Here is a 57,671-nt window from a genome sequence, read left to right on the forward strand (position 1 = left end):
CAAGTGGGAAAGCGTCCATCCAAATTTCTGGCTGTAGTCGGCCGCACCTTCGTCAACACGCTGAACTTGACAGGGAACATCAAAGGCAACAACCAGCCATACATGCCCGGCGCCCGTTCCTGGATGAAGCTCAAGCACAGGGAAACACTGGACATCATCTGCGGCGCAGTGATCGGGCCGATCACCCAACCCTCCGAGGTCGTCGCCGGCCTCATCCTGGATGGCGAACTGCGAATCGTCGGCCGGTCCACACCACTGAAGACGAGGGAAAGCCGGGAACTGGCCCGATGGCTGCGCCCCCCAAAGGATCAGCACCCCTGGCCGACCATCGTGAAAGGCACGACCCTGGACAGGTTTAACAGGGACAAGGAACCCGTGGCGCTAACGCTCGTGGAACCCGTAGTTGTTGAGGTCTCCGCCGACACCGCATGGTCCGGAAGGTCCTTCCGGCATCCCTTGCGCTTACTCCGGGCCAGGCCGGAGCTATCCCCTACCGACGTCACCCTGCCCGGCAGACATCACGCGGGTTAATCCTTGAGGATGGCTATGAGGTTCTGGCCCTCTTCCAGAATCGCGTAGAGGTTTTCACTCGCTTCTTCATAGGTGCCACCTTCGGCCTCAATGTGTCTGTAGCTGCCGTCCGGGTTACTTGCCCGGCGCTTCACAGCGACCTTCCGGAAGGACGGCTTCTCTAGGATCGACTCGCTGAGGGCATTGATCAGCCTGGAGCCGATCTTGACGTCCTTTGCCCAGGAAGGAACCAGACCCCAACGGGCAATGAGCAGATGCCGGTCAATCGTGCCCTCATCCAGGCGTTCGGCGACGATGGGCACACTCTGGGTAGGGGCTACGTTCCAGCTCGGCGCCGGCAGGCTTTGACCTCCTTCGCCTCGAAATGGCTCAGGAGATCGCCGGTGGCTTTGGACATCACGTATCTGCCGCACATGAGCCCATTGTGACTGATGTTGCCATGACACCTCATAATCAACTAGTGCCAGTAGATTTTGCGCCTTGGGCTGAAGTGCTCGCTGTTCTGATCGTGGGTGCTTTGGCGTCCGTGCCAACTCTCACATTAGGTACCCGATTACGCAATCGAATTAGTTTTTGGAGCTCGCAGGTTCAAGGAACTGACTTGGACTACGACAGTAGGTTTGCTGAGAGCATGCGCAGGGACGCCACAGCCCGATTGGTTGCTCTTGAGGCCTACCCCATGTGGCGCTCCCTTGCCTCCGCCTACGGGGCCTATCTAGGGCTGGTCATGGCCGTCGCAGTTGGCTTCGAAATCGGCGAAGTCTATCCAGTCTGGGCGCCTGAACGCCTCTGGTTTTCTGCTGATATCGATTTGTTCCCGGGTATGAGACTTGCGGGGTTTATCTTAATTCTTGGCGGCGTAATCGAATTGGTCCGCGTCGGTGTGAACCGTCACCGTGTAGCACGGCAGTATCTGAAAGCTGAAGAAATAACCAGGGGCAGGATCGTTGTCGTCAACTCAGATCAATCAAGGAGTATCGAAAGCGCTCAAGGTCCACTGGAGATCACATTAGGAGGATGGCTTGCTCTGACAGCGTTCTCCCTCGGCGTCTATCTCGTTACGATCCTTTTGACGGCCACTTTAGTCTCCGGTGGAGACCCAATGAAGCCGGGTGATCCATATCTGCCTTACGCAATTTTCGGGTTCTCGTTTGGCAGCGTCCTAACGCTGTTCGGTGGCCTCTCTGTCTTGCCGCTTATCCAGGATGAGAAGGAGACCTGGAAGCATCCTAGAACGTTGGGGAAGTCTGCTTCTGTGGTGCGGACTGATGGCGGAACAGACCGTCGGCAGCAAGAGGTCAGGCCTCGTTGGTGGCGGTCCTGGAAGCATAAGGGACCGCGAAAGTAAATTGGCTCTCCCGCTCGCCCTACAGCGTGACGCGCCCGCGTTACTCTTGGACCATCGGGGATGGGGGCAACAGAAATGTACGGACGGTCTGACGAGGACTGGGACGAACTGGTCAGGGTGGGCCACGATTTCCTGATTGACGTGGCGCGAAGGCGCAGGTACACCACTTACACCGAGCTCGATGCGGTCCTGCGGCGCCGCACTGGTCTCAGAGGCTTTGACTTCAACCAAGTAGAAGAGCGCGCGGCGGTGGGATATTTGCTCGGCAGGATTGTCGATGAGGATCGCAAGTTGAACCCCTCACTGATGATCTCTTCCCTGGTGATCTACCTAAACGCTAACGATGCGGGCAACGGCTTCTATGCGAAGGCTCGTGAGGTCGACCTGTTCCAAGACGGCATGGACAAGGATGAGTTCTGGATTCGTCAGGTGAAGGCAGTCCACGAAAGATATGGCCGTACCCACGCCTAGGACGCTCCGTCCCAGTTCCTTGGAACCGGTAACGCCAGCGTCGCGTCATTGCTCGTTGGGGCTCTCGCCCTTTGCTGCCGATCGGAATTCTCCGCTGGCCACTGCCCAGTCTTCCGGGTGCGCTATCGGGAGCAAGCTGAATTGGGTCGAGTGTGTTCCGTCATAGGGTTCCGCGGAGTCGTGCTTCATGCGCGTGTGATCCTTGATCAGCAGCATTTCAATGACTTGGGCTGCGGTTTGGAGGTCCTGGACTAGCGTTCCCTGCTCGATGCCGCCGGGAGACTTGATTGTGCCGTCCGTCCCCTGATCGACGTAGAAGCCCCTCTGTTTGAGGAGATTCGCATCCTTGGCTGCGAGTTCGGCCTTCCGCTGACGCTCTTGCCAAATCCTCTCCCAAGATTCCTGGTCGTCGCCGTAATCGTCATCCTGGTCGTATCCGCCCCAGAAAAAGGCGAGTTCACGTCCGAAGACTATGGCCTCCATGTATTTCTTCGTATGGTTCCGGCCATGCTCCTTGATAGCCTTCACGACCTGGATTTCATCCTCCCCCGCGGTCCAAGAGGCTTGGAAGGCGTCATAGATCCACAACGCTTTGCCCAGCTCTTCCTGAGCAAGCACCGTCAGGGAACTTGCCCGACCAAAAGATCCGGAACGCAGTAGAACCTCCGCGTCGCGCACCAAAGACGCAGCGTTATCCATCAGCGCTTTCCAAAGCTCCCGGGCATTCTTTGCAGAAAGCTCCATGCAACAACCTCCCGAGTCCATGCCACCGTCTGGAACCTATCAGGTCCACAAACCTGCCCCGGCATGACGTGCCCCATTTCCATGGAACCTGGCCGCGGAACCGGCTAATTCGAACGTTCCCCTACGCTTGCCCAGCCCGTGCCAACTCAGGGTTTCGGGCCAGCTCTACCAGGCCGTCAGCGTAGTCTTCAACTGCTGCACACATGACCTTCAGACGATTGTCCAACGAGCCCCAGGGCCGGGACGGTTTGCCCGTCACGATATGCGGGACCAATTCGACGTCACGGACATCAATATCGAACTCGAACTGCAGGTCGAGCATCTTTGGTGTCAACTCATCGTCTCCAAGCTTGGTGAAGGTGACCACGATGCCCTCGTCGTCGAGTGGCCCTTCATTAATCTTGAGGTCGCGAATGGTCTTCTTGTCGTAGGTTCCTTTGACTTTCTCTGGCCTCATCGTGAGTTCGTGGGCGGCGCGGTGGCGGTCGATGCGCGCAAGGTCGTGCAAGATGCGAAGGCAATTCCATCCGGGGTTCTCAGCCTGGAAGGGCTGGATTCGATGAAGGGCCTCGATGAGATGCGGAGATAGGTGCTGAAGCCGTTTCTTGTTCGCGGTCCATTCCTTGGGTGAAATCGCAATGGGCCATTGAAGCTGGGAAGCTCCTGGCGGTGGGTTAGTTCCAGAATCGATGATCGCTACAGCGTAGAGGCAGTTATCCAAGCCGGCGCGTAGGTTTTGAAGTGCCTCTCCCAGGAGGATGGAGAGTTGGTCGGGGATGGGTTCGCGGCGTTCAACCCGAACGGCCCCGTGGCCTTGGGCATCGATGTCGACTCGTATCCGGGATGGGCGGCCTTCAAGGTACTCACCGAGGAGTTGGGCGAACTCTTTGATGTTGTCCTGGGCACGACCGATTCTGGCCTGTGACCATTTAAGTTCGCGCATCACAAGTAGGTGCTCCCTATTTGGAAATCGAAGTTGGCCCTGTACCAGAGGCCAGCATGAGAAGAAGAGGTCAATTTGCTGCGTGGGCGAGCAGGCACAACGTTACCGTGAGGGCGAATCATCATCGTTCCACTTCCTAGGTAATGAAACGCCTCTTCCCGCTCCCATCAAAAAGTGGCGACACACCGAGGAATTTTGTTCCACAACTATTTCCTTTACAACGTCTCACGGCGGGCGTACATGATAAGTATTGGTACATTTGATCCATGGAAATTGGGTACGCCCGGGTTTCAACCGCGAAACAGGACCTCGACCGGCAGATTGAAGCACTACGTGGGGAGGGCATCGAGGCCCGACACATTTACGTGGACAAGAAGTCCGGGTCCACCACGGACCGGCCTGGACTTCACAAGGCCCTGGACCAGGCCCGTGACGGGGATGTAATCGTGGTGCACACCCTAGACAGGCTGGGTCGCACCGTCCGGGATACGTTGAATCTCATCCACGACTTGGCTGACCGCGGAGTCGGGGTTCGCAACCTGGCCGACCCGATCAGGGTCGATTCCGCTAATCCGGATGATCCCATGTCGCAGTTGGCTGTTGTAATGCTCGCGCTCTTTGGTCAGATGGAGCGAACCTACGCGATCGAACGCGCGGCGCACGCGCGGGCGGTTGCCGCAGCTAAAGGCAAAAGGATTGGCCGGCCAAGTGTGGTCGATCCAGTGAAGCTCGCCTACGCCGCGCATCTTCGCGACCAAGAGGCTCAGTCCATCTCCGAAATCGTCAAAGCCACGGGTATCACCCGCTCCAGCCTCTACCGCTATCTGCCGCCCCGACCGCCGGAGACCTTGACGGCCGAGAACCAGCGGAACCTTTAGGAGCTCGCCATGACCACCAAGTCGACCCATCCCGTCATGTCCATGCTGGAGTGGGGTGCAACCATTTCAGGGGTTCTCGCCGTCGTTGGGTTCTTTGTGCCGGGTGGCATTACAAAAGACTTCCTCCTTGCCAATCCGTTGTGGGGATGGTCAGGTTTTGTCCTTCTGCTGATAGTCAGCAGGGGGTACATCCACGTTGCGGTCAAGGCGCGAGCCAAGGACGTAGAGGCTGACCTTGCTCGGAAATGGAAAGACAGAGAGTCCGAACTAGTCCAGAAGCTGAAGAACAAGGAAGCCGAGCTGATCCAGGAGCGGCAGACTAAAGAAGACGGCCGGAAAAGCAGAACGAAGGACCTCTCCCTCTTAGAGGAACGAATGAAAGGGTGGGAGATGCATGGGCCCTTTCAAGTTTCCTTGGCCCACGCATTCCACAAGCGGCTTCCGTCAAATTTCGTCCGTCAGCTGGAGGAACAGATTGATCGCTGGGACCTCGACACCCGGGACTTCCATAACCAGGACGTCGCCCAAACGTGGGAAGCCTGCAAGTCAGCAGCCGAGGAGTATAGGGACAAGATCAATTACTACATGTCCTACGAGGAAGGGAAGAACAACGAGTACCTAGAGGTATCCACATACAGCCGGGACCACGGCGAGGGCGATCATTACCGAATGATGTTCAAGGAACTTGAGGATGCCAGATCAGGGTTGCAGGAAGCGCTTGGCGGAGTGTACAAAGTCCTTCATTCCAGCGTTTAAGCCTTCCAAGCCCGCCATGAAGGACTCGCCATTTCACGGTTTCCAGGACGAGTCTCAGCCGGACGACTGCCTGCACAGCGACGCGGTGCAGGCAGCAGTCGAATGCCTAGAAGATGCCGTCGAAGAAGCCCAAATCAGCGGGGAAGTCGATGTCAGTCCCACCGCCGGTGCCGGAGTCCGGGTTTACCTCTTCGGGACTCTCCGGACCCTGGCCGGTATTCTGCAGGGCTGACTGGACGTCCCTGGCGAGCTGGAGGACCCTAGCCATGCGGAAGGCTAGGCCAATGGTCCGGATCACTGTCCGAAGGGTGTTCTTCTTGTTCGTTTTTAGGTGTTTAGCAGCCACGGTGGGCGCCCTTTCGGTAATCGAATACCGTGACTGATCCTTTGACAAGGCAGGGAACCTTGTGTACCTTTATAAGTGTCAAGTTATTAAGAGTACTGTCGCGAGAGCTGTACGGATTCTTAGCTGAAGGGAACACCTGAGGGTGTTCCCTTTTTGTTTCCCTAGTATCAATTCTACCGGAGCTTTCAGGGCCCCCTGCAGAAGTCCTGTCAGGCAACCCCCTTACTTCCCAGTACTGGCGCGGTTTTTGAGCCCGTTTCGTCCCCTGCAGAACCATTTTTCTTTCTCATAGCCTTGGCTGCGGAGGCCTGCCTGTCGAGGCGCGTACCGGTGTCGAATGGTTCGTAGAAGGCCCGGTGGTAGACCCTTCGCAGCTTGATCGGAGTGTTGGGGTCCCGTTCGTAGGTCTCGCGTTCCTGGGTGAGTTTGGCAAGGCGAAGTTCCCTGTAGCCTCTTTCCGCCGTCCGTTCTGAGAATCCGTACCATCGTGGTACTTGCTGGGCGGCCACATTTTGGGACGTCTTTTTTGAGGTGCCGGCCAGCAGCACGAGCATCATCGCCTTACCGGGAAGGCCTAGCTGGTCGGCATGACCGTTGGTCCAGTGTTCATGCGGAATGGAGAAGTACCACTGTTTGAAGTCCGCTGTCCCGTCCGGTCGTATGTAAGGGTCGCTGCTGCGGTCCTCCAGAAGCGGGCGGACGTTGTACACGACTTTCCCTGGCTCGCGATGGACGAGATCCCACTCCTGCAAAACCTTGAAGGCGTTCGCGGTAGTAGCCGTGGTTATCTTGGGTCCCAGCAGCATCGCCCAAGTCTGTAACGACAAAGGGCTCTCCACTACTACTGGTTCTAAGGCCAGGAGTAACAGGTAAAGGTCAAGAGCGGTCTTGTGCCGACCGTTGACGAATGCTGCCAACGTCGATGATCGGTCCGCTTCGTCCTGGTGCCTCTGAACAAACACTTGGCGCACAGGCGCGGTGCCGCGTCTCGCTTTTTTCAGGTAGAAGTCCCGCAAAGTCGCCGTCGTATTGCAGGACTGGGCCATCGCGGGCAACGTAGCTGGCAAACCGCAACTGTGCTGTCAGGTGCCATATGGGATTACGTGGGATAACGCTATGGGATAGCTGACTGGGAAGACATGCGATAACGAACACTATTGTGCGGGAACTGGTTTTTCAGGTCTTGTCGTGAGCGCCTTTCAGGAGCGTGCCACCTGCCAGCCCGGAATAGATGGGAAAGTCTGGGACATCGCGCGCTCTGGTACTTCAGCGCCCATAGTCGGAGTCCCGCTGGCGGCGTTGTTCTGCCGGCCGCTGTTGGATTGCTGCGGCGGTGGCTGCAGCGGCTGTCCTGATGGGCTGTTGCGGGAATGAGGCGTTGATCAGTCGTTGCATCTTTTCCAGCCGGAAGTCGATGTCGGCGGGAGGCGCGGACTGTGCTTGTTCCTCCGGTTTTGCTGCGTCGGCCATTAGTTGGTCGATGCGTGCAGAGTTGGCTTGGGCGGCTTTGAGCGCGTCGGCGTGCTTGAACGGTTCGGCGAGTGCTTTCTCGGCCTGGTCGACCCGGGAGAGTGCTTCCTGGCGCCGCGACTCCACGTCGGTGGCGAGCCGCGGAAGGGAGGCAACCCTGTTTTCGAGTTGCCGAATGGTGCCTACGTCTGCGGACAGCAAGCTCCTGCGGGCGATTTGGGTTGTCGCCCTAGGTACTCCTTCAATGCGCACTTCAACGGTGGCATGGTCGAGGTCCCTGGCGGGCACGAGTTTCGCGCGCAGTTCGTGGCCACCAAGGGTGGCGATGGTCCCGAGCTCGTCGTACCCGTAGAGGTTCATGAGCCGGTGGCCGTGTTTGCCGGCCCATGCGCGGATCGCTTCGGCGGCGTCTCCGCGGTTGTCGACGACCTTCCCGTCGATGCTGGCTTTGAAGGCATCGGCGGTGGTGTCCACTGTCCGCGCAGCTGCTGCCTGGATCAAAGATAGGTCGGCGCTGGCTGCTTCGGCTGCTGTTTGTTCGCCGCTTTTGGTGTGGGCTACAGCGACCATGTTGCGGTTGTAAGCCCGGTCGAGCCGGCTGAGGCGGGCCAGTTCCTGGTCCGCGACGGCCTTTTCCAGTACTAGCGGGTTGCCGCTGGTGATGGCCTTGGCCTGGGCGAAGTTCAGGGTGTTGTCCCCGATGTCTTCGATTTCGCGGACGTCGAGCCGGCCGCGCATGATCTGGTTGATGAACCGGGACTTCCGTTCCAGCCCTTGCCACATGAAGGAGTCGAAGGATTCCTTCGTGACGACCTGGGAGATGCTGACCTCGGAATTCTGGTTGCCTTGGCGCAGGATGCGGCCGTGGCGTTGTTCGACGTCCGAGGGCCGCCATGGGGCGTCCATGTCCACCAGGTGCACGGCCCGTTTTTGGATGTTCGTGCCGACGCCCATTTTCGAGGTCGATCCCATGAGCACGGCGATCTGTCCGGAGCGGGCGGCGGCAAAGAGCCGGCCCTTCTCGTTATCATTTTTGGCTTCGTGGATGAACCGGACCATGTGCTCGGGTACGCCCCGGCGGCGCAGCTGGTCCTTGAGTTCACCGTAGACATTCCATCGGTCAGAGGGTGTGCCGAAGTCGCAGAAGACCAGCTGCAGGGCCCCGGGGACCGGGTCCGGTTCACCGGTTTTCGGGTTGGTGTAGATGCGGTGTTTGTGTTCTTCGTAGACGCTGGCCAGCAGATCCGCGGTGGCGCTGATCTTGGTGGGCCCATGCTGGACCAGTGTGGGGTCCACGAGCCTCATGTCCAGGGCGGCCTTGCGGCCGTCTGAGGAGACTTTGAGCATGTTGTCTTCCTCGGAGTCCACGAGACGTTGCTGGATCGCGTCTACGCGCTTGCCGATGTCCTGGATGTATTCGCGCAGCTCGGGGCTGGGTTCCACTGCCAGCATGTTGGGCTGGCGCAGCCCGTCCCCAGCCCGCGGGGCGAGGTCCGGGACGGGCAGTTTCAGGTCCTCGGCGGTTTTGACGTCCGCGAAGGTGTGGAACATCTTCAGCAGCTCGGGCACGTTCTGGAACTTGGCGAACCGGCTTTTGAGTTTGAACCGGTCACCGCCGGCGACGGAGAGTTCCATTTCCTCGACAACCTGGCCAAAGGTGGCGGCCCAGGTGTTGAAGTCCTGAATGCCCGTCGCTTTCAGGAGGTCCGGGCGGAGGTAGCGCTGCATGACGTACATTTCCGTGACGGAGTTGGCAATCGGTGTTGCGGTGGCTCCGGTAATCACTCGCCGGCCTTCGCGTTGGCGCAGGAACTCGGTCTTCATGTGCAGGTCGGATGCGCGTGCTGAGCCTTGGATAGCGGCGCCGGGGATGTTGCTCGGGGTCCGGAGGTTCTTGTAGTCGTGCAGCTCGTCCACGACGAGGTAGTCAATGCCGGTCTCTTCGAAGCTGATGCCCGGATCGGCGGGGGCATCGAGTTTGGCTTTGAGGGTTTCTTCCTGGGCCAGAACTGCCTTTTCCAGGCGTTTGATGATGCTGGAATTGGCGCGTCCGTTGTCCTGTTCAGTGTTCTTCACGGCCTCCAGCTCGGCCCGCATCTGCAGGACTTCAGAATTGATGTAGGCGGCTTCGGCTTCGGGGCTGAGGCTCACGCGCTGGAACGCGGTGCGAGTCATGACCACGGCGTCCCATTCGTTGGCGGCCGCACGGGCAACGAACTGGCGGCGTTTCTCCCCTGCGAGGTCAGCCGATGAGGCGGCGAGGATGCGGGCCTGGGGGTAGATCTGGAGCCATTCGCGGGCGAACTGTTCCAGCATGTGGTTCGGGATCACGACGGCGGGTTTGTTGACCATGCCCAGACGGCGCAGCTCCATCACACCCATGACCATCTCTGCGGTCTTGCCGGCACCGACCTGGTGGAACAAACCGACGGCAGGTTCGGAGAGCATGCGGGCCACGGCTGCACGTTGGTGCGGGCGTGGGTTCCAGTCCTTGGCCATGCCTGGCAGGGTCAGCCGTTCCCCCTCGGTGCTGTAGTCGCGCAGCACGATGGAGTTGAAGCGGCGGTTGTACTCGTCAATGAGGCGGGTGGCCCGTTCGGGATCCTCCCACACCCATTCGCTGAATCGTTCCTGCAGCAGCTGGCCCTTTTCCTGGGCGGCCGCCGTTTCGGTCGGGTTCAGGACGCGGCGGTTGTTCTCGCCTTCGTCCGTGACGCGGACGGGGCGTTGTTCGAGGACTTGTTTCAGGATGTCCGAGGCGGGCATCCGCTGGGTGCCCCAGTTGCTGGTGGCGGCGAGGGTGTGGCGGTTGGCTTTGACGTCCCACATGGAGCCGGCGGCATTGGAGACGGTGGCGTAGGGGTCATTCAGGATGTCACGGACGAACTCCTGGTGCGTGCCGGCGTCGATCCAGACCGCACCCAGACGGGCCTCCACTTCATCCATGCGCAGCGGCTCGGGCATGGCGTCGGTGAGGGCCCGGACGTTGACGGCGAACCTGTCATCCGACAAGGCGGACGCTTGAGCGACTTCGAGCTTTTCGCGGACGTTCCCTGACAGGTACTCGGCCCGTGTCTGGAAAGTCTCATCAGCGCCGGGGATCCGGTAGATGCTCTCCCCCATCGCTGCCCGTGTTTCTTCGCGGCTGATGCCCAGCAGGGACGCGGCGTAGTCCAGGTCAACCTCTCCCACACTGTCGAGGGTGACGGTCAGGGCTTCTTCAGCAGTGTCCACGCCAAGGACCGGTCGGCGTGGCTGCACCTGCCGGCTGGAAAGCAGGGCAGCCGGGGAGGCTGTCTGCGTGGCTTCATCGAAGTTCTCCAAGGCCATGACCAAGGGCCCGAACGGGTCCCGGGAGACAACGGACACGGCCCGGGGCGTGATGCGGGCCTGGATGGGCTCCTGCGTCTCTTCATCAACCCGGCCGGTGCCCCGGAGGGTGTAGCGGTTGATCGGCCCGTAGGTGTCCGCGTACCGGCTGTAGGCGGTCTTCAGGTCCTCGCGCAGGGCATCGATCTCGGCAGTGTCGTCCCGGATTTCGGCTTCAGCGCTGAGAAGCTTCCGAGCGGCGTCCCGCAGACCCAAAAGGGCGCGGAACTCGGCGCCCTGGGTCTTGGGCACGGCGAGGTCGGTATGAGAGCCGTTTTCGACAACGGTGAAGCCGTTATCGCTGGCGCTGATGTGGCCGTCCCACTCATGGGTGGCTGCCGGGACATATGCGGCCCGCCGGCGTTCCTGTTCGGCGGTGCGCTCGGTCATGACCATGCCGGCGGCTTTGGCTTCGGCCACGACGTCGGCCAGCGCCGCGTTCAGGCGATCGGCCACCGCGGATAGGTCGTCGGTGGTCAGCTGCAGGGTCTCGTCACCGAACATGCCGTTGCCGACGTGCAGCTCGCCAAGGAGTCGTTCGGGGTATTCATCGAAGTAAGAGTTGAGCCGGGTGATCGTCCCGTCGATTTGGCGGGCGGTGACGGTTTCCCAAAGAGTGGAGGCCGGTTCCTGGCCGGGTTCCCTGCGCCGGAAGATCAGCAGGTCCGTCATCGCGTCGGTACCCGCTGCCTTGCGGTGTGATCCGGTGGGCAGCCTGACGGCACCCACGAAGTCGGCCAGCTGGTTCATCTCCCGCCGCGCTGCCGGGTTCGTGGCGTCCAGGGTGAAGCTGGAGGTCAGTACGGCGACCATGCCGCCCGGGCGGGTCATTTCGAGGCTTTTGAGGATGAAGTGGTTGTGGATCGAGTGCCCGCCGGCGTTGTGGCGGGGATCGTGGAGCGTGACGTTGGCGAACGGCACGTTGCCGATGGCGAGGTCGAAGTGCCCGGTGGGCAGCTTGGTGTCGGCGAAGGACTCCGCGCGGACGGTGGCCCCGGGGTAGAGGGCTTGGGAGATAGCCGCGGTGGTCGGGTCCAGCTCCACACCGGTCATCTCGGCGGTATCCGGGGCGAAGCCGATGAAGGTTCCCACGCCGGATCCGGGTTCCAGGACAGTTCCGCCGTTGAAGCCGAGTTCCTGAACGGTGGACCACATAGCCTGGACGTAGGCGGCGTCCGTGTAGTGGGCATTGATCGTGGTCCGCCTCGCAGCGTCATACTGCGCCTCAGTCAGGAGGCCGCGCAGATGCTCGCGGTCCCCGGCATATTCCTCGCGTGTTTCATCGAAGATCTGGAAGACGCCTTGAGCTCCCCAACTCCCCCACCGCGCCAGGGCTGCCTTCTCGGCGTCCGTGGCCTGCCGGTCCTCGTTCTGTAGCGTCTGCAGCACTTCGAGCGCTTCAAGATTCGCCCTGATGCGACTGCGGGCACCGGATGGAGCAAGGTCTCCCTGCGAGCACGGACGGAACCTACCCGTCCCGTTGTCTACTAGAGCTGTTGGCGCAGCCTGTCGATTTCCGCCATGGAGTCCAGGTATTCCTGAATGCTCGGGTTCACGTGCTCGTCCTCCTCGTCCTCGCCCTCCGTCTCCGGTGGCGAGAGCAGGTCGTAGCGGACGATCTCCTCGGCCTGGTTCCGGGCCGCGTTCAAGCGCCCTACCTTCTCCAAGTACCCCTCGCCCTTCGGGTCGGGGCCGGCGATCTTGGGCAGCAACTCGTCCACTTGTTCCTGGGCTTCCTCCCCCAGCTTCGTGAAAAACTCCTCCGGGTTCTGAATCTGGCTGTAGCGCGTCGGACTGGCTGTCCTCCAGGCTTCCTGTGCCTGCCTGCCGTACTTGTTCATCGCGATCCTCCTCAGGTGCCGCCCAAAGAGCCTCAAGGCTCAACTGGCCATCAATTTGTTTCTTGCGCCCTGCCATGGACTTTTCCCCCTGGTGCCTCGTTCGGTCCGAAGGTCACGCTAGCGGGGATTCATCCTTTTCACCTGTCACAGGGGAACCTCTGATCCGAAACCAACAGATCTCGTGCTCAGCCAATCAAGGCTCAGGGCGAAGAGCATAGTCGGCTGCCATGGGCGTATAGATCCTCAGCCACGTTCCTCGCAGATCCCGTTCAAGGAGGGCTGGGCCGGTGATTCTGCAGACGGACCGCCATAACCCACGCTATAACTCCAACCTGCAGATCCGCAGGACTACACGCTGTTCTTCTGCAGGGGTAGCTAGAGGGAACATGGCGAATAGGCTTTGGCGTCACGTTCCATACCTGAAGACGGTTGTGGCTTCATGCCATAACCCATGCCATAACTCCCGCGTGAACTCCAACCCACTGTTAAACCTGTCTTATAGCACTCGTACAGGCCCGGTAACTTGCCTCATTACTTACGTTCTCACCTATGGGCTTCATCATTTAGCATCACATGCTTCGTATGACTGGACAGCACATGAAGATGTACGTCCGCCCTTCGGCCATAGCAACAATGTGTCCACCAACAAAACGATACATCGCAGACGAAATCCGATTTCCAATTCAAAAACGCATGATGGCTACTGCATAGCCAACAACCATGGAACTCACACAAATCACCGTGCGTGTTGATGCAGGATCTACCCGGGCAGCTCCCATATGGTGGAGCGTAGAGAGCCAAATCAGCAGGGAGTTATGAACCAATGGCACGATCATTGCAAGCACCAGCGAGCCCAAAAACGAATCATGCACAGGCAATCGACCGCGTCGTTTCCTTTGCCAATGGCAAAGGGGGAGTAGGCAAAACAACAACTGCTGCCAACGTCGGTGGCTACGTAGCTTTGGCGGGTTCACGCGTCCTGATGATTGACCTCGATCCCCAAGGTGACCTCGCGCGTGACTTGGGATATGACCGGCAGACTGGCCGTGAGTTGTTCCAGGCTCTGATAGCCGGCACCGCGCCGCTCATCCTGCGCGACGTGCGCGAGAACCTCGATGTCATTCCTGGAGGCCAGGAGCTTGAGGATATTCAAGGGCTCATGGTTTCCCGTTCAAACCGCTCCGACGCAAGCGACTTCGGTGACATGCTCTACGCCGTTCTAGCACCCCTGGCGGACGACTACGACCTTATCCTCATCGATACCCCGCCGGGGGAGAGGACTCTCGTTGAGGGCGCGTTTGCCATTTCCAGCGCCGTTGTCATCCCTACGAAGTCTGACGACGCGAGCATTGACGGGGTCGAGCGAATCGCTCGTCGATTCATGGCTGTACGGGACAAAAACCCGTCACTGCAACTTGCTGGAATAGTACTTTTCGGTGTGGGCCCGAGATCACTGCGCTTGGAACGGAGCGTCCGAGAGACCCTAGCAGAGATGCTAGGGACGGTTGCTCCGGTCTTCGAAACCAGGATCCGCAATCTGGAAAGCGCCAGCGCTGACGCCAGGAAAAAGGGCCTGCTTTTCCACGAACTTGAGGGTGCTGTCACGGACGCCCAGAAAAGTCGTCTCAGGGCTCTTCGGGCGGGGGAGAAGCCAGCGGACGGTTTCTTTTCACGCAACGCCGGTGGTCTCGCTGAGGAGTTCGAGCAGCTTACCGGAGAGATACTAGCCCGCCTGAATGCGATCGAAAGCGAGGGACGGGTATGAGCGGCGGACGTCCCAGTCTGGCGAATGCATTTGCTCCCGCCACGCCACGTGGAGCGAAACTAGAGGGGATGTTGGCTCCCAAGCGTGAGCGCAAGGAGGTTACTTCGGGCAATCTGGAATCAGCTCCCGCAGATAACTCCCGTGCAGGGGAACCGACATCTCTGACGGATGTAGGAACAGAGACGGGGGTCGTCGAGGCTGACAACCCATCCAATGGGTCCCGACAAGCGCGGTCGAACGAAAAACCCGAGGTCTCAGAGGCATCGCCTTCAACCGTGCGCCCGAAGAGGCAGGGCGGCAAAAAAGCCACGGTTTCGAAGTCGAAAGCGTCAGAGACTGTCCCTGGTGCTCCGCGCAATGTCGGGGTGTACTTGGAGCCGGGGCTGCTTGTCAGCGTTAAGGAAGCGGTGCACTCAGCGCGGGTGACCTACGCTGATCTCCTCTTGGACGCCTTTGAGGCCTTGGATCCGGAGCGGATTGTCCGGGAGTTTAGACCGGAGACTGTGCCGACGGCCTCCGGTATGCCTCGAAGGGCTGTGCGTCAACGAGGGTCCGCGGGAATTCAGATTCAGGTGCGCCTGGACGATGATCAGGTCGCTTGGCTCGATCAGAAAGTCATTGAGTTCGGCGCACCCTCCCGGAGCTCCCTGGTGTCGACGGCTTTCAAACTGCATGTAACCGACTAATGAGAATCAGGGGAGTGGTTGTCATCTGCCGCTTACTCCTTCTGCCTGCATTTTGGGTTCCCATAGGACTTATGGCAGACGTTATGGCACGCTTGCTTTGGTGCTACTACTAATATTGACTGCGCACGTAGAGCCTGGTTCAGAAACTTGAGGCGGGTCATGCCGCCACTCATGCTCTTCGGCTAAACGCTAGGTCTGTGAGGGCCCACTCATCGGGTGGGCCCTCGTATGCGTACCAGGGGTAGTCCTCGTCCGGACTAAGCAACTCGGCGACAGTATTTACGTTTCTTGCCAGCCATTCCCGCCACAATATTCTCTCGACGCGATACTTGTGGAGCTGTGCAGCGACAGCTTCCAAAACTCCGAAGTATTCTGCCAATTCCTTCAACGATGTTCCGGCAACCACAGACCAGGCGCGAGACGCGTCCCTGGCCACCATGTTCCATGCGGCCAGCACCTCAAGACTCTCTGTCACCGCGGTCCGGGAAAGTCTAGTTTGGCGCACGAGCTCTACAGTATGCATACCCGGGGACCGTTCGAGCGCCTCGTAGACAAAGGCCGCCGGCAACCCGAGCTCCCTAAAAACTGGCCTCAACGCATGGATCTTTCCCTTCCGCCAGGAGAGGTCTTCGGCTGCTGCCCGTACATTCTCGGGAACGGTCAGCATATAGAGGTCCCCTTTAGTTCCTCGGCCGGCTTCCACCAGCGTAATCAAAGGATCTCGCTCCGTTCGCAGAGCTCGCAGATGCGATCCGACCGTCGTATGGTCAAGGCCAGTTGCTACAGCTATGGATCTGTCACCGAACTCAATGAAACGCGACGACGTCTTGTGAGCTGCTTCGCCCAAAGCCCTCAAAACAATTCTTCTTGCCAGGCCACTTCTTGAAGCAGTGTACGAGTGCTCCCTTAGGGCGAGTGCATTGCGCCAGGTACGGATGAACCGATGCTCAGATTGCGGATCTGACGAGATCGAATCCAGAGTTAGTTGAGGGGGCTGTGTATTTGGCTGGCTTGTGGGGGATATACGGGCATTGTCCTTTCTCGTTCTGGATCCTGCGTTTCTTCGTAAGTAGTCGACTGCTTCTGCCCAGTCCCGCTTCAGCGCTGGTAGGCGGTGGCGCGAGGCATAGCGAGCGTAGAAGGAAGCGAGCCCCGGCCAGGTACCTTGCATCATTCGACGCTCTACTTCGGTGAGGTTCATGCCGGAGGCGGCAGCCGCGGTGATTACTGCCTGTCGCGCCTCGGAATCGGAGGCGTAGCGGTTGGCGTCGTAAAGGCCACTCACGGCGATCTGCTGCATGCCCCTGGACATTCGGCCTGCTGGTCTGGACGTCGTGGAGGCTTCAGTTGCCGAGGGGAAGGGTATTTCGAGACGCAGAGCTTGAACGGCCGCTATCTCCCTCTGGAGGTCGGCTTTCATCGCTGCCCAGACTGCGGGCCTGTTTGGTTTGCGGGCAATGTCATAGGCGCGGGACAAGCTCATGGCGAGCTGTTGGTGACCCCCACGTTTATGAGCGGATCCGGGGGTACGCATGCAGCCGTGGAGTATGTTCTGGTGTGGCGTCTTGTCCAAGGTTCTTAGGCGGGTGCCCAATGCTTCTACCAGATCGCGTGCTTCTGAAAATGTCACCCGGGTCTCTAAAGGAACGTAGACGTGACGGCCTCCATTGGGGGAGAAGTCTTCGATCCACCTTGCTCCACAGGCATGAAGCCACGTCTGAACCGCTCTAACATCGGCTTCGACCCAATCAAGGCCGTCAACAGAGGAGTCAAAGTCCAGGAAAATTGCAGCGCAGGTACCGTCTTTACCGAAAATTCGCACCGCAGCAGGTACAGGAGGAAGCGCTTCGGTAAGATTTCGTTCGTGTTTTTGCGGGTACGATTTCCCTGCATCACGCGACAGACGTACACGAGGCTGGCCGGCCAGCAGTGGTGCTAGCGCTGCCCAAACGGTGGCTGGGTCGTCTGGCTCCGTAGACACGCCCGTGGTTGGGTGTGCTGGAAGCACGGAGACGTGCTGATGTACGATGTGGGTAATCCTTTCGGGGATTGAGGTACGAAAAAGGGCCGATCCTGCCAGATCGGTTTCATAGCAACACAAAGGATGGCCTGGTTAGGCTCTCCACGACTTACTATCTGATCCGCCGGCAAGCAATCCAGAGGGTAAGTCTCAAGCTTCGAAGGCCCGCCTAGTGCGGGCCTTCTTTTTTGTTATGAGGCAATGCGGATGGGCAGCTCCTGCTGGTAGTTGTCCTGGCCTAATGCCGCCAGGTCCTCTTGCAGCTTTGGCTCTACAACGGACAGAAGGTACTCCGTGACGGTCAAGCCCTTGTGAGCGGCAACCTTTGCAATACCGTCAGAAGTGGGTATCGGCGCGCGCAAACCAATGAACTTACGCAGGCCTTTACTGGGGCGCCCGCCGCCTCGATTCACTGCTACTGCCGTCATGTCTTCTGTCCTTTGAATTTTGTATCCGCCAAGCGGTTACAGCTTCATCGTTGTCATGCCTGCCGCCCCGACTGATTCGAATGTCGTTGCGACTGCTCCGAAACTATCACCGGGCAATTCAACTCACGGGGATTTGTTTTCAGAAAACGGAGGCGTGTCGCGTTTGTGACTCGTCGCCTTTGCGTCCTACGACTCGCCGATATGCAATGGCACCTGTTGCATCCCATCAAGCTTGTTGGGACGTCCTTCCGCGCGGTCTATCAAGGCACCAACGTACTCACCGAAGGACATGTTGTACCGCTGCGTCGCCTTCCATGCGGTGTAATGCTGATCCGGGAGCACAAGGCAGTGCAGGGGCGCTTTCTTGCCGATCAGTTTGGGTGGGCGGTATTCCTCTATGTCATCACCCTCACTTCGGTTTAACAGAACCCGTCGATACACAGGTCCTGTCGTGGTGGCACCGGTTGCTTCTTCGAAAGACCAAGCAAGCGACAGACTACATACATGCTCCGCACATGCACAACTCACTGCCTGTACGCTCCGGAAGTCGTCGGGTAACATTTTGAGTCAGCTGCCCGCCTGCTCTGTGTTGGCGGCCTACACAAGTGGCTGAGCTTGGCTAAGGAGCTGTATAGATGGCAAATGGGGGCCGCAGCGTGTTTCTTACGCAGCAACAGAAGAAAGAGCGGCTAGCGGATCGCATGGGCATCCTGGTGGATATCTGGGAGGCAGATAACAACACTGCGCTCACTTACCCTCATGTCGAAGAAGCACTTTCCGCCCACGGAATCCACCTGTCGCGGACACGGTGGTCCTACTTGATCAATGGCACCGGCAGCCTGGTGACGGATCAAGAACTGCTGAAGGGCATATCAGAGTTCGTTTTTGCTGTACCAGCCAGTTATCTGTGTGATCTCAACAGTGAGACTCCTCCCGAGGTAGAAGCGCGCATGGAATTCCTTGTCCAGATGCGGAAGCTCAAGGTGAAGAACTTTGCAGCGAGAAACCTGGGGGCCACCTCGCCAGAAACTCTGAGGACGATCACCAGGATCATCGATGCGTCGATGCAAGGCGACGAGTGAATGGCTCTCCCGCCGGTCCCGGAAAAGGTCCGGGAGTTATGCGGAGACGGGACGACGTCGATGAGCGAAGTTATCGACCGCTTGACCGTGATCTGTGAGAAGCCGATCAATCTGATCGAGTATAAGGAGTCCTGGGGTGCGCTGACGGCCTTCAAAGCCGAATTTGAAGATCGCGTCAACGTCTATTTTCCGCCGCAGAAATCGCGGCAATACAAACTTCACTGCATATATCACGAGCTCGGACACATCTACTTGGAGAGCTTTCGAATTCCCATGGCTCTGCCGGATCTCTCTGAAGAGATGTTGAGGGAAACCGCGGACGCAATTAGTGTTACCTGCCGGTCCGTTCCCAATCATCCTGTCGAACGGTGGGTGGAGGATTTCGCTTTCGAGATGTCGAAGAAGACCCGTGCACGCAGCTCGTTCGATCCTGATCCTTTCCTCAGCTAAACCATGAAACTGTTGCTCTTTGCGCTGCTGAGTGCCCTATGCCTCCTCCGGATCCCCTCGGTGGTCAAGGTGGCGGAATCCCGGGCGTCGTGGCTGGCGTCGATGTTCGGACTCGCGGCGCTCTATGTCCTGGGAACGGTTACACCCCTAGTGGTTATCGACAGCTACCTCGGTGGCGTGAACGTGACGAATCTGCTTCAAGCCATCTTCGCGCTACTAGCGATCTTCTTCTTCAACGACAGCGTGCGGCGGTTAGCGAACGTAACAGTCAGGTGGACTTACTACGCGCCGTTGCTGAGCATTCCCATCATGATTGTCAGCTTCGCCCTGATTGAGGACAAAGCTCCAACGGCTGCGGACTTCATTGCTTCCCGCATGGACCAGCTCGCAACTGCTACGTATAGCGGCACATACATGCTCGCGTTGTTATTCACCGTGCTCAGGATCATCTACATGCTTCGGCACAAGGCGAGGGGCCCGTATGCCACATTCTCAGCGGGTCTGCTCGTGGTTGCGGCGGCTTGTTCGTGCCACATTACGTACGTGGTGCTGTTCCATTTCTCGCCATGGGACGCCTTCGCTCAAGCGATCGGATCCTGGTTTGACCGCTTTTTCTATTTAGGCCTCTCGGTGACGGCTGCGGGGTGGTTGATTCTTTTCCTGTCGAAACAGCTCCCGAAGCTGCGGCTCTGGATGATCGATGCTCTCTGGCTTACCGCGTTGAGGATCCGGGTAAATGCAGATCAATCCCTCGTCAGTCCGGCGTGGGACCTTTTCAATGAAACGCTCGAAAATGGCGTTTACAAAAGCCTCATCGTTCTGCACAACTACCAGCGGGGGAACATGATGATGTTCCCGGAGTCTGTTCAGGGCAGAATCAGCCACATTGAGGCCAAGTTAGACGCGCAGATGTAGCCTTGCTCAATTCAAGATCGTTTTGCTGATCCACCTCGTGAGTTCGTTGGTGAAGGTACAAGGCGAGGCATTCCACTCCTGGGTATGATGCGCCTCCGGTAACGGAATCAGGGTAACGGTGTCAGGATTCGCGCGTTGGAACGCCGCCGAGATCTCCCATGGAACCTCTTGATCTGCGCTGGAGTGCAAAACCAGCGTCGGGACTCCCACCCGGTTAGGTACGTCGACCCACTCAAGTGCATTGAAGTTGATCGGTTCCTCCAGCCCGAGCATCCTCGCGAAGGGGGGAGCCTGCAGCAGAGACATGACAAGGCCGGCCCCTACCGCCGGCACGCCTGCCCGCGCCGCCCCCGCTGTGATGGTCTTACGCCAGCTCGTGACCGGGCCTACCAGGACGACCCCGACGATCCGGTCCCGGTAGGCGCTGAGCTCCGCTGTGAGCAGGGCAATGGTCCCACCCATTGACCAGCCCGAGAGGATGATTCGCCTCGCTCCATGATCCACGGCGTAGCCCACGGCGCTTTCCACATCACGCCATTCAGTTTGACCAAGGTGGCTCGATTCGGCCTGAGGTGGGCTGACCTCCTGGTCGCTGCGGAATGACGGAACCAATGAGGTAAATCCCAAGGGACTGAAAGCGTGGACGTCCCGAAACATGATCGAGCGGTCGGTCCAGCTGCCATGGATATGGATCACCCATGTGTCTGTCTTCTTTCCTTGGAATAGCCACGCAGGCGCCGCGCCGTAGGCGGTGGGGATGTGCACCTCCTCGAACCGTCCGGCCACCGCAGAGGGTTCGAAGAACACATCGGGGGTCCAATCGACCAGGGGCCCGAGGGACGCCGGCCCGGAGTCCAGCGGATGGATCCGCCGCTCCACGTACTTTCGATCCTCATCGATCAGCGTGACCTCGCCGACTCTCGTGTAGCTCTCGGCCAGGGGGTCGAACACGCCAAAGTCGCCCGGGGCCTTGGTGTAGTCGTCCAAATCGATGCGGACTCTGCGGCCATCATCTGTCAGTTCGGCACGACGGTAGTCCTTTGGTCCTCGCTTGACGATCTTGCGTGCCATGACAAACGCGAATCCAGATAAGGCGGCCGCCGGTACAAGGAACGCGAGGCAGGCCAGGCCGCGCCGTGTCGTCAGCATTAGGTCTCACCCTCCAGCGCCGAGCCATGAAGAGGAACGGAACCCAATCATCGTAACGTCGTCTCAGTCCCTGATATATGAACACCTCATGACCACTACATGCGTTGCACATGTTCACTACAGGCGTGTAGTCTTTCGATTGAGCCAGTCGACGTCCAAGGGGGAGGGACGAATCTAATGCAGCGCAAATCGCTTGGCCTAGCGGCCATCATTGCCATCCCCGGGCTGTTCTTCGGACTGATCTTCTCCGTGCTCCTGCTTCTCGCCCCCGCGAAGCCAGCTGCCGCCACCTGCGGTCCGGCCGTCTCTGTTGTCATCGATGCTGACACCAAGGTTGAGGGCTACAGCCAGGAGCAGTTGAAGAATGCCGCGGCGATCATGGGCGCCGGTAAGGCGCTGAATCTGTCCGTGAAGGGTCAGATGATCAGCGTCATGGTAGCCCTGGGGGAGTCGGGGCTGCGCGTTCTGGACCATGGGGATGGCGCCGGCCCGGATTCCCGGGGGTTGTTCCAGCAGCGCGGCAACGGTGCATGGGGTTCGTACTCGGACCGGATGGACCCGACCATCAGTGCCACGAACTTCATCAAGGCGTTGCAGAAGGTGGACGGTTGGGAGCTGCTGGAGCCCACTATTGCCGGTAACAAGGTCCAACGAAACGCTGACCCGTACCACTACCAGCGGTACTGGCCCGAGGCAGTGAAACTCGTCCAGGCACTCTCCGACGGCAAGTTCTCGCTGGAAGGCGGCGGCTGCGCTATTCCGGGGCAATCCGGCGCCGGGGATGACTACCCGTGGAAAAACTCACCGACCTGGATGCAGGCCGGAGCGGGCGCAGCGGCGGCATCACCTCTGGGCATGTTCTATCGCGAGTGCGTGGACTTCGCCCTGTGGCGGGTGAACCAGCAGATGGGGTCCACCGGCGCGCCGTTCAAGTTCCTCAACGGCACCTTCCGTCCGGACGGTCAGGCCCTGGGCTCGGCACTGACGTGGAAGGCCGGCTGGGACGCTAAAGGCTGGGCCACGGGCAACACGCCCCGGGTCGGCGCGGTGGTCTGGTACGCGCCCGGTGCCGGGGGAGCGGACGCGGCCTACGGGCACGTCGCGGTGGTCAAGGAAGTCAGGGACGACGGGACCTACATCGAAGAGGGCTACAACGGCAACCCGCCCCCGGATGACCACAACTACTACACCCGGACCGTGAGCAGCGCTGTCCCCTCAGCGTTTCTGTACCTGCCCATCCAAGAGGAGAAAAAGTGAAAAAGCCCCTGGCCCTCATCGCAGTAGCCCTGCTCTGCGCCGCTTGCGCACCGGCAGCAAACACCACGCCGGCACCGGCAGAACCGACGACAGTCGCGCCCTCCGCGCCCGTTTCGCTGAGCGCCAGCAGTGGACCGCAGGCTCCCGAGGGCACGGTCCCGGCCACGATCGGCATCACCTGGGATCAGGCCAGCAAGGACGCGGCCGTGGATATCGCCGAGAGGGCTATGGCGGACTTTGCCCGCCCAGGTAGGGAGGAAAAGCAGTGGGCCAACGATCTTGCCCGCTGGCTTACGCCACAGGCCACTGCCGATTACTCGGCCGTTGACCCGGCCAACATCCCTGCAGATCGCGTTACCGGCCCCGCCGAGCTGAGCGTCGATGAAGCCAACGGCTACGGGGTCATGGCGGCGGTGCCCACCGACGCCGGGACCTACACGGTGCAGCTGCTCCGCACGGGCAAGGAAGCCCCATGGAAGGTCCACCGCTTCACGCCCCCCTCGTCCTAAGCGCCGGACTCCCCAACTCACACACGTAAAGGAAGAAACCCATGAGCACCACATCAACCGAGGTCCTGGCCTTTCCGAACATCAAGGCCATCGTCCGCGACAACGGAACCGCTGAGGTCGTCGTCGCGGGAAACTCCCGCATCGTCCCTGCCGGGGAGTCCCTGCAGGATCTTCGCGACAACGCCCTGGCCCTCGTCGTGGGTGAGGCCCAGACGCTGAACCGGCCCGTCAGGGTCCAGATCGAGGATCCCGAAGGGCACGGTGAACTGATCGTGCACCCGGACAACACGATCGAATCCGTCTCCTACGAGGCACGCCCCGCCCGGCGCCGGGCAGAAACACCGGAACCCACGGCCCAGACGCCAGCTCCGGCCGTCATGGATACCGTCCCGGCCCCTGAGCCTGAGCCCGCTGCGGCGCCGGCACAACCCACGGCTGCCCCCGTCGCCGCGGTGGACCGCCAGCCGTGGCCGCCGAATCCCGTCACGTCCGAAACAACCATCGCACCGGTCACCCCGGAACCGGAGACGGCAGTTGCCGCTGAGGAAGCACCGGCGACTCGGCGTAGCTTGAAGGAAACCTCCTTCCTGGTCAGCGCCCCGGTCCTGGAACCTGCGACACAGGGCTGGCGGGGTGCGCTCACGCGCCTTGGCTTCCGGATGGACCCGTCCGCGGAAGAATTCTCTGAGCGGGAGGATATCCGCACGGTCAGCCAGCACTGGCCCGGTCCCCGGACCATTGCCGTGGTCAACCGCAAGGGCGGTGCCAACAAAACCCCCACGGTGGTTATGCTCTCGGCCATCCTCGCCCGCTACAGCGGGGCCGCGACCGTGGCGTGGGACAACAACGAGTCCCAAGGCACGCTGGGCTGGCGAACCGAGAAAGGCGCCCATGACCGGAGCGTTCTGGACCTGATCGATTCCTCGACCGAACTGCTGTCCCCGTCAACGAACGCTGCCGAAATCGCCAAGTTCGTCCACCACCAGACCGCCGACAAGTTCGACGTCCTGCGCTCGGATGAGAACGAGGAAGGCGACCACGAAGTCACCGATGAGGAAGTCGACATCGCCCACCAGGTCCTCACCCGCTATTACCGGCTGGTGGTCATGGACTCAGGCAACACCGCCCGGGCAGCGAACTGGCGCAGGATGATCCACCACACCAACCAACTCGTCGTGCCCGTGACGGCTATTGAGGACCGCGCAGAAGCCGCCCGGCTGACGCTGCAGACCCTCGAATCGCGTGGTGGCCACGACGCCGAACTGGCCCGCAACTCCGTCGTGATCGTCTCCGAATCCACTGATGCCAAGCGCGCCATGTCCGGGGATGCCTTGAAGCGGGCCAAAGACGAGGCCCAGCGGATTGCGGACGGCTTTGAACCGTTCGTCAGGGCCGTCGTCAGGATTCCCTACGACCCGGCCCTGGTCAATGGACCCATCCGCTACGAAGCCCTCCAGCCCACCACCCAGCGGGCATGGCTGGCGGCCGCGGCCGCCGTCGCCAAGGGCTTCTAAACCCACCCATCATCCGGACTTTCGAAAGGAGGAACCATGCAACAGTCCCTGAACCCCTGGATCACCAGCCCCACCGCCGGCACTGCGGAAGAGGAAACACCGGAAACGTATGTGCCGCCGGCGGCAGTCATTACTGCGCCTCTGAAAGGAGTGGTCGAACCCGACGCAGCCGACAGACTGGCACGCCGCACCATGACCGGTTCCGCCGAATTATGGATCATCGGCGCTCACGGGGGAGCAGGCGAAAGCAGAATCGCGGACCTCCTCGGCGCACGCGCCACCGATCACTGCTGGCCCGTCCTCCAGGACGGAAGCGAGCCGCGGGTGCTGCTGGTCTGCCGCGCAGACATGCGCGGCCTCACAGCCGCCAGGAGTGCCCTGACCCAATGGGTGTCAGGAGCCACACCGAAAGCTGACCTGCTCGGCCTCGCGATCCTGGCGGACACACAGGGAAAGACCCCCAAAGCGCTGCGTGACTTCGCCGCCATCGTCGGCGGGGGAGCCCCCCGGCTCTGGACCCTGCCCTGGGTCGAGGCATGGCGGCTTGGAAACGACACGACACCGACCCGCGAATTTCAACGCTTCATTACTGACATAGCCACCTTGGCTGCCGACAAATCAAGCACCGCTCACTGAAAGGTCTCACCATGAACTACTTCTCTTCACTTGCAACCGGCGTCATACCCAACCCCACTCCGACCATCCCTGCAGAGGCAGACGGGCTGCTCCTGGTCCTGAACTGGGCCTCCGGCATTGGCCTGGTCCTCGGCGTCCTGGGTGTGATCATCGTCGGCATCGGCATGGTCATCCAGCTCCAGCGCGGCGAAGGTGCACAGGCCATCGGCAAACTCGGCTGGGTCCTCCTGGGCTGCATCATCATCACCGGTGCCGCCGGCATCGTCCGCGCCTTCGTCTAAGCCAGCACCAAGAACGGGAGGTTCACCATGAGCCAGTCAACAGAGAGCACCACCGAAAGCAATCCGTTCACTAAGCCCGGGTTCATTATCGCTGCCGCGCTGGTGGTCGCGCTCATCGCAGCAACCGTCATCATCTTTCTCCTCCCTAAAGGACAGGGAAACGCCCAGCCAGCCCCTGCCCCGGAAGAAACCAGCGGCTCAGCCACTGTCAGCCCCAGTGCTTCAGCTGGGGCTGACAAGAGCGTCTGCGGACTTCCCGGCAGCAGCGAAACTGCACTGGGTACCGCGCCCAAGTCCAAGTGGGAACTGGTCGGAACCATGGCCGTTCCGACCGATCCTTCAACTGCAGGACCCGGCACTGCGGGCAAGGACGGCCTGCGCTCGTGCTTCGCACAATCCCCTACGGGCGCTCTCTACGCCACGGCAAACATCTGGGCGGCTTCATTCAACGGCTACGCAAAACAGGTTTATCTGGAACTTGCCGCTGACAGCCCAACTCGGGACAAAGCGGTAAAGGCCATCAATGAAGGCAAAGACGTCGGTGGTGGGAGCTCCCCGAAGCTCCAAATCGCTGGCTTCATCATCCACTCGTACACGCCAACAGCAGCCGTCGTGGAGCTGGCGTTCAAGACCGCCGACGGCGGATACGGTGCTCTCTCCACATCACTGCTCTGGGAGGCCGGAGACTGGAAACTGGACATGCCCGCTGCAGGCGGAGGAACGGTCCGACAGATCAGTGACCTGGGTTCATTCATCCCGTGGGCTGGGGTCTGACATGGCTTGCGAAATCTGGGACTTGGCCTGTAAAGCGAAGGAAGGTGCCGGAGAGGTTGTGGCCAGGATAGCAGACGACGCCATCGACAATCTGGCCAAGGCGATCATGGAGGGCATGAGCCAGATGGTGACGACACTGTCTACCTTCTGGATTTCAATGCCCACGGTGAACCTGATCAGCGAGGACAGGACTGGGCCAAGTCCCGTGGTCTCAATGGTCAACAGCGAGCTAATGACTTGGACGCTGACGCTGGCGGTTCTCGCCGTCATCATCGGCGGCATCCGGATGATCTGGGAACAGCGCGGTGCACCGCTCAAGGACCTGCTCCGTTCGCTGCTCACACTTACCTTGGTTTCCGGTCTTGGTCTGGGAGTCATCTCTATTTTGGTCATTGCCGCAGATACCTTTTCGGCCGCCATCATCGACCGATCCACCGACGGCAAGGGCTTTGCTGAATCGATGAAGATCCTCGTTATGACCGGACAGACCGGTGTAGGGGTGTTTATTCTCATCGTCCTGGGCCTGATCGGGTTGATTGCTTCACTGGTCCAGATCGTGCTGATGGTGGTCCGCAGCGGAATGCTGGTGATCTTGGCTGGCATCCTGCCCACGACCGCAGCGTTCACGAACACGGAGATGGGCCGGCAATGGTTCCAGAAAGCAGTTGGCTGGGCCATTGCCTTTATTCTCTACAAACCGGCGGCGGCCATCGTGTACTCGGTCGCGTTCCTCTTGATGGGCAACACCAGCGGGCAGGACGCCCTGGTCGGTTCAATCACGGGCTTCACGCTGATGATCGTTGCCCTGTTCGCGCTTCCGGCGTTGATGCGGTTCGTCACGCCGATGGTCGGTGCCGTCGCCTCGGGCAGCGGAGCAGCCGCGGGAGCAGCCGTTGGTGCCATGGCCACCGGTGCCGTGTCCCTGGGCCGTGGCGGCAGCGGACACGGCAATGCCGCACCCATCCCCGCGACAACAAGCAGTACCGCCAGCACCCAGAGCACCCACGCCGGCGCTTCGCCGAAAGGCAGTGACGGAGCGCCTGGTCCTCGGGGCGGGGGAGGACAGCCCACCCCCGGCGTTACGGGTCCGGGCGGAGCCCCTGGCGCTGCAACCGCCGGCAAAGCAGGCACCGCTGGAGCAGCGGCAGGGGCAAGCGGCGGGGCAGCAGCTGGCCCGGCCGGCATGGCACTAGCCGCCGGGGCACAGGTGGCTACCAAGACGTCACAGGCAATCGAAAAGACCGCGCAGGATTCAACCGGGGAGGGCCCCAGTGGCAGCAATTAACACCGAATACAAGGAACCGTCCTACGGCAACTGGCGCGTACCGCGCTCCGCCGGGCTGGGCAACCTCGGCGCCATCGGCACCGGCATTGTCATGGCCGGACTGTTGATGGGCATCACCACCTTCGCTATCTGGGGCCTGTTCGCCGGCCTCGCTGTCCTCGCCCTCGCCGGGGCCAGCGCCCTGTTACTGACGGTCAAGGACAAGCACGGCCAGTCCGTCGTAGACCGCTTCGGCACCCGCATGACCTTCCGGCTCTCCAAGTCCACTGGAACGAACCTCTACCGCTCCGGCCCCCTGGGAGTGACCGAGTGGGGCATGTACCAGCTCCCCGGCCTTGCCGCGAAGTCGACCCTCTACGAGTTCGCAGACTCCTATAAACGCCCGTTCGCCATGTTGCACGTCCCGGCCACCAGCCACTTCACCGTCATCTTCTCCACCGAACCCGACGGAGCCTCGCTCGTGGACCCTGAGCAGGTCGACGCATGGGTCGCTAACTGGGGCGGCTGGCTCGCCGGCCTTGCCGACGAAGCCGGACTGGACGCCGCGGCCGTCACCGTCGAGACCGCCCCCGATTCCGGGTACCGGCTGCGAAACGAAGTCGAGATGAACATCGACCCGAACGCTCCCGAATTCGCCCAGGCCATTCTGCGCGAGGTCGTTGACACCTACCCGGAGGGATCGGCCACGGTCCGCGCCTGGGTGTCCCTGACCTTCAACGCTTCCCTGCGGTCCGGGTCAAAGAAGCGCACCCCCGAAGATGTGGCCCGGGACCTTGCCTCCCGGATCCCCGGCTTGTCTGCCCGCCTGCAGTCCACGGGTGCCGGTATCGCCCGACCGATGTCGGCGCAGGAACTCTGCGAGGTCGTCCGCATCGCCTACGACCCTCCTGCTGCGCTGATCATTGATGAAGCCCACGCCGCCGGTTCCCCCGTTGCCTTGGCCTGGGGTGAGGTCGGCCCCACCGCCACTCAGGCGAACTGGGAGGACTACCGCCACGATTCCGCGTTCTCTGTCTCCTGGACCATGACCGGCGCACCCCGCGGCTCGGTGAACTCCTCAGTCCTTTCCCGGCTGCTGGCCCCGCACGGTGACATTGACCGCAAACGCGTATCCCTGCTCTACCGTCCGATGGATTCGGCGAAGGCCGCGACCGTGGTCGAGCGGGACCAGAACAACGCCAACGTCCGCATCACTTCCGGAACACGGCCCAGCGCCCGCGCCCTGGTCGATGCCCGTTCCGCCGTGCAGACCGCTCAGGAAGAAGCCCGCGGCGCCGGCCTGGTGAACTTCGGCATAGTCGTCACTGCCACCGTGACCGACAGGGAACGGCTGCCTGATGCCGTGGCCGCCATCGAACAGACCTCCGGTACCGCACGGGTACTCCTTCGCCGCGCCTACGGCGCGCAGGACACCGCGTTCGCGGCCTCACTGCCATTGGGCCTGGTCCTGGCCAAGCACAGCATGGTCCCCTCCGAAATCAAGGACGCGCTCTAATGGCCCTCAAAGACCTTTTGACGTCAATGACAGTAAAGCCATCAAAGGGGTCTCCAAAGAACAAGGCTGAGAAGCTGCCGCGCGAGACCGGGCCGGGTGCGCGTGGCTGGTCCGGACCTGGCGGGGGAATGGCCCAGCTCGTCCCGTCCGTGAAGGAGTACCGGGGAACCACTGTCCAGGTCTGCGGCCTGTGGCCGTTTTCCTCCGGCGCGTCCTCGCCCATGATCGGCGTCCCGCTTGGCCGTCACGAGGAAACCCAGGCAACGGTCTGCTGCGACCCGATCAGTTGGTTCCAGCGCGCACGGCTCATCTCCAACCCTTCCGCTTTCATCCTCGGCAAACCCGGGCTGGGCAAGTCCACCCTGGTCCGGCGCATGTTCCTGGGCCTCGCTGCCCAGGGCGTCAACCCATTGGTTCTCGGTGACCTGAAGGGCGAGCACGTCAAAGCTGTCGAAGCGCTCGGCGGGCAGGTCATCAAGCTCGGCCGCGGGGTCGGCTACCTGAACATTCTCGATCCGGGTCAGGCTGTCGAGGTCGCCCAGCTCCTCGAGGACCACGGCCACCACGAAGCCGCCACCCGGGTCCGGGCCGATGCCCACGGCCGCCGGCTGAACATGGTCGTCTCCCTGATCACCATCAGCCGGAACAACCCGCCCACCGACCAGGAACAGACCATCCTGGACCGGGCGCTGCGGGTCCTCGATGACGTGTTCGACGGCGTCCCGGTTCTGAAAGACCTCCTGGACGTCATCGTCTCCGCCCCGGACGAGCTGCGGCAGGTCGCGCTGGACCGTGGCGACATGAACGTCTACCTGCAGGAGACCCGGGCGCTGGAAGCGACCCTGCTGGGCCTGACCGGGGGAGGGAAGCTGGGGGAAATCTTCTCCCAGCAGACCACCAACCCGATGAAGCGGGACCGCGCCGTGGTCTTCGACGTCTCCAGCATCGACGAGACCGAAACCGACCTGCAGGCCGCCGTGCTGCTGGCGTGCTGGTCCTACGGCTTCGGCACCGTGAATGTCGCCAACGCCCTGGCGGACGCCTGCCTGGAACCGCGACGGAACTACTTCGTCGTCTTGGACGAGCTGTGGCGGGCGCTGCGCTCCGGGAAAGGCATGGTGGACCGGGTGGACGCCCTGACGCGCCTGAACCGATCCGTGGGCGTCGGGCAGATCATGATTTCCCACACCATGTCCGACCTGCTGGCACTGCCAGCAGAAGAGGACCGGATGAAAGCCCGCGGCTTCGTCGAACGCTCCGGCATGGTGATCTGCGGCGGCCTGCCCGCCTCGGAAATGCCGCTGCTGACCTCAGCGATTCCCTTGTCCCGGCAAGAGCAACAAAAGCTCATCTCCTGGCAGGACCCGCCCGCCTGGGACTCACGCGGCCTCGACGTCGAACCCCCGGGCCGCGGCAAGTTCCTCATCAAAGTCGGCGGCCGCCCAGGCATCCCCGTGCAGATCGGGCTGACCTCCATCGAGAAGAACGACGGCCTGAACGACACCGACACCCGCTGGCACCCACCGACGGAAACGCTCATGGACCCGGCAGCACCAGCGCTGCCCGCTGAAGGAGGCACGCTGTGAGCGCACCGAACCGCAAAGGAATGGGCCTCGAAGATGCCCTGCTGGTCTGGCTAGCCATCGGCGCCATCGTCATCTTCGGCGGCGGCACCTACGCCGCCGCCCACCTCGGGTCCTGGATGGCAGGCATCGACGCACCCCCTGCCCACCCCATCGACCTGGTCGCCGGACTCATCAAAGGCAAGATGCCCTGGCCAACCCAAGCCACCGTCGCAGCATGCCTCATGGCCGGCCTGATAGTCGTTCTGGCTATCGTCGTGCTGGTTGCGTGGCGGAAGGGCGCATCCAAGCGCGCCCGTGTCGACAAGGCCGCCCGCTACCTGGGCCGCGGCAAATCGCTTGCCGCGTTCTCCGAAAAGGGAGCGCAGGCCACGGCAGAGCGACTGGGTGTAAAGGACACGCCGGGAATCAACGTGGGAAAGGTCGTCTCCACCGGCCAGAAGTTCGTCCAGTCCTGGGAAGACCTCAGCCTCGACATCTGGGGACCACGAACAGGTAAATCCACCTCCCGGGTGATGCCCGCCATCCTGGACGCACCCGGCGCCGTTGTCTCAACCTCGAACAAACGCGACGTCGTGGACGGCACCCGCGGCGTCCGCGAAGCCACGGCCCCTGTATGGGTCTTCGATCCCCAGAAGATCGCCCAGGAAGAACCGCACTGGTGGTGGAACCCCCTCTCCTACGTCACCGACGAAGAAAAGGCCTACAAACTCACCCAACACTTCTCGGTCGGCTCCCGGGTCCCGGGGTCAAAGCCGGACGCCTACTTCGATCCCAAGGCCGAGGACATTCTCTCCTCATACTTCCTAGCGGCCGCACTGCGCGATTTGCCGATCACGCAGGTCTACTTATGGGTGACAGAGCAGGTCAGCCAGGAACCCATCGAAATCCTCCGGGAGCATGACTACGAACTGCAGTACAAGGGCCTGGAATCCACGCTGAAGCTAGCCGACAAGCAGCGCGACGGTATCTTCGGCACCGCCGAGAAGATGATCCAGTGCCTCAAGAGCCGGAACACGCTCCGCTGGGTCGCCCCCGCCGGGGGCACAAGCGTCGCCAGTGATACCCGCCGGCAGTTCAACCCGCACGCCTTCGCCGCCTCACAGGAGACAATTTACATCCTCTCCAAGGAAGGGGCCGGCTCAGCCGCCCCGCTCACCACGGCACTGACCGTGGCCATCGCTGAGGCCATGGAAGAACGGGCCGAACGCAGCGGCGGCCGCCTGCCCAAACCGGCCTTATTCGCCCTGGACGAGCTGGCAAACGTGGTCCGCTGGGCCGGCCTCCCGGACCAGTTCAGCCACTACGGCTCCAAAGGCCTGATCGTCATGGGCATCCTCCAGTCCTGGTCCCAGGGTGTCGAACTCTGGGGCGAAGCCAACATGCGAAAGATCTGGTCAGCAGCGAACGTCAAGGTCTACGGCGGCGGCGTCGCCGAAGAAGGCTTCCTCCGCGCACTCTCCGACCTGATAGGGGACTACAGCTACATCAACATTTCCGTCTCATCAGGAAAGTCCGGATCCAGCCGCTCCCGGCAGGAAAGCAAGGAACGCATCTTCGACGTCTCCAACCTCGCAGAGCTCGACCGCGGCCGCGCCGTTATCCTCGCCTCCGGTGCACCCGCCACGTTGGTCCGGACCATGCCCTGGTACACAGGCCCACACAAGGACGCCGTGGAAGCGTCCATCAAAAAGTACAGCCCGCAGCCAGAGAAAGAACCAGTCCCGGTAGCAGCTGCGCCTGCCGCAAATCCATGGGTGACCGGGCAGGGGAGTAGGGAATGACCATCGACATTGGCCGGTTCACCGAAGCTCCCAGCTCGGACGTAGAGAACACTGACCCTAAGGCCGGCGAACAACAGAAGGCCCCGCAGTTGATCTACGGCTCTGCCGAAGAGTTCCTACACGAGCAACTGCTCCCCACTTACGTCCGCGATGTTGACGGGCGCGCAGCAAAATGGTGCATCGAATGGTATTTCCACCCCGAAGCTGTCTCCCGCGTGGAAGCACTGTGGCGCGCCTGGGAGCACCTCAGACTCGACGGGGCCACCGGCATGAGCGTCTGGTTTAAAGACCACGCTGACCACCACATGAACGTCCTTCTGGATCCGCGCGGGCCGTTCTACAAATGCGACATGCAGAAACACCGAGACCCCGAACACCTAGAACCAAAGAAGGCACCGTTAGGTTGGTTTCCCGACATGCGAAAGGAAACCAACTAGCGTGAGCAGCAAGCAGACCAGACGAAAACCTAGGCAAGACATGACTTTCGCGCAGGAACGAAAGGATTGGAAGCTGCCGTGGCATCAATACGAGGTGAACGGGGCGACCCTTGAGTATCAGGCTGTCCACTATCTCCCCACAGGGGAGACCCTTGAAGAGTTCGAGGAAATGGAGTGGACGGAGCGCCAGCTCGTGCTGGCACGGCTTCGCCGACGCGAGTCCGAAGTCAATACCAAGGCTTTGCCCATCATCGCGCCGCTTGTAGCCCTGTTGATTGTTCTCTTCAATGTCCTTCTGGGCGTAGTAGAGAAGGGCACGGTTGAATTCATTATCGTTCTTGCGTTTATCAACGCCTCCGTTGTGGGGCTAGCGTTTACCGCGGCTATCGGGGTCACAAGTCACAACAAGAAAGATGCATGTTTTACGGCTTGGGTGGAAGCATTCGAGGATGTTCATGCCCTCAAAACAAAGAAGGAAGAAGAGGGCAGGAAGGCTGGAATGGAGACAGGGACCAACCGACCAGCCATCGCGCGGTACGGGTGGGCTGTCAAGTTCTTCGGTTAACCAGTTTCTCTCGATCAGTCAGAGTGACCCTTACCTCCGCCTTTGTACATGATCGTGGGACGAGGCACGTAGGAAGGGGGAATTGCCGCTACTGGGCTCCCTCCATTTAGTGAAAGTATCTATGGATGGGGTGAGGGGAGACTTGGGATCCGAAGTGTGGCCAATCTGTAGCTACACCTCGTGCTGCCTTGCTTACAGACTCAATAGCCTCTGGTGACATCAGCATGGCCTCATCGAGTAGTTGCTTATGCGACCCAACGTTCATGCCCAGTAAGAGTCCTGTGGCGCTCAAAACTGGTCCACCAGAATCTCCCTCCTGTCCCTCGGGCTTCATAAACCGGAGAGGACCCGCCTGCTGGGTGGAGCGGTGCTGCGTGACACTCAGCGCGGGGAAATCGTTGCGCCGGCCAAGTTGGGTAACGACGGCGCCGGCTTGGTGAGGACCTTTGTCCTGTGGCAGATCGAAACTGCTGTACTTCTGGACCACAAGGTCCTCCGGTTGAACGGGAAGCAAGATAATATCCGCGATGGTCCCTGGTCGTTCTGGCCGTAGTACGTATCTGAACTTAGGGACTCTCTTACCCTTGTGTCCTTCGATGAATAGCTCGAAAGACGCAATTCGCGTGGGTAGTCCATCGTCAGTGTCTACATCTATGGTGTCAGCAAGGAATATCTCCTTCGACCACAGCGACCATTCCGACCGCGGGGCCAGCTCGTAATCACCCAGGTGGGCAACGGTAACCAGGAACAGCTGTCCGTCCGTTCGTACAAGGAAACCGCTTCCATGACGCCACTGATCACTTGTTTCCGGGATGGCCGCCATAAGGGGGATCACTGTGCTTTCGAAGTCCACATTGGTGACCGTACCTGAATGACGGACCAGACACACGGTTGAGTCTTGTCCCCCTGCCCGCTACCGGGAACGTCAATTCTTGCCACGCTCAACGCCTTTAGCCGCCCCCGTTCGCGATTTCCTGGCTTTGGCCGCGCCATTTCCCATAGCCACCACTTGAACTCCTTTTGGACCCACGCGGACCGTTCTACGAATGCGACATGCAAAAGCACCGGGACCGCGAGCACATTGAGCCCAACATGGCCCCGCACGGCTGGTTTCCCGATGTGCGAGTTCCAGGAGAAGTAGCCCCCTCCAAAACCAAGTGACTCCTGACGCATGTGGACACCCAGTAGGACCAGGAGAAGGTTCATCACCGCCAAGTCGATACGTTCTTCCTTAGGTGTGACTGTTGGCTGTTGCAATAAGCTGGATGACCGCTTGAACCTTCTTCTTCAAGTCAAGTGGCCACAGCTCACCCCAATCTCGGGTCACAACTTTTGAAATCGCAACTTTACTGGGTTGCTTGACGCTTAGCCTCTCAGGCATCAATGGGTTTGACCACTGGCTTTGCTCCGACAACGAACGCTTCTTGGTGGAGGGATGGGCAGTGTGTATTGCGCGCGTAAGTAACTGCTCGGGGACATAGTTCTCGACCGTATAACCTGCAGTGACCCATGCCATGCCTGTTGATGGATCACTACTAAGGTCTTCTATGACCCGCTGCTTACTGGCGTTCAAACGTGTGCGGCTGCTTGTCTTGTCTGAGTCGATCAAAACCACCATGTACCTGTTTAGATTGCGCAGGGAGATAAATTCCTCAACTTCCTCAGCGTCAAGCGGCGACAGCGCGCTAAGCAGTGAGCCTCCATAAAACATGATGGAATAGTGGGTTCCCTCGACGAACCTGCCCGGAGCCAGTTTTTCGATCCAGTGCTTTAGATAAATTCGGTCAGAAGGTCCTTCTACCCAAAGGACTGCGTTGGTCTGCACAAGATCTGATGGGCGGTACCCGAGGTCTGCGCATACTGCAGCCCTATCACGTGCAGCACCTGCAAATCGTAGCCTTGAAGCTCCGTCCTCACGGGTCACGTGAAATATGCTGCCTATTTCAGAATCCAACATGTGGGCAGAATGGGTCGCGATGAAGTATTGATTTGTGGTTTTCAGCGCAAGATATCGCAGCAGCTTGCGCTGAAGGATTGGGTGAAGGTGAACCTCCGGCTCCTCAACGCACAAGATCGAGTCTCGGACGACGGTCGCAGCTGCTGCAATGATCACCACTTCATGTACGCCGGTCCCTAAATTCTCGATAGGAAGAGTGCGGCCACTCTGGGTGATGTGAATCGTTGACAAGTCATGGGGCACATCTATGGTGATCGATGGATCGTCGAGGACAGCGCGGACGAACTCTTGCACCTTAAGGAACACTTTCTTATCCTCCAGCCGATCCGTCGACGGATTCTGCAACTCAAGGAGGCGCCGCTTGATGCTCAAGCCGTTCAGATCAGGAGCTTGGCTGCTGTCATCAGAAATTGTCCTTACACCGCTAACGGTGTACGAGGAAGGAGGCATGGGGCGCTGCTTCACGATCCAGTCGAGAACGCGATAGGCATCGTCACCGGCATGCCCACCCGTAGTGCCCGTCAGGTGCCTGGATAGAGCCTGCGCCAGCTGGTGGTTCCCCAGGTTTCGTCCCATCTGCCTCAGGACCTCATGGTCCATGTCGCCGTGCCCAGAAATACCCAAACCCACCGCATCGGCAACACCGGGGAAGGCTATGCCCGGGAGAAAAAGAAATTGCCGCAGGTACTCGCGGACGTCGGCGGGCAGATTCTCCATGCCACTCCACGCGAGAACATCACTGATCCTATGTATTTCGGTCCTAACGAAGGCGTGTTCGGCATCTCCCAATGGGCGGTCCCACTTTGAGGCCGGCGCCTTCTCATCGGAGAACGTATTGGCAATGACCCGTAGAACGTTGGACTTACCGGTATTGTTCTGACCCGCGATGAGATTGACTCTCCTGAGCGGATAAAGATGCACCTCTTGGTCGGATGGGAAGCTCCGGTAGCCGCGGAAGTTAAATCCATTGATTAGCACGGTCCAATCATCGCCCATCGGCCAGCGATGCTTTCCCCGTTAGCAGTGAAGAGCTCCAGCAGGATTGTCCCTTGTCCCCGCGGTGGGAAGCGAACCCAATCGCGCGATTGCCGAAGCAACCTCGCCGAGAAGGCTTCTCAAGGGTTGGCTGTCAGGTTTGAATTTAAGACTATTCACTGGCCATCTGCACTAACTGCTTTTTGACCCTGTTCTGACACTTATTTCATCTTTACCTGACGTCAGGTTGGGGTGTGCCTCAACTTGACGAAACTTTGGGAGTTCCAAGTGTGGATCTGCTTCACAGACAGCAGCGCGTACGCATCGGCCGGGGATCGACCGCGGCCAGCAGCGCCAGAGCGTCGCGGTGACCAGCGCCGAAATCAGCCCGTCCTTGGTATCGGGGTCATCCCAGACGATGTCCGGTTTGCCGGTGCGGCTGTAGTCATACCCCGCAGGATGGGTCCCCCCAGGTCCTGCCCTCCGGCGACGTCACGGCCGAAGGCGGACCGCGGCGATAAGTTGCATGATGGTGTCCTGCCTCGCCCCCAGGTCATCCAGGACTGTTGAATCGACTGGCCGCCGGCGCTTGCCTTTCAGGATTCCGGTTTCCGCGACGACTTCGGCGATGGCCTCCATGATCCTTGCGGGTTGCCGGATGAGGCCAAGCGCCTGCGCCAATATGTCACCATGCTCGGGTGGAACGCGGCATCAGTCAACCCGTGTCCGCATGCGACCTTCCAGCGCAGATCGTACGTCAAAGCCTCGGCGGTCTCCCGGTCAGAGAGGCCCTGCAACGTCTGCAACACCAGCGCCGAACCGATCACCGCCGCCGAAACTGAAGGCCGGCCCCGCTGCGACGGGAAGAGGTCCTCCATCATCGAATCCGGAAATAATCGTTCCCGATGCCTGGCCAGAAAAGCGATGACGCTGCCCGGAGCCAATAACTCCGCGGCCAGCGCCTTCACATCCAAGTACCCGCGTTGCGCGTCCTTGCGTCCCTGCACATGTCCAGTCTTAACCACCAGCCGCACGAGTCCAGCCGACGCGCCCACCTGCGATTAATTCAGCAGTCTCCTAGTACACGGCTCCAACAAGGAAGCCCTGCACGTTTTTCCCGGCGGAACGTGCAGGGGCTTCCCTTTCAGCGTGACAACTCCCTGAGCTTGTGGGGGACAAGATGAAACTGCGGAACTGCTAGAAGAATGCTGTAAATGAGAGCATTAATTGCATTTACAGCATTCCTTGCTGGTCCTCGCTGTGCGGCTGATCTGTTCGAGCCTAGCTATTCCGCGCCTGTGCTCGTTGCTTGGAGACTCACTGGAGGTGCTGTTGGGCGCGCTGCGGCTAATTCCGAGAATGGCGGCAATCTCGTCGTTGGTGAATCCGCCGGCAGTTTTTAAGTCCGCAATGATGGCCTGCCGTTCCTCGATGGCCTCGGAAATCATGCGCTGGTCCTGATCCTTCTTTTCAACCGTGCCGGCCCAGCATTAGCCACCCGGTCAGCAGGCGGGGGCAATTTTCTGGGCCGCGCGTGGTGGCGTTGTCCTTACGAGCCCTCGAAGAACTCTGTTGGTCAGGCGGTGACCAGGTCCCGCCAGGGGACCAGATCCAGATTCCAGGCATCGCTGACTGACTTGTGGGCGACCTTGCCGTCGGCAATGTTTAGGCCCGCTGCCAGGGCCGGATCCTTCTCAAAGGCAGCCTTGACGCCCTGATTGGCCAACGCCACGGCATAACGAAGGGTGACGTTGGTCAGCGCGTACGTAGAGGTGTTCGGCACCGCGCCGGGCATATTGGCAACGCAGTAGAAGATGGTGTTATGGACCTTGTACGTGGGTTTCTCGTGCGTCGTGGCACGGGTGTCCTCGAAGCAGCCCCCCTGATCTACCGCGATATCGACCAGGACCGAGCCGGGCTTCATGCGGGCCACGAGATCGTTGGTGACCAGCTTAGGGGCTTTGGCGCCCGGAATCAGGACAGAACCGACTACGAGATCTGCATCGATAACCGACTTCTCTATCTCGTAGGCATTCGAAGCGACGGTCTTCAGGCGGCCCTGGTACAGGGCATCCAGCTCGCGCAACCGGCTAATGTTGATGTCCATGATGGTGACGTCAGCACCAAGGCCCAATGCCATGACGGCGGCGTTGGTGCCGGCAACGCCAGCACCAAGGACCACAACCTTGGCCGGACGAACGCCCGGCACACCCCCCAGCAGGACGCCCTTGCCACCCGCGGGAGCCATCAGCGACGAAGCGCCAACCACGATGGACAGGCGGCCCGCAACTTCTGACATCGGTGCCAGCAACGGAAGCGCGCGTCCGTCCTGCACCGTTTCATAGGCGATGGCCGTGACGCCGGAGTCGACCAGAGCGTTTGTGAGCTCGGGCTCGGCAGCGAGGTGCAGATAGGTGAAGAGGATCATACCCTTGCGGAAACGGTGGTATTCGGCCCTAATGGGTTCCTTGACCTTCAACACCATTTCCGCCCGGGCCCAGACATCATCAGCGTCCGCGACAATCTCGGCTCCGGCTACCGCATATTCCTCGTCCGAAATTCCCGACCCAATGCCCGCGCCGCGCTCCACTAGAACGGTGTGACCGTTGGCAACGAGCTCCTGAACGCCAGCCGCCGTAATCGCCACCCGGAACTCGTTGTTCTTGATCTCCTTTGGTACTGCAACAATCATGATCTGCCCTCTCGCAGAAGTCGGAATGGAATGTCAAAAAGGGTGGCAGTTTCAACCAGCTTGTGCGGCTAATATCGCAGAATCTGCACACCAAGAGTGCCGTCCCGGCATGACGGGATAAGGCGGAGTTTGATGCGCTGCCCTGTCGGGGTCCTGACCGAGCATGGTCCAACCATGTGCTGCTCGCCTAGCGCGCGACATTGCAAGGCTCTCCGCTAAATACCGATGTTCACAACGAGGATGACGAGTAATGCCCAGCTTCACCACATGATCTGCGGGTCGCCCCGCGGCCTCTTGGGTGACAGGGGTTCTGGTCAAAGATGAGGAAATTGCCCAACGACAAATTTGGTAAATAGACCAAACGCAGGTCCGCGCTCCCACACCTTGCGTAGCACGGATCAGTCGGGGATGTGTCCTTTGGTCATGACGACCACCGACACCACCCTGAGTCCCCGGACTAAGGGTCCCATAGGTTGCTTACGAGCAGAGCGTCTTGGTGTTCGGCGGCCAGTATCTGCTGCGCAAGGGTTTGGCTCATGCCAGATCCTCCTTCTTAGATGCCGGTTCCCGGCTGCCGTCTACGCGGCGGGCGATTCGCCAAGGGTTTTCGTCCAGGAGCGGCTGGGGCAGTTGGGATGAGGGGAAGGAGTCGTAGGCGACGGGGCGCATGAAGCGTTCGATTGCGCCGGTGCCAACCGAGGTGGTGCTCGCGGCAGTGGTTGCGGGGTATGGTCCTCCATGGTGCTGGGCGTAGGTGACGGTCACTCCGGTGGGCCAGGCATTCCAGACCAGGCGCCCGGACCGCTCCCGCAGGACTGTCAGCAGCCGGCCCAGGTCCTCGTCGGGCTCCCCGTGCACGGTCGCGGTCAGTTGCCCTTCCAGCAGGGCGGCGAGTTCGGCCAGGTCGGTATCCGCCGAGTACTGGATGACGAGGGTGGCGGGTCCGAACATTTCCTGTTCCAGCAGCTCGGGCTTTTCTTGCACAGCCTCTGCTGTTGTCATCAGCACGGTCGGGCGCGGCGCCTCGGCTTCATCCCCGGCCACGAGCACTTCAACGCCGCGGGCAGTCTGGACTGCTTTGAGCGCGGTATCGAACCCGTCCCGCAATTTGGGGCTGAGCAGGGGCGCGGTCTGCTTGGCCGCCAGTTCTTGCTGCAACAACCTGGCCATTTCCGCGGTGCTGCCGGCAGGGGCGAACAGCAGTCCGGGCTTCGTGCAGAACTGCCCCATTCCCATGGTGAACGATGCCGCATATCCGGCAAGGATCTGCTCCCTCCGGGCCGCCCATGCCTTTTCGGTGACAAAAACCGGGTTAATGCTGCCAAGTTCTCCGTAGAAGGGGATCGGTGTGGGCCGGTGGGAGGCACGGTCGAAGAGGGCACGCCCTCCTGCGGTGGAACCGGTGAACCCTACGGCCTTCACCAAGGGGTGCTCGACGAGGATCTCGGCAGCTTCCCTTCCCACCACTGTTGAGAACAATCCTTTGGGGGCACCTGCGCTGTTCAGGGCCTCCGTGACAATCTCACCGGTCCGGAGGGCGAGCCGAGGGTGGCCATCATGAATTTTGTGTACGACGGCGCACCCGGCGGCCAGGGCTGATGCGCTGTCTCCACCCATGACGCTGAACGCGAAGGGAAAGTTGCTGGCGCCAAAGACGGCGACCACACCCAGCGGAACGTTGACTCGCCGGATGTCCGGGCGCGGCCCCATTCCCCAGGAAGGATCGGAGCGGTCAATAGTGGCCCCCAGGTGTTCACCGCGGATTGTTTCATCTTTGAAGAGACGCAACTGGAAGACCGTGCGCCTCAGCTCAAAGCGAAGCCGCGCCTCATCCAGGTGCGTTTCAGCTTGGCCCAGACGAACGAGTTCGTCGGCGTGGCTCTCCAGACTGGACGCTATCGCCTCCAGCCAGTGCCCCCGCCCCGTTGGGCTCAGGTCACTTGCCTGTTCGAAGGCGAGGTGCGCGGCGGCTACCTGCGCATTTGCCTGCTCAGCTGTCGTTTTCAATCCTGTACTCCTTACTTGTCCTGGTGGGAGACGTCACGTCCGGACGTCGTACGATATTTCGACCTGTCGGTTAGATGGTTGTCGACGCCGGCACCGGCCCGGCCCGGCAAGAAAGGGAATGATGGCCCGCTTGACCCGGCAGTGGTCGCCGTCCCGGGCCGTTGGGAAGGATTTGACGCTTAGCGGTGTCCACCCCATCGGACCTCTAGATCCTGAACGACCGAGCCCAACACGAGCGTGTCGTTGACCGACAGTGCCTGCAGATCGTGGACGAACGCGTCGAAATTGGTTCGGCAGGCAGCGCCGCCGCTGGCGCGGAACCTGATCCACAGGTACAGCAGAGTGAAATCGCCTTCTTCCAAGCTGCTTTGGACCGTCTCCCGTATGTCATTAACGTCCATCGCGTTCTCTCTTGGTGCCCTTTTCGTCGTCGGGTAACAATCGCAGCCAATGCCCGGCTGCCGGGGGCGCCCCAGGATTGCTCCGGTCTTCTGGCGCGGGTGTCCGTGCCGCAGCCCTGGGGTTGCGGCTACTACACTTCTGGTGCGCCGTCGGCATTCGGACGCATCACGAGCTGGGGTTTGCCGTCCGGTCGCCAGGAACAGAACTGTTCGGATGGGCCCCTAATCTCCGCGTGCCAAACCTCACTATTTTCGTGGCTTCAAACCGCTGCCCTCTGGGAATTGCTTAAGGCCGCACTCCCCTCCTATGTCTGAGATTCTTACTCCTTGGATTTCCGAAGGTCTGTCGGCGTTCGAGTTCCGGCCGGGCCGCCGGTGGTTTCACCAATCTTGGTGTTCGCGGGTCAGCCCGAAGGGCACAGCATCACTGAGAGCTACCGTGAAGGATTCACGGTCATGTCGTGTGACCAGGATGCCCCGACGCCCTTCCTCCATTGCCCTTGTCCTGACGACGGCCACGGCTTCATCGAGCCGCTTTTCCATGGTGGCACGGTCAGTCACCGTGACTGGGATTTTAAGGTCTATTGCGGTTTCCATGACTCCAGCCCTTTCGTTGCTCGATTGTGTAATCGCTCAGCGGTTCGCGCGCGGCACCCGGCCCTCGTACTCCTCGCGGAGTACCCAGTAGAAGCCGCGGTACGTGCTGTCGACGGTCTCGACGGGCAGGCTCGGATCGGCAGGATCGGCGGCGTCGATCGCCCCGCCGGCCCCGATCCGGTCGCCCGCGAACAGCACACTCCTGTCCATCGAGATGGCTTTCAAGTTATGGCTTGGGGCGCTCGTCGGTCTTCAGACAAAGCGCACAACCTCCGCCCGTACCCCCGTACCGATGGATGGGGCGAATCCTGACCCCCGTCAGGCCTTGACCCGCTCCCAGAGATCTAGCCAGGCCTGGCGGTCGACGTAGCCATTCCTTCGCCTGGAGCGGAGCCGCCTCGATGAAGAGCAGCTTCTCCTGCCGGAGGGCCCGCACGCGATCAGGTTCTCGCTCCGCCGCACCCATTCCAGGGTCCGCAGGAACGATGTTGTTGCCGCCGGGAGGGTGGAGAGGGCTTCGTCCCAGACGTCGAAGGTCTTCCCGGTGGGGAAGCCTGCGCGTTTGCGCCGGGTGGCCAGCATCGACTTGTTCCGGCCGGTGGCTTCGGCTTCGAGCAGGACGCGGATGACTTCGGTGGGATCCCAGCGTTGGGCTTTCGCGGTGGCCAGGACGTCGGCGACGACGTCGCATCCGGGTGGCGCGTATCAGTGCGATCACGTTCTCTATTGCCGGGTCTGATAGCACAGGCTGGGGGCAAGGACTGTCGGGAGTCTACGGCCCCGGCCGCCATTCCAACCGGCGCCCCGACTGCCGTCCCGTGAGCGCCGAGTCCGGTCGACGTGGTGCCGTCGCGCGGATTCAGTTGTTCATAGCAGACTCATCGACGGTGGAATCGCAGCGTCGTGGGCGGGGCCCGGCGCCCGCAGCCCCCATCCGTCAGCACGGGGGGAGCACCGGACAATTCGCGTGTTTGTCTGAAGACCCGTCCCTCCGCCGAATCCTAGACTCTTGGATGAGCGCAGGAACGTGCGCCCAACGATGCGCGAGGAGACGTTGTGGAGAAGAAGGTTCTGGTCACCGGAGGACGGCGGGGGATCGGTCGGGCGGTGTGCGAGAAGTTCCGCGACAACGGCTATGAGGTCGTGGTCTGGGACATCGGCGACACGGACATCCCCGGTGTCCGCTCCATGCGCGTCGACGTGACCGACGAGGCCGACGTCGCTCGCGCAATGGCCGAGGTCGGTGGGATCGACGTCCTCGTCGCGAACGCCGGTGTGAACCAGGCGGGCGACCTGCTCAGCACGCCGACCGAGGCCCGCGATCGCCTGTTCGACGTCAACGTCGACGGCGTGTGGAACACCTGCCGCGCGGCCGTTGCCGGCATGGTGGAGCGCGGCGGCGGCACGATCGTCGTCACGGCATCGGTCGGCGCCTTCATCGGCTTCGCGCAGAACACCGTCTACAACATGACGAAGTCGGCGCTCATGGGTCTCGTGCGCGGCACCGCGATCGACTTCGGTCGCAAGGGGATCCGCATTAACGCGGTGTGCCCCGGCCTCACCGAGACCGAGATGGGCCTCACCACCATTCACGAGAAGGAGGATCCCGAGACGTTCCGCGAGGCCTACGGCCTCATGGGCCGCCCGGGCAAGCCCGCTGAGATCGCCGAGGCCGTCTACTTCCTCGGCTCGCCGGCCAGCTCCTACGTGCACGGCACCTCGCTGATCGTCGACGGGGGCCAGAGTGCCCGCTGACCAGCCCGCCGGGCGCCCGCTGCGCGTCGGCATCGTCGGACTCGGGTTCGGCGTGAGCCACCACCTGCCGGCCTGGATGGCCGCGGGCGCCGAGGTGGTCGCGCTGTGCTCCGCCCGCCCGGGGCGCGGCGCCGAGGTCGCCAAGGCGAAGGGCATAGCCCAGGGCTACGACGACTGGCGCGTCATGTACGAGCGGGCCGACCTCGACGTCGTGGTCGTCGCGACCCGGCCGGATCAGCACGCGGAGCCCGTGATCGCGGCCCTCGAGCGCGGGCTGCACGTCGTCTGCGAGAAGCCGATGAGCGCGAGCCTCGACGACGCCGAGCGGATGGCCGCGGCCGCCGAGCGGGCCGGCGGGGTCAGCGCGATCGACTTCGAGTTCCGGCTCTCGGGCCCCCGGATCGCGCTCAAGCGCGCGGTCGAGGCCGGCCGGATCGGCGAGGTGCGCAGCTTCCAGTGGAACGTCCGGTACTCCTCGGTCGGGCGCTTCGAGTCCGTGCCGCACGGCTGGCTGTGGGAGCCGGCGGCCGGCGGCCTGCTGCTCGCCCTCGGCTCGCACCATTTCGACACCGTGCGCTGGATCGCTGGGCCCTTCGCCGACGACGCCGCCGCGACCCGGTGGGCCGCGGTGCCGCGGCACTCCGGGATCGGCACGGGGGCGGACGACGCCTTCACTCTCACGGCCGGGCTCGCCGGCGGCGGGGGAGCGAGCGTCTCGTTCACCCCGAGCCACGGCTTCTTCGAGAGCGTCGCGGCGGTCGTCGGCACCGAGGGCACCCTGCTGCTCGACGACGTCGCCCAGACGGTCGAGCTGCACGACGGCTCCAGGCTGACCACCGTCTTCGACGACGCGACCGAGCCCGCCATCGGCGGCCCCGACGACCTCGTGCCGCGGGTCGCGCGCTTCGCCCGGCTCTTCATCGACGCGGTGCACGGCACCCGTTCCCCCGATCTCGCCACATTCCGGGACGGCGTCGAGATCCAGTACGTGCTGGATCGGGCGACGTCCCACACCGAGTTCCCCGTCCGCGGACTTCAGCGGACCAGATCAGACCATGGAGGTCACAGATGAGTAACGTCAGGATCGGCATCGACGTCGGTGGCACCTTCACCGACGTGGTGCTCCTCGAAGAGGAGACCGCCGAGATCCACCTCACGAAGGTGCCGTCTACCCCGTCGAACCCGTCGATCGGGCTGCTGAACGGCGTCGACCGCATCCTCAAGCTAACGGGCCACGGCATGGAGGACGTCGAAGCCCTCGTGCACGGCACCACGGTGGTCACGAACCTGCTGCTCGAGCGCAAGGGTTCCCCGACCGCGCTGATCACGACGCGCGGCTTCAAAGACGTGCTCGAGATCGGCCGGCAGAAGCGGCCCAAGCTCTACGACCTGTTCCAGGACAAACCGCAGATCCTCGTCCCGGGCCGCTGGCGCTGGGAGGTCACGGAGCGCGTCGACGCCGACGGCAGCGTGCGCGTCCCGCTCGCTGACGACGAGGTCATCGAGCTCGCGCGCCGCGCGGTGTCCGAGGGCGTCGAGTCGATCGCGATCGTGCTGCTGCACTCCTACGTGAACCCGGAGCACGAGCGCCGCGTCGCCGAGCTCGTCAAGTCGGTCAGCGCCGAGATCCACGTCTCGCTGTCGAGCGACGTCAGCCCCGAGTTCCGCGAGTTCGAGCGCACGAGCACCACGGTGGCGAACGCCTACGCGATGCCGCGGGTGGCGCGCTACATGTCCGACGTGCAGAAGGGGCTCGCGAGCCGCAACTCGAACGCCTCGTTCCACGTCATCCAGTCGAACGGCGGCATCGTCACCCCCGAGCTGGTCGAGGAGCGCCCGGTCACCACGGCGCTGTCCGGCCCGAGCGGCGGCGTGATCGGCAGCGCCTTCACGGCTGGCCTCGCGGGCGAGCCCAACCTCATCACGATGGACATGGGCGGCACCTCGTGCGACGTCTCGCTGATCGTCGGCGGCGAGCCCCGCATGACGGTCGAGGGCACGATCGACGGCCGCCCGCTGCGCGTCCGCATGGTCGACATCCACACGGTCGGCGCCGGCGGAGGCTCCATCGGCTGGGTCGACTCGGGTGGCGCGCTCCGCGTCGGACCCGAGAGCGCCGGCGCGATGCCCGGCCCGGCCTGCTACGGCCACGGCGGCACCAACGCGACCGTCACTGACGCGAACCTCGTGCTCGGCCGCATCGAGGCCGGCACGTTCCTTGGCGGCCGCATGGCCCTCGACACGGCCGCCGCGAACGCCGCGGTCGACGCGCTCGCCGCGGAGCTCGGCATGAGCCGCGAGGAGACGGCTCTCGGCATCATCCGCATCGCGGAGGCCAGCATGCTGAACGCGGTCCGCATGGTCTCGCTGCAGCGCGGCTTCGATCCCCGCACCTTCACGCTCATGGCGTTCGGCGGCGCGGGCCCGCTGCACTCGGCGACCATGGCGCGCGAGCTCGGGATCCCCCGCGTGCTCGTGCCGCTCGGCTCCTCGGCGCTGTCGGCGCTCGGCTGTCTCGTGGCCGACATCCGCCACGACTTCTCGCTGTCGCGCCGCTTCATCAGCGACGCCGTCGACCTCGCCGCGCTGAACGCGACCTTCGAGGATCTCGAGGCCGAGGGCGGCCAGGCGCTCACCGCGCAGGCGGTCCCCGAGGATGGCCAGGTCGTGAAGCGGCACGCCGACATGCGCTACTTCGGTCAGGCCTACGAGCTCACGGTCGACCTGCCAGGCGGCGTCATCACCGAGGAGAACTTCGCCGAGTTGCTGACCGCGTTCCACGACGCGCACAAGCGCACCTACGGCCATAGCGCCCCCGGCGAGCCGGTCGAGATCGTGAACGTGCGCGCCACCGCGCTCGGCCCGGTTGCACCGCCCGTGATCCCCGAGACCGTCGGCGGCACCGCCCCCGAGGCTGCGGCTCGGATCGCCGAGCGCGAGATCTCCTTCGAGGACGGGAGCCACACGGCGACGATCTGGAAGCGCGAGCTGCTGCGCGGCGGCAACGTCGTGAGCGGCCCGGCCCTCATCGAGGCCGACGACACCTCGGTGCTCGTGCCCCCGGGGGACGTCGTGAACATCGACGGCTACGGCAACCTCATCATCCACATCAATGCGGAAGGAAACTGACGTGACGAACATCATCGACACCGTCACCACCGAAGTCGTGCACGCGGCGCTCGTCGCGATCACGGAGGAGATGCAGGCGACGCTCCAGCGCTCGGCCTACTCGGTCGTGATCCGCGAGGCGGCCGACTGCTCGGCGGCGCTCTACGACGTCACCGGCCAGCTCATCGCGCAGTCCGAGTCGATCCCGGCCCACCTCGGCTTCGCCGGCGGGGCACTGCGCTCGGTGCTCGGCGGGAAGTTCCCGCTCGAAAAGATGCGCGATGGCGACTCGATCATCTTCAACGACCCCTACGCGGGCGGCAGCCACCTGCCCGACATCGCGCTCTTCACCCCCGTCTACTTCGAGGGCGAGCCAGTGGCCTTCTCGGTCACGGTCGCGCACCACCTCGACGTGGGCGGCCGCGCGCCCGGCTCGATCGGCAACGACGTGACCGAGATCTACCAGGAAGGCGTGCGCCTCCCGCCGCTCATCTACGAACGGAACGGCGAGCTCAACGACACCCTCGTCGACCTGCTGCGCACCAACACCCGTCAGGCCGACAAGCTGTTCGGCGACCTGCGCGCGCAGCTCGCCGCGAACAAGACCGGCCTGCGCCGCGTGCAGGAGCTCTGCGCCCGCTACGGCACCGACGTCGTGACCCAGGTCGCCCAGGACCGCCTCGAGTACACGGAGCGCCGCCTGCGCGCCTGCATCGAGGAGATCCCCGACGGCGAGTACTTCGCCGAGGGCTACCTCGACGAGGACGGCATCGACCGCGAGACCAAGGTCTGGCTGCGCTGCACGGTGAAGGTGAAGGGCAGTGACATGGTGTTCGACTTCGCCGGCACCTCGCCGCAGTGCCGCGGCCCGTTCAACGCGGTCCCCGCGGCGATCAGCGCGGCCGCGTTCCTCATCACGAAGTGCGTGACCGATCCCGACATCCCGCAGAACGAGGGCGCGTTCCGCCCGGTGACGGTGCTCACGCCCCTCGGCAGCGCGGTGAACCCCGAGTTCCCCGCCCCGTGCGGCGCCCGCCACATCACGGTGATGCGCGCCTCCGACGTGCTGCTCTCGGCCTTCGCAAAGGCGCTGCCCGGTCGGATCCCCGCGCAGTCGAACGCGCACACCACCGCGCTGTCCATCTCGGGCGTCAACCCCGAGACCGATCGCTTCGGCGTCTACTTCGACCTGCTCGGCGGCCCCATCGGCGCCCGCCCGAACAAGGACGGGCTCGACGCGGTCGACGATTACGTCGGCAACGTCATGAACGTGCCGGTCGAGGCGGCCGAGATCGAGTACCCGATGCGGTTCTCGGAGTACAGCCTGATCCCGGACTCCGGCGGCCCCGGAACCCACCGCGGCGGCCTCGCGTTCCGACGGGTCTACGAGATCACCGCCGACGGCCAGGCGCTCACGCTCCGCTCCGACGGCGAGGAGCACCGCCCGCAGGGCCTCGAGGGCGGCGGCTCCGGTGCGGCCGGCGACAAGTGGCTCGTGCGCGACGGGGAGCGCAGCAAGCTCTACCAGAAGCAGACCGGCTTCGCCCTGCAGAAGGGCGACGTCTTCGCGGTCGACACCCCGGGCTCCGGCGGCTACGGCGACCCGCTGAAGCGTCCCGTCGAACGTGTGGTCGAGGACGTAGCGAACGGCAGCGTCTCGGTGGCCGCGGCCTGGGAGTCGTACGGCGTGAAGTTCGACCCCGAGTCGCACGCGGTGCTCGAGATCTCGGCCGAGCGCGGGGGATCCGGCGATGCCTGAGTCGGCCGGCACCCGCCCGGTGGTTGTGTTCACGGACCGCGAGCACGACGACCTGGCCATCGAGCGCGCGATCCTCGCGGAGATCGACGCCGAAGTCATCGACCTGAACGGCGACCTCGACGGCTTCGCCGAGGTCGCCGCCAGGGCCGACGCCGTGTGCAACCAGTACACGGACCTCGGTCCCGACCGGATCGCGCAGCTCGGCGAGAAGTGCGGCGTGATCTCGCACTACGGGATCGGGGTGAACCGCATCGACGTCGAGGCGGCCACCGCGCGCGGCATCTTCGTCGCTAACGCGCCCACGTACTGCACGGAGGAGGTGGCCTACCACGCGGTCGCGCTGCTGCTCTCGCTCGAGCGGGCCATCGTCCCCTACGAGCGGCAGTACCGCGAGGATCACCGCTGGAGCTACCACACCGAGTACACGCTGCACCGGATCTCGACGCGCACGCTCGGGCTCGTCGGCTACGGCAGGACCGCGCGCGAGGTCGCGCGGATCGGCCGGGCGCTCGGCTACGGGATCCTCGCCTACGACCCGGTGCTGAGCGCCGAGTTCATCCAGGCGGAGGGCGCGACCCCGGTGGCGACCGTCGGCGAGCTCTTCGAGCGCTCCGACGCGGTGTCGCTGCACGTGCCCCTGACCCCCGAGACCCGGAACATGGTGAACGACGAGGTGCTGTCGCGGGCCCGCCCGGGCCTCCGACTCGTCAACACATCGCGCGGCGCCGTCATCGACGAGGCCGCGCTGCGGACGCACCTGGAGTCCGGTCGCGTGATCGCCGGCCTCGACGTCATCGCGAACGAGCCGCCGTCCTTCGACGACCCGATCCTCTCGGCGCCGGGCACCGTGACCACGCCGCACGTCGCCTTCTACTCGGAGGAGGCGTACATGGAGCTGCGGGAGACCGTGGCCCGCAACGTCGTGGCGTTCATCAGGACGGGCGCCCCGTTCCATTCCGTCAACCGGGTCGCCGAGCCGGCGACCACCAAGCAGTAGGCCCCGCCCGGGGCCGCCAAGCAGTAGGGAGAGACAGATGTTTGAGGCCCGCAGCCTCCTCAAGGAGCTCGGATACGTCAGCGGAGACGCGTACGATCTGCCGAGCAGCCAGAAGCGCTTCAAGGACGGGGCACAGTACCGCGTCGAGCTGGCCAGCATCGAGGGGCCGGCCGCGGTCGACGCCTCGCTCGAGGCGCTCGCCAAGGCCGGGCTCACCGCCCACCGCCTGAGCCAAGGCTCCGGCCTGCAGATGAGCACCGACGTCGAGCTCGTGCGCATGCTCGACGCGTGCCGCTCGGCCGGAGTCGAGCTCAGTTCGTTCCCCGGGCCCCGCGGCACGTGGACCCCGTCGCCGAGCCACTTCACCAGTACCATGCACAACCTCGCCTACCAGGCCGAGGGCATGGACCGGGTGGTGCACGTGCTCGAGGACGTGGCCCGCGGCCTCGAGCTCGGCGTCCGCGGCCTCACCATCGCGGACCGCGGCGTGATCCGCGTGCTGAACGAAGGCCGCAAGCGAGGCATCGTGCCCGCCGACCTCGTGATGAAGGCGTCGGCCATGGCCGGCCTCGGCTCGAACCCGCTCTCGGCGCTCGAGGCCGAGGAGATCGGCGTCGACTCGCTGAACGTGCCGACCGCGCTCTCGCTGCCCCAGCTGGCCGCGATCCGTGCGGCGGTCGACGTGCCGATCGACCTGTACGTCGAGGCGCCGGACTCGTTCGGCGGCTTCATCCGCACCTACGAGATCCCGGAGATCATCCGCGTCGCGGCCCCGGTCGTGATCAAGGTCGGGCTCCGCAACGCGCCGGATCTCTACCCCTCGGGCATCCACCTCGAGCAGGAGGCGGTCAACGCCGCGCTCGAGAAGGTGCACCGTCTCGAGACGATCAAGCGCGTGATCGACCGCTACTACCCGGAGGCCGTGGCCTCGCAGGCGGGTGCCGAGGACCTCGGCATCCCGCAGCCGGTGCTGTAACCGAGGGACATCAGGAGACGGACACGAGCCGCATCGCCGCCCCGATTCGGTCCGCGGCCAGCATTCGGCTAGGCGCGGACCGAATCGGCATGTTACGATGGAGGATTTGAGGGTGCACGTGCGCCCGAAGGAGAACGCAATGCTCGGACAGCAGGCATGAGACTCGGCGACCTCTACGCGCTGCATAGCCTCGGACTCGTCCGGGTCTCTGGCAGCCCGGCGACCCTGAACCGGCCCGTCAAGTGGAGCCACGTCGGCGAGGTGATGGCGGGGGATCCCTGGCTCACGGGCGACGAAGTGCTGCTCATCACGGGCAGGGACCAGCACGAGGGCTTCGACTGGGACGCCTACGTGCGCCACCTCGTCGACTCCAACTGCACGGCCATCGGCTACGGCGTCGGGATCCACCACGACGAGATCCCCGAGGGGCTCATCGAGACGGCGAGGCGCTACGACTTTCCGGTCTTCCGGGTGCCGGAGGCGCTGCCGTTCATCGCCATCACCCGGGCGGTCTTCGACGCGGTCTACCGCGAGAAGTACGCGGCATTGCGCGATGCCATCAGCTTGAACCGCAAGCTCCTGCCGCTCGTCGTCGAGCAGCAGGATCCGCGGCACATCCTGCAGCTCATCGGCGGGGCGCTGCACCGGCCGAAGCTCGCGCTCTTCGACTACTACGGGCGGCCGCTCGCGTGGTCGGGCGTCTACGAGGAGGACGCGCGCGCCATGTGGGGCCACGTGCGGGCGCACTGGCCGGCGCGGTCGTCCATCAGCTACCCCGAGAACGGCAACCACTACTCGGTCGTGCCGATCCCAGGGAAGGACGAGACGGTCGCGTTCCTCGTGAGCATCACGAGCGAGGAGCCGGACGAGCGTTACGTGCTCGTGATGGAGCAGGGGCTCACGGTGCTCGGGCTCGTGCTCGCACAGCTGACCTCGGTGCGCGAGGAGCGCCGCGCGCGCGTAGGGCAGCTGCTCACGGCGGTCGTCGAGCACAAGCTCGACGACGAGGCGGCCGCAGTCGAGTTCTCGGCGATGGGGATTCGGGAGATCGCGACGCACCAGGTGCTCTCGTGCCGGCAGCTCGCGGAGGGCACCAGGGATCCCGGCGACCTGGTGTCGAACGTCGAAGATCTCGCCGTCGGCCTCGGCGCGCAGCAGTACATCGGCTGGGTCGAGGATCAGCTCGTGGTGCTCCTCGTCGACCCGCAGCCGGCCGCGGCCGAGACGCTGTGGAACGTGCTGCGGGCGCGCGGCTGGGAGGCGACGGTCGGGCGCAGTGAGACGCGCGACGGGCTGCAGCGGCTCGATGAGTCCGTCTTCGAGGCACGCACCGCGGCGCTCGACGGGCGGCGCGGCGTCGCCCAGGGTGGCACGCTGGCGATCGACGCCCTCATCGGCCAGATCGCGACGGCGAATGGCGTCGAGGCGTTCCTCGCGCAGACCTTCGGCGAGATGACTGACACCGAGCGGAACGAGGCGTTCTTCGAGACGCTCGAGGTCTACCTGCGGCACGGCGGCCGCCCCGGCCCGACCGCCGAGGAGCTGCACGTGCACCGGCAGACGCTGGCCTACCGCATCGACCGGATCCAGCAGTTGACCGGGCGCAACCTGCGCAACGGCCCGGACATGCTCGACCTCCTGCTCGCGCTGAAGCTGCGTCAGCAGCTGCGCCTGCCGCGCCGCTCGCGCTGAAGCTGCGCCTGCCGCGTCCCGCCGCCGACCCCGCGAGTAGCCAGCCCCGCGCCCGGGTCCGCGGCCCGCCCCGGTCGCTTGTCTGGGGCGGGCGGCCGAAGTTCTTGCGTTTGGCTGACGATCCGCATCCTGCGCCGCGCCTAGCTTTAAGGGCAGGCCACCTCTCGAAAGGAAGAAGCAAATGTTGGATTTCAAGACCGGGCTGCTGCGCTACGGCGTGCGGCGGGACCTTCCGTTCCCGGTTGCAGAGTACGAGCGCCGGATCGCCGCCGTGCGCGGCGAGATGCGCAAGCGCGGGATCGACCTGCTGATCGTGCACCAGACGGCGAGCTGGTGCTGGCTGACGGGCTACGACAGCACGATGCCGTCGTGCTACGGCGTCGGCCTGCTGCCGCTCGAGGGCGCGCCGGCGACGCACACGGCCGAGCTCGAGGTGCCCTGCGTGCTGCGCAACTCGATCGTCGAGGACATCGAGGTCTACGACACGAACAACGACACGACGACGGCCGAGCAGCTCGCCGACGTGCTGCTCGAGCGCGGCTACGACGGCAAGACCATCGGCATCGAGCTGGGCTACTCCGACACCTTCGCAATCGGCGCCTACGACACCCGCAGCTACCTCATGCTCACGAGCAAGCTGCCCCGGGCGACGTTCGTCGACACGACCGAGCTCGTGCTCGACCTGCGGGTCGTGAAGACGCCGCTCGAGCTCGCGCAGATGCGCAAGGCGGGCGAGCTGACCATGCTCGGCATCGAGGCGTCGCTCGACGCCACGCACGCCGGCACTACGGATAACGTGATCGTCGCGGCGGGCTACCAGGCGATGATCGCGAACGGCAGCGAGCTGCCCTCGATCGACGGCATGATCATGGCGGGATCCCGGGCCGGCCTCGGCCCTCACATGGTGTTCAAGCGGGAGCAGATCAATGCCGGCGACACCGTGTTCTTCGAGTACACGGGCACCCACAACCGCTACAACGCGCCCATGCAGCGCGCCGCGGTGATCGGGCAGCCCCCGCGGCAGGTGCGCAAGATCGCCGACGCCTCGCTCGACACCCTCGACGCGCTCATCGAGAACATCAAGCCGGGCAAGACGGGCGACGACATCGCGCAGATCGCGATGAAGCACCTGCGGCCCGCGCTCAACGAAGCCTGGTTCCACGGCGTGCTTGGCTACTCGATCGGCCTCGGCATGCAGCCCACCTGGACGGAGTCGCCGACATACATCTACGAGGGCGCCGAGCGGGTGCTGCAGCCCGGCATGACCTTCCACCTGCCGATTTGTATCTTCGTGCCCGGCCTGCACGGCGTCGGCTTCAGCGAGAGCGTCGCCGTCACCGAGACCGGCTGCGAGGTACTGACCCCCGGCAGGCACCGCGAGCTCGTGATCCGCTAGTCGCGAGCGTCCGCCGGAACAAGAACGGCCCCCTCGAGAGGCGGTTTCTAGGCGTCGTTGCAACACCTGTTGGTTAGGGGTTAGTAGTAAATCACGTAAACGCTCGGCTGGAGTTTTCCAGCCGAGCGTCTTGCGTGGGCGGCCGTTGAGCTTCTGAGCGACGTGTTCGAGGTCTTCGGGCACTCCCTGGTTGTACTCGACTACTGGTCCGTCGGGGTAGACGCGTAGATTTGATGACTTCCGGATTCCTTGGTCCCAGTCCTGGCTGTGCGAATGTTTCACGCCCACAGACCTCGATGCTTCACTCCGGGACAGGCCCGATTTACGCAGCCGGAAGAACTTTTTTCCCGGGTGCGATCCGGTACCAGGGATCCCCTGGCTCCTTAAGCCGGCCCTTCTCACCCAGCCAGCGCATGTGTTGAGCCCGAGTTCCCTGGCTGCCGCCGTCGTGCTCCTGAGGCGACCAAAAGCCCGCGAAGAACGCCTGCTTCTTGTCATGGTCAGACCGATTCGGACCTGACGAAACACCGCTTAACGAGACACGGTCGTTGCAACTCCCAAAAATTCTGGGTGTTGCAACGACCGCTAGAACCCAAATAGCCCAGTGGGCCGTTCGTCGTCCGCCCGGCGGGCGCCCCGCGTCAAAGCTTCGCCATGGTCTCTTTGATCGCGGAGCGCAGGATCCCGCCCATCTCGGCAAAGTCGGCCGGCCCCATGGTGAGCGGCGGCGCGAGCTGGATCACCGGGTTGCCGCGGTCGTCGCCGCGGCAGTGCAGACCGGCCTCGTACAGCGCGGGGTTCAGAATCACGCGGAGCAGCCGGTCCGACTCTTCGTCGGTGAAGGTCTCGCGGGTCGCCTTGTTCTTCACGAGCTCGATCGCGAAGAAGTAGCCGTCGCCGCGCACGTCGCCGACGATGTCGAGGTCGAGCAGCTTCTCGAGCTCTGCCCGGAACAGCGGGCTGTTCTCGCGCACCCGGCCGTTGAGGTCCTCCTCCTCGAAGATGTCGAGGTTCGCAAGCGCAGCGGACGCGGCTGCCGGGTGACCGGCGAAGGTGAAGCCGTGGTAGAACGTGTTCTCGACCGTAGCGAACGGCTCGGAGACTCGGTCGCTCACGAGCATGGCGCCGAGTGGCACGTAGCCCGAGGTGATGCCTTTCGCCGAGGTGATGATGTCGGGCTCGTAGCCGAGCGCCTTCGCCGCGAAGAAGTCACCGATGCGGCCGTAGGCGCAGATGACCTCGTCGCTGACGAGCAGCACGTCGTAGCGGTCGCAGATCTCGCGCACGCTGGCGAAGTAGCTGGGGGGCGCGGTGAAGCAACCGCCCGAGTTCTGCACCGGCTCGAGGAACACCGCGGCGACCGTCTCGGGCCCCTCGAAGAGGATCGCCTCCTCGATGCGGTTCGCCGCCCACTGGCCGAAGGCCTCGAGGTCGTCGGCGGGGGCGCCCATCTCGGCCGCGCGGTAGAAGTTCGTGTTCGGCACGCGGTGCGCGCCGGGCACGAGCGGCTCGTACATCGCCTTGAGGCCCGGGATCCCCGTGATGGCCAGCGCGCCGTGCGAGGTGCCGTGGTACGAGGTCGCGCGCGACAGCACCTTGTGCTTCATCGGCCTGCCCTGGATCTTCCAGAACTGCTTCGCGAGCTTGAACGCCGACTCGACGGCCTCGCCGCCGCCCGAGGTGAAGAACACCTTGTTCATCCGGCCCGGGGCGTAGGAGGAGAGGCGCTCCGAGAGCTCGATCGCCGCGGGGTGGGCGTACGACCACAGCGGCATGAAGTCGAGCTGCCGCAGCTGCGCGGCGGCGGCCTCGATGATGCGCTCGCGGCCGTGGCCGGCGTTCACCACGAAGAGGCCGGAGAGCCCGTCGATGATGCGCCGCCCCGAGGCCTCGTAGAGGTAGTGCCCCTCGGCGCGCGTGATGACGGGGATACCGTCGTCGAGCACCTGCTGGTTGGTGAACGACGGCCAGAGGTGCTTCCGCGCCGTGGCCTGGAGTTTCGCGGCGTCCACCGCCGCTGTTGGATCGAATGACATGTGAGTCATGTTATGGATCCGCGAAGCGGGCCGTCTTCAGACAAAGCGCTGAACCTCCGCCGCCCGATCCGTACCGACGGATGGGGGACGGCACGAGAGGTTCTGCTCTTTGTCTGAAGAGTGCCGAACACCGCCCGCTTAGCATGCTGTGGAAGCACTCAACGAAGAGGAACAGGAGCTCGACATGCATCGTCTCAAGCCGCCCACCGCCTACGCGTCGTTCGTGTCGAGGGCGGCCGCGCCCGACATCAGCCGCAAGCAGTTCCTACGCGGGGTCGCGGGCGTCGGCGCCGGGATCGCGGTCAGCAGCCTGCTCACGGCGTGCGGCGACAGGGGCTCTGAGACGCCAGACGCGAAGATCCGCTCGATCGCCGACCTCGGGAAGGTCGGTGGGGACCTCGGCGTCGCGACCTTCGACGGCCTGCAGGGCGGCGACGCGATCAAGCCCTGGCTCGCGAAGAACAAGGTGACCCTGCAGTTCCAGGCTATCAACTCCCAGCAGGAGGTCACGGCGAAGCTCAAGGGTGCGGGGGCCAAGACGCTCGACGTCGTCGAGTACTCGCCGCTCGAGGGCAACAGCTACGTCGACCTGAAGATCCCGTGCTTCCTGGAGCTCGACTGGTTCCCGAACGGGCACCTGATCCGATCGGAGTTCACGGATCTCTTCAGACAGCCCGACGGCTCGGTGAGCGCGATCCCGTTCATGTTCGGCGCCAGCCCGTGCAACTACCGGCCCGACAGGGTCGAGACGATCCAGAGCTGGCATGACCTGCTCGACTCGAAGTTCAAGAACCGGATCACCCTCATCGACGACGCGCTCTCGAACGTGTCGACGGCCGCCCTCGCGCTCGGTCACGAGGACACCTCGAAGCTGACGCCGGCCCAGCTGAAGGAGGTTGGCGACTTCCTGCGCGGCCTCGTGGGCCAGGCCCGCACGATCGCGCCGAGCTACGGCGACATGCTGCAGCTGCTCACTTCGGGCGAGGTCTACGCGACGTTCAGCGGCTGGAGTGCGATGGACGTGTTCGCGGCCCAGCAGAACGCGGTCGTGCGCTCTGCCTACCCGAAGGAGAAGGTGATGGGCACGGTCGACGCGCACCTGATCCCGACGACGGCGTCGAACCCCGGCACGGCCGCGGCCTTCATCAACCAGTTCATCGAGCCCGAGATGCAGCGCTACGTCGCGACCGCGCTCGGCGGAGGATCCGTGCGCACGGACTCGGCCGAGGTGCTGAAGGGCGAGGAGGGTCTGGTGTTCGACCCGAACAATCTGGACCAGCTGTTCAAGGAGAAGCTGCTCTTTATCGAGGCGGCTCCGCTCCAGGCGAAGGACGGCTACGTCGACCGCCAGGCCTGGCTAGATCTCTGGGAGCGGGTCAAGGCCTGACGGGGGTCAGGATTCGCCCCATCCATCGGTACGGGGGTACGGGCGGAGGTTGTGCGCTTTGTCTGAAGACCGACGAGCGCCCCAAGCTATAACTTGAAAGCCATCTCGATGAACAGGAGTCACCATGCACCGCCAGAAGCCACCCACCGCGTACGCGTCGTTCCTGTCAGGAACCCCCGACCTCAGCCGGAAGCAGTTCCTGCGCGGCGTCGCGGGCGTCGGCGCCGGCGTGGCCGTCAGCAGCCTGCTCGCCGCGTGCAGCACCGGCGGAGGCACGGCCGCCGGCGGCAGCGTCGACCCCAAGATCACCTCCATCAAGGATCTCGGGAAGGTCGGCGGCGACCTCGGCGTCGCGACCTACGAGGGCTTCGAGGGCGGCGCCGCGATCAAGCCCTGGCTCGCGGCGAACGGCGTCCAGCTCCAGTTCCAGTCGATCAACTCGCAGCAGGAGGCGACCGCCATGCTGAAGGGTGCGGGCTCGAGGAGCATCGACGCGGTCGAGCTCGCCCTGCTCGAGGGCAACAGCTACGTGGACCTCAAGATCCCGTACTACGTCGAGCAGAGCTGGTTCCCGAACGGGCACCTGATCCGCCCGGTGTTCGCCGACATGTTCACGCAGCCGGA

The 57,671-nt window shown here is 62.8% G+C and carries 51 protein-coding genes and 2 pseudogenes (1 of these 53 running past the window's edge); 32 read left to right on the forward strand and 21 right to left on the reverse strand.

Annotation, left to right across the window (positions count from 1 at the left end):
* A pseudogene (locus tag V9L18_RS14470) lies at positions 1–531 on the forward strand (hypothetical protein); the annotation flags it as partial.
* Here V9L18_RS14470 and V9L18_RS14475 read toward each other — a convergent pair.
* The gene (locus V9L18_RS14475; RefSeq protein WP_337347864.1) at positions 528–833 is read right to left on the reverse strand and encodes an SOS response-associated peptidase family protein; all 306 of its coding nucleotides are present in this window, start codon (positions 831–833) and stop codon (positions 528–530) included. The pseudogene V9L18_RS14470 and the gene V9L18_RS14475 overlap by 4 nt on opposite strands.
* Positions 834–1,132: 299 nt before the next feature.
* Here V9L18_RS14475 and V9L18_RS14480 point away from each other — a divergent pair, with 299 nt between their 5' ends.
* Together V9L18_RS14480 and V9L18_RS14485 are read left to right on the forward strand one after the other, a co-directional pair.
* Positions 1,133–1,879: a hypothetical protein gene (locus tag V9L18_RS14480; protein WP_337347865.1), complete on the forward strand. Its 747-nt coding sequence runs from the start codon at positions 1,133–1,135 to the stop codon at positions 1,877–1,879.
* A gap of 60 nt (positions 1,880–1,939) precedes the next feature.
* On the forward strand, positions 1,940–2,350 hold the full coding sequence (locus tag V9L18_RS14485; RefSeq protein ID WP_337347866.1) for a hypothetical protein: 411 nt from the start codon (positions 1,940–1,942) through the stop codon (positions 2,348–2,350).
* Positions 2,351–2,395: 45 nt separating this feature from the next.
* Here V9L18_RS14485 and V9L18_RS14490 read toward each other — a convergent pair whose 3' ends face one another.
* Positions 2,396–3,094: an AbiV family abortive infection protein gene (locus V9L18_RS14490; protein ID WP_337347867.1), complete on the reverse strand. Its 699-nt coding sequence runs from the start codon at positions 3,092–3,094 to the stop codon at positions 2,396–2,398.
* Positions 3,095–3,215: 121 nt separating this feature from the next.
* Positions 3,216–4,040 carry a hypothetical protein gene (locus V9L18_RS14495; protein ID WP_337347868.1) on the reverse strand — a complete coding sequence of 275 codons (825 nt, stop codon included), beginning with the start codon at positions 4,038–4,040 and terminating at the stop codon, positions 3,216–3,218.
* A gap of 263 nt (positions 4,041–4,303) precedes the next feature.
* Here V9L18_RS14495 and V9L18_RS14500 point away from each other — a divergent pair, with 263 nt between their 5' ends.
* Entirely contained in the window at positions 4,304–4,915 is a 612-nt protein-coding gene (locus V9L18_RS14500) for a recombinase family protein (RefSeq protein ID WP_337347869.1), read from the forward strand.
* 9 nt (positions 4,916–4,924) lie between these two features.
* Positions 4,925–5,671, forward strand: coding sequence for a hypothetical protein (locus tag V9L18_RS14505; RefSeq protein ID WP_337347870.1), 747 nt, complete (start codon positions 4,925–4,927; stop codon positions 5,669–5,671).
* A 106-nt stretch (positions 5,672–5,777) separates the two neighbouring features.
* Here V9L18_RS14505 and V9L18_RS14510 read toward each other — a convergent pair whose 3' ends face one another.
* The 4 genes from V9L18_RS14510 to V9L18_RS14525 all read right to left on the reverse strand — a co-directional run bounded on the left by V9L18_RS14510 (position 5,778) and on the right by V9L18_RS14525 (position 12,697).
* A complete protein-coding gene (locus V9L18_RS14510) occupies positions 5,778–5,939 on the reverse strand; it encodes a hypothetical protein (protein ID WP_337347871.1) in 162 nt (53 codons plus the stop codon).
* Positions 5,940–6,226: 287 nt separating this feature from the next.
* On the reverse strand, positions 6,227–7,063 hold the full coding sequence (locus V9L18_RS14515; protein ID WP_337347872.1) for a hypothetical protein: 837 nt from the start codon (positions 7,061–7,063) through the stop codon (positions 6,227–6,229).
* Between the two features lie 220 nt (positions 7,064–7,283).
* Positions 7,284–12,245 (reverse strand): helicase-related protein, encoded by a 4,962-nt coding sequence (locus V9L18_RS14520; RefSeq protein ID WP_337347873.1) that lies wholly within the window; start codon positions 12,243–12,245, stop codon positions 7,284–7,286.
* A 98-nt stretch (positions 12,246–12,343) separates the two neighbouring features.
* Positions 12,344–12,697, reverse strand: a complete 354-nt coding sequence (locus tag V9L18_RS14525; protein WP_337347874.1) for a TnpV protein — start codon at positions 12,695–12,697, stop codon at positions 12,344–12,346.
* Positions 12,698–13,520: 823 nt separating this feature from the next.
* Here V9L18_RS14525 and V9L18_RS14530 point away from each other — a divergent pair.
* Complete coding sequence (locus V9L18_RS14530) at positions 13,521–14,462, forward strand: ParA family protein (RefSeq protein WP_337347875.1); 942 nt, start codon at positions 13,521–13,523, stop codon at positions 14,460–14,462.
* Between the two features lie 855 nt (positions 14,463–15,317).
* Here the strand turns inward: V9L18_RS14530 and V9L18_RS14535 are convergent.
* Both V9L18_RS14535 and V9L18_RS14540 read right to left on the reverse strand, forming a co-directional pair.
* Complete coding sequence (locus V9L18_RS14535) at positions 15,318–17,156, reverse strand: MarR family transcriptional regulator (RefSeq protein ID WP_337347876.1); 1,839 nt, start codon at positions 17,154–17,156, stop codon at positions 15,318–15,320.
* 203 nt (positions 17,157–17,359) lie between these two features.
* On the reverse strand, positions 17,360–17,596 hold the full coding sequence (locus tag V9L18_RS14540; protein WP_337347877.1) for a hypothetical protein: 237 nt from the start codon (positions 17,594–17,596) through the stop codon (positions 17,360–17,362).
* A 201-nt stretch (positions 17,597–17,797) separates the two neighbouring features.
* Between V9L18_RS14540 and V9L18_RS14545 the strand changes: the two genes are divergently transcribed.
* From V9L18_RS14545 to V9L18_RS14560, 4 genes are all read left to right on the forward strand, one after another.
* On the forward strand, positions 17,798–18,019 hold the full coding sequence (locus tag V9L18_RS14545) for a hypothetical protein (RefSeq protein ID WP_337347878.1): 222 nt from the start codon (positions 17,798–17,800) through the stop codon (positions 18,017–18,019).
* A 212-nt stretch (positions 18,020–18,231) separates the two neighbouring features.
* Positions 18,232–18,678 (forward strand): hypothetical protein, encoded by a 447-nt coding sequence (locus tag V9L18_RS14550; RefSeq protein WP_337347879.1) that lies wholly within the window; start codon positions 18,232–18,234, stop codon positions 18,676–18,678.
* 60 nt (positions 18,679–18,738) lie between these two features.
* Positions 18,739–19,128, forward strand: coding sequence for a hypothetical protein (locus tag V9L18_RS14555; protein WP_337347880.1), 390 nt, complete (start codon positions 18,739–18,741; stop codon positions 19,126–19,128).
* A 3-nt stretch (positions 19,129–19,131) separates the two neighbouring features.
* Positions 19,132–20,043: a hypothetical protein gene (locus V9L18_RS14560; RefSeq protein WP_337347881.1), complete on the forward strand. Its 912-nt coding sequence runs from the start codon at positions 19,132–19,134 to the stop codon at positions 20,041–20,043.
* Positions 20,044–20,049: 6 nt separating this feature from the next.
* Here V9L18_RS14560 and V9L18_RS14565 read toward each other — a convergent pair whose 3' ends face one another.
* Complete coding sequence (locus V9L18_RS14565) at positions 20,050–21,192, reverse strand: alpha/beta hydrolase family protein (protein ID WP_337347882.1); 1,143 nt, start codon at positions 21,190–21,192, stop codon at positions 20,050–20,052.
* 177 nt (positions 21,193–21,369) lie between these two features.
* Here V9L18_RS14565 and V9L18_RS14570 point away from each other — a divergent pair, with 177 nt between their 5' ends.
* The 12 genes from V9L18_RS14570 to V9L18_RS14625 all read left to right on the forward strand — a co-directional run bounded on the left by V9L18_RS14570 (position 21,370) and on the right by V9L18_RS14625 (position 33,312).
* Positions 21,370–22,449 carry a CHAP domain-containing protein gene (locus tag V9L18_RS14570; protein WP_337347883.1) on the forward strand — a complete coding sequence of 360 codons (1,080 nt, stop codon included), beginning with the start codon at positions 21,370–21,372 and terminating at the stop codon, positions 22,447–22,449.
* The gene (locus V9L18_RS14575) at positions 22,446–22,958 is read left to right on the forward strand and encodes a hypothetical protein (protein ID WP_337347884.1); all 513 of its coding nucleotides are present in this window, start codon (positions 22,446–22,448) and stop codon (positions 22,956–22,958) included. Before V9L18_RS14570 ends, V9L18_RS14575 begins: the two co-directional genes overlap by 4 nt.
* Before the next feature lie 41 nt (positions 22,959–22,999).
* Positions 23,000–24,472 carry a chromosome partitioning protein ParA gene (locus V9L18_RS14580; protein ID WP_337347885.1) on the forward strand — a complete coding sequence of 491 codons (1,473 nt, stop codon included), beginning with the start codon at positions 23,000–23,002 and terminating at the stop codon, positions 24,470–24,472.
* Positions 24,473–24,508: 36 nt separating this feature from the next.
* Positions 24,509–25,108, forward strand: a complete 600-nt coding sequence (locus V9L18_RS14585; RefSeq protein ID WP_337347886.1) for a DUF6668 family protein — start codon at positions 24,509–24,511, stop codon at positions 25,106–25,108.
* An 11-nt stretch (positions 25,109–25,119) separates the two neighbouring features.
* Positions 25,120–25,389, forward strand: coding sequence for a hypothetical protein (locus V9L18_RS14590; RefSeq protein ID WP_337347887.1), 270 nt, complete (start codon positions 25,120–25,122; stop codon positions 25,387–25,389).
* Between the two features lie 27 nt (positions 25,390–25,416).
* Complete coding sequence (locus tag V9L18_RS14595) at positions 25,417–26,163, forward strand: hypothetical protein (RefSeq protein ID WP_337347888.1); 747 nt, start codon at positions 25,417–25,419, stop codon at positions 26,161–26,163.
* 1 nt (position 26,164) lies between these two features.
* Positions 26,165–27,448 (forward strand): hypothetical protein, encoded by a 1,284-nt coding sequence (locus tag V9L18_RS14600; protein WP_443197954.1) that lies wholly within the window; start codon positions 26,165–26,167, stop codon positions 27,446–27,448.
* Positions 27,435–28,943, forward strand: coding sequence for an SCO6880 family protein (locus V9L18_RS14605; protein ID WP_337347890.1), 1,509 nt, complete (start codon positions 27,435–27,437; stop codon positions 28,941–28,943). Before V9L18_RS14600 ends, V9L18_RS14605 begins: the two co-directional genes overlap by 14 nt.
* 128 nt (positions 28,944–29,071) lie before the next feature.
* Positions 29,072–30,529 (forward strand): helicase HerA domain-containing protein, encoded by a 1,458-nt coding sequence (locus V9L18_RS14610; RefSeq protein ID WP_337347891.1) that lies wholly within the window; start codon positions 29,072–29,074, stop codon positions 30,527–30,529.
* The gene (locus V9L18_RS14615) at positions 30,526–32,310 is read left to right on the forward strand and encodes a type IV secretory system conjugative DNA transfer family protein (protein WP_337347892.1); all 1,785 of its coding nucleotides are present in this window, start codon (positions 30,526–30,528) and stop codon (positions 32,308–32,310) included. Before V9L18_RS14610 ends, V9L18_RS14615 begins: the two co-directional genes overlap by 4 nt.
* Positions 32,307–32,747 (forward strand): DUF4913 domain-containing protein, encoded by a 441-nt coding sequence (locus V9L18_RS14620; protein ID WP_337347893.1) that lies wholly within the window; start codon positions 32,307–32,309, stop codon positions 32,745–32,747. Before V9L18_RS14615 ends, V9L18_RS14620 begins: the two co-directional genes overlap by 4 nt.
* A gap of 1 nt (position 32,748) precedes the next feature.
* Positions 32,749–33,312 carry a hypothetical protein gene (locus V9L18_RS14625; RefSeq protein ID WP_337347894.1) on the forward strand — a complete coding sequence of 188 codons (564 nt, stop codon included), beginning with the start codon at positions 32,749–32,751 and terminating at the stop codon, positions 33,310–33,312.
* Between the two features lie 1,231 nt (positions 33,313–34,543).
* Here V9L18_RS14625 and V9L18_RS14630 read toward each other — a convergent pair.
* The 9 genes from V9L18_RS14630 to V9L18_RS14670 form a co-directional block, all read right to left on the reverse strand.
* Positions 34,544–36,265 carry an AAA family ATPase gene (locus V9L18_RS14630; protein WP_337347895.1) on the reverse strand — a complete coding sequence of 574 codons (1,722 nt, stop codon included), beginning with the start codon at positions 36,263–36,265 and terminating at the stop codon, positions 34,544–34,546.
* Positions 36,266–36,840: 575 nt separating this feature from the next.
* The gene (locus V9L18_RS14635; protein ID WP_337347896.1) at positions 36,841–37,251 is read right to left on the reverse strand and encodes a transposase; all 411 of its coding nucleotides are present in this window, start codon (positions 37,249–37,251) and stop codon (positions 36,841–36,843) included.
* Positions 37,252–37,467: 216 nt separating this feature from the next.
* On the reverse strand, positions 37,468–37,692 hold the full coding sequence (locus V9L18_RS14640; RefSeq protein WP_337347897.1) for a hypothetical protein: 225 nt from the start codon (positions 37,690–37,692) through the stop codon (positions 37,468–37,470).
* A 128-nt stretch (positions 37,693–37,820) separates the two neighbouring features.
* The gene (ald, locus tag V9L18_RS14645; protein ID WP_337347898.1) at positions 37,821–38,936 is read right to left on the reverse strand and encodes an alanine dehydrogenase; all 1,116 of its coding nucleotides are present in this window, start codon (positions 38,934–38,936) and stop codon (positions 37,821–37,823) included.
* Between the two features lie 534 nt (positions 38,937–39,470).
* Complete coding sequence (locus V9L18_RS14650) at positions 39,471–40,943, reverse strand: aldehyde dehydrogenase (NADP(+)) (protein WP_337347899.1); 1,473 nt, start codon at positions 40,941–40,943, stop codon at positions 39,471–39,473.
* Between the two features lie 179 nt (positions 40,944–41,122).
* Positions 41,123–41,344, reverse strand: a complete 222-nt coding sequence (locus V9L18_RS14655; RefSeq protein WP_337347900.1) for a hypothetical protein — start codon at positions 41,342–41,344, stop codon at positions 41,123–41,125.
* A 381-nt stretch (positions 41,345–41,725) separates the two neighbouring features.
* Positions 41,726–41,941 (reverse strand): hypothetical protein, encoded by a 216-nt coding sequence (locus tag V9L18_RS14660; RefSeq protein WP_337347901.1) that lies wholly within the window; start codon positions 41,939–41,941, stop codon positions 41,726–41,728.
* Positions 41,942–41,977: 36 nt separating this feature from the next.
* Entirely contained in the window at positions 41,978–42,166 is a 189-nt protein-coding gene (locus tag V9L18_RS14665; protein ID WP_337347902.1) for a hypothetical protein, read from the reverse strand.
* 93 nt (positions 42,167–42,259) lie between these two features.
* A complete protein-coding gene (locus tag V9L18_RS14670; protein WP_337347996.1) occupies positions 42,260–42,610 on the reverse strand; it encodes an ATP-binding protein in 351 nt (116 codons plus the stop codon).
* Positions 42,611–42,997: 387 nt separating this feature from the next.
* On the opposite strand from V9L18_RS14670, the gene V9L18_RS14675 reads away from it, so the two are divergent.
* The 8 genes from V9L18_RS14675 (at position 42,998) to V9L18_RS14710 (ending at position 53,624) form a co-directional block, all read left to right on the forward strand.
* The gene (locus V9L18_RS14675; protein ID WP_337347903.1) at positions 42,998–43,696 is read left to right on the forward strand and encodes an SDR family NAD(P)-dependent oxidoreductase; all 699 of its coding nucleotides are present in this window, start codon (positions 42,998–43,000) and stop codon (positions 43,694–43,696) included.
* Positions 43,686–44,768 carry a Gfo/Idh/MocA family protein gene (locus V9L18_RS14680; protein ID WP_337347904.1) on the forward strand — a complete coding sequence of 361 codons (1,083 nt, stop codon included), beginning with the start codon at positions 43,686–43,688 and terminating at the stop codon, positions 44,766–44,768. Before V9L18_RS14675 ends, V9L18_RS14680 begins: the two co-directional genes overlap by 11 nt.
* Positions 44,765–46,825 carry a hydantoinase/oxoprolinase family protein gene (locus V9L18_RS14685; protein ID WP_337347905.1) on the forward strand — a complete coding sequence of 687 codons (2,061 nt, stop codon included), beginning with the start codon at positions 44,765–44,767 and terminating at the stop codon, positions 46,823–46,825. Before V9L18_RS14680 ends, V9L18_RS14685 begins: the two co-directional genes overlap by 4 nt.
* A gap of 1 nt (position 46,826) precedes the next feature.
* Complete coding sequence (locus tag V9L18_RS14690) at positions 46,827–48,563, forward strand: hydantoinase B/oxoprolinase family protein (protein ID WP_337347906.1); 1,737 nt, start codon at positions 46,827–46,829, stop codon at positions 48,561–48,563.
* Entirely contained in the window at positions 48,556–49,560 is a 1,005-nt protein-coding gene (locus tag V9L18_RS14695) for a C-terminal binding protein (RefSeq protein WP_337347907.1), read from the forward strand. Before V9L18_RS14690 ends, V9L18_RS14695 begins: the two co-directional genes overlap by 8 nt.
* Before the next feature lie 37 nt (positions 49,561–49,597).
* On the forward strand, positions 49,598–50,536 hold the full coding sequence (locus tag V9L18_RS14700) for a hypothetical protein (protein ID WP_337347908.1): 939 nt from the start codon (positions 49,598–49,600) through the stop codon (positions 50,534–50,536).
* 156 nt (positions 50,537–50,692) lie between these two features.
* Complete coding sequence (locus V9L18_RS14705; RefSeq protein WP_337347909.1) at positions 50,693–52,228, forward strand: PucR family transcriptional regulator; 1,536 nt, start codon at positions 50,693–50,695, stop codon at positions 52,226–52,228.
* A gap of 181 nt (positions 52,229–52,409) precedes the next feature.
* Complete coding sequence (locus tag V9L18_RS14710) at positions 52,410–53,624, forward strand: M24 family metallopeptidase (protein WP_337347910.1); 1,215 nt, start codon at positions 52,410–52,412, stop codon at positions 53,622–53,624.
* Positions 53,625–53,702: 78 nt separating this feature from the next.
* Here V9L18_RS14710 and V9L18_RS22075 read toward each other — a convergent pair.
* Positions 53,703–53,882, reverse strand: a pseudogene (locus V9L18_RS22075) (IS30 family transposase); the annotation flags it as partial.
* Between the two features lie 383 nt (positions 53,883–54,265).
* Positions 54,266–55,660, reverse strand: a complete 1,395-nt coding sequence (locus tag V9L18_RS14715; protein WP_337347911.1) for an aspartate aminotransferase family protein — start codon at positions 55,658–55,660, stop codon at positions 54,266–54,268.
* A gap of 148 nt (positions 55,661–55,808) precedes the next feature.
* Between V9L18_RS14715 and V9L18_RS14720 the strand changes: the two genes are divergently transcribed.
* Positions 55,809–57,047, forward strand: coding sequence for an ABC transporter substrate-binding protein (locus V9L18_RS14720; RefSeq protein ID WP_337347912.1), 1,239 nt, complete (start codon positions 55,809–55,811; stop codon positions 57,045–57,047).
* A gap of 124 nt (positions 57,048–57,171) precedes the next feature.
* Positions 57,172–57,671: the start of an ABC transporter substrate-binding protein gene (locus V9L18_RS14725; RefSeq protein WP_337347913.1), read on the forward strand. 709 nt of this gene lie beyond the right edge of the window; 500 of the gene's 1,209 nt are visible here — the first part of the coding sequence; it begins with the start codon at positions 57,172–57,174; the stop codon falls past the right edge of the window.

The organism is Pseudarthrobacter sp. CCNWLW217 (assembly GCF_037203985.1).
Classification (GTDB): Bacteria; Actinomycetota; Actinomycetes; order Actinomycetales; family Micrococcaceae; genus Arthrobacter.

Bases quoted from the DNA above. Each gene is read 5' to 3' on its own strand.
- V9L18_RS14545 (WP_337347878.1), top strand. From the start codon at position 17,798: ATGCAATGGCACCTGTTGCATCCCATCAAGCTTGTTGGGACGTCCTTC.
- V9L18_RS14540 (WP_337347877.1), bottom strand. From the start codon at position 17,596: ATGACGGCAGTAGCAGTGAATCGAGGCGGCGGGCGCCCCAGTAAAGGC.
- V9L18_RS14695 (WP_337347907.1), top strand. From the start codon at position 48,556: ATGCCTGAGTCGGCCGGCACCCGCCCGGTGGTTGTGTTCACGGACCGC.
- V9L18_RS14715 (WP_337347911.1), bottom strand. From the start codon at position 55,660: ATGTCATTCGATCCAACAGCGGCGGTGGACGCCGCGAAACTCCAGGCC.
- V9L18_RS14485 (WP_337347866.1), top strand. From the start codon at position 1,940: ATGGGGGCAACAGAAATGTACGGACGGTCTGACGAGGACTGGGACGAA.
- V9L18_RS14530 (WP_337347875.1), top strand. From the start codon at position 13,521: ATGGCACGATCATTGCAAGCACCAGCGAGCCCAAAAACGAATCATGCA.
- V9L18_RS14580 (WP_337347885.1), top strand. From the start codon at position 23,000: ATGAGCACCACATCAACCGAGGTCCTGGCCTTTCCGAACATCAAGGCC.
- V9L18_RS14685 (WP_337347905.1), top strand. From the start codon at position 44,765: ATGAGTAACGTCAGGATCGGCATCGACGTCGGTGGCACCTTCACCGAC.
- V9L18_RS14660 (WP_337347901.1), bottom strand. From the start codon at position 41,941: ATGGAAACCGCAATAGACCTTAAAATCCCAGTCACGGTGACTGACCGT.
- ald (WP_337347898.1), bottom strand. From the start codon at position 38,936: ATGATTGTTGCAGTACCAAAGGAGATCAAGAACAACGAGTTCCGGGTG.
- V9L18_RS14610 (WP_337347891.1), top strand. From the start codon at position 29,072: ATGGCCCAGCTCGTCCCGTCCGTGAAGGAGTACCGGGGAACCACTGTC.
- V9L18_RS14620 (WP_337347893.1), top strand. From the start codon at position 32,307: ATGACCATCGACATTGGCCGGTTCACCGAAGCTCCCAGCTCGGACGTA.
- V9L18_RS14705 (WP_337347909.1), top strand. From the start codon at position 50,693: ATGAGACTCGGCGACCTCTACGCGCTGCATAGCCTCGGACTCGTCCGG.
- V9L18_RS14490 (WP_337347867.1), bottom strand. From the start codon at position 3,094: ATGGAGCTTTCTGCAAAGAATGCCCGGGAGCTTTGGAAAGCGCTGATG.
- V9L18_RS14515 (WP_337347872.1), bottom strand. From the start codon at position 7,063: ATGGCCCAGTCCTGCAATACGACGGCGACTTTGCGGGACTTCTACCTG.
- V9L18_RS14550 (WP_337347879.1), top strand. From the start codon at position 18,232: ATGGCAAATGGGGGCCGCAGCGTGTTTCTTACGCAGCAACAGAAGAAA.
- V9L18_RS14710 (WP_337347910.1), top strand. From the start codon at position 52,410: ATGTTGGATTTCAAGACCGGGCTGCTGCGCTACGGCGTGCGGCGGGAC.
- V9L18_RS14700 (WP_337347908.1), top strand. From the start codon at position 49,598: ATGTTTGAGGCCCGCAGCCTCCTCAAGGAGCTCGGATACGTCAGCGGA.
- V9L18_RS14595 (WP_337347888.1), top strand. From the start codon at position 25,417: ATGAGCCAGTCAACAGAGAGCACCACCGAAAGCAATCCGTTCACTAAG.
- V9L18_RS14630 (WP_337347895.1), bottom strand. From the start codon at position 36,265: ATGGGCGATGATTGGACCGTGCTAATCAATGGATTTAACTTCCGCGGC.
- V9L18_RS14585 (WP_337347886.1), top strand. From the start codon at position 24,509: ATGCAACAGTCCCTGAACCCCTGGATCACCAGCCCCACCGCCGGCACT.
- V9L18_RS14565 (WP_337347882.1), bottom strand. From the start codon at position 21,192: ATGCTGACGACACGGCGCGGCCTGGCCTGCCTCGCGTTCCTTGTACCG.
- V9L18_RS14590 (WP_337347887.1), top strand. From the start codon at position 25,120: ATGAACTACTTCTCTTCACTTGCAACCGGCGTCATACCCAACCCCACT.
- V9L18_RS14560 (WP_337347881.1), top strand. From the start codon at position 19,132: ATGAAACTGTTGCTCTTTGCGCTGCTGAGTGCCCTATGCCTCCTCCGG.
- V9L18_RS14505 (WP_337347870.1), top strand. From the start codon at position 4,925: ATGACCACCAAGTCGACCCATCCCGTCATGTCCATGCTGGAGTGGGGT.
- V9L18_RS14510 (WP_337347871.1), bottom strand. From the start codon at position 5,939: ATGGCTAGGGTCCTCCAGCTCGCCAGGGACGTCCAGTCAGCCCTGCAG.
- V9L18_RS14600 (WP_443197954.1), top strand. From the start codon at position 26,165: ATGGCTTGCGAAATCTGGGACTTGGCCTGTAAAGCGAAGGAAGGTGCC.
- V9L18_RS14555 (WP_337347880.1), top strand. From the start codon at position 18,739: ATGAGCGAAGTTATCGACCGCTTGACCGTGATCTGTGAGAAGCCGATC.
- V9L18_RS14640 (WP_337347897.1), bottom strand. From the start codon at position 37,692: ATGATTTCCGAGGCCATCGAGGAACGGCAGGCCATCATTGCGGACTTA.
- V9L18_RS14570 (WP_337347883.1), top strand. From the start codon at position 21,370: ATGCAGCGCAAATCGCTTGGCCTAGCGGCCATCATTGCCATCCCCGGG.
- V9L18_RS14655 (WP_337347900.1), bottom strand. From the start codon at position 41,344: ATGGACGTTAATGACATACGGGAGACGGTCCAAAGCAGCTTGGAAGAA.
- V9L18_RS14500 (WP_337347869.1), top strand. From the start codon at position 4,304: ATGGAAATTGGGTACGCCCGGGTTTCAACCGCGAAACAGGACCTCGAC.
- V9L18_RS14525 (WP_337347874.1), bottom strand. From the start codon at position 12,697: ATGAACAAGTACGGCAGGCAGGCACAGGAAGCCTGGAGGACAGCCAGT.